We start from the raw sequence: 57,298 nt of genomic DNA, 5'->3' as shown, positions 1-57,298 counted from the left end.
GTTCATCTGCGACCGGGTGCGCGGCGAGCACGACCACCAGCGGGTGCCCCTCAAGCACGTGCTGGGCACCACCCAGCCCAAGCTGCTGGAGATCGTCGCGCTGATGGAGGCCAACCTGGAAGAGCCCATCTCGCTCGAGGAGCTGGCCGCCTACGTCGACGTCTCGCGCCGCCAGCTCGAGCGGCTGTTCCAGAAGTACCTCAACTGCTCGCCGTCGCGCTACTACCTCAAGCTGCGCCTGACCCGGGCGCGCCAGCTGCTCAAGCAGACCTCGATGTCGATCATCGAGGTGGCCTCGGCCTGCGGCTTCGTCTCCACCCCGCACTTCTCCAAGTGCTACCGCGAATTCTTCGGCCTGCCGCCGCGGGAGGAGCGCCTGGGGGTCAGCCCGCTGCGCCCGCCGGTGCTCGCCGAACAGCCCTCCGACACCCTGCTGCTGCAGCCGGTCGCCTTCCAGCCCGTGCCGGAGCAGCCGATCTCGGCGGCGCTGATGGCGCTCGACCAGGCCCGCGGCGAGCCGACCTACGCCAGCGTTCGCCTGGACCATTGAGCGGCTCCCGCAACGGCCCGCGGCACGGCTGCCGCGGGCCGCTGCGCTTCTACCGACGCTGGAAAGCCCCTTTCCCGCTGCCGCGGGGGAGGGGCTTTGCATGCCGCCTGCGCCGGTGCGGGCGATGACGAGACGGGGCCGCTCGTCGCTGTCGCGACAGACATGACGCTTTTGGAATTCTCGCCGTCGCTTCCAGAAGTCGAGGCGTGCCTGGGCGGCGCTATGCTGCCATCAGTCAACCCCGACCCGGAGCACGCCCCATGACGCCCCAAGACCTGCACGACGACGCCATCGTCATCGACGGCCTGATCATCGCCAAGTGGAACCGCGAGCTGTTCGAGGACATGCGCCGCGGTGGCCTCACCGCCGCCAACTGCACCGTCTCGGTGTGGGAGGGCTTCCAGGCCACCGTCGACAACATCGTCAAGTCGAACCAGCTGATGGCCGAGTGCAGCGACCTGGTGCGCCCGGTGCGGACCACCGCCGACATCACCCGGGCCAAGGAGGAAGGCAAGACCGGCATCATCTACGGCTTCCAGAACGCCCACGCCTTCGAGGACCAGATCGGCTACGTCGAGGTCTTCAAGCAGCTCGGCGTGGGCATCGTGCAGATGTGCTACAACACCCAGAACCTGGTGGGCACCGGCTGCTACGAGCGCGACGGCGGGCTTTCCGGCTTCGGCCGCGAGATCGTCGCCGAGATGAACCGCGTCGGCATCATGTGCGACCTCTCCCACGTCGGATCGAAGACCTCCGAGGAAGTCATCCTCGAATCGAAGAAACCGGTCTGCTACTCCCACTGCCTGCCCTCGGGGCTCAAGGAACACCCGCGCAACAAGTCCGACGAGGAGCTGCGCTTCATCGCCGAGCACGGCGGCTTCGTCGGCGTGACCATGTTCACCCCCTTCCTGCGCGCCGGCGTCGACGCCACCGTCGACGACTATGTCGAGGCCATCGAATACGTGATGAACATCGTCGGTGAGGACGCCATCGGCATTGGCACCGACTTCACCCAGGGCCACGGCAAGGACTTCTTCGAGTGGCTGACCCACGACAAGGGCTACGCCCGTCGCCTGACCAGCTTCGGCAAGATCATCAATCCCGAGGGAATCCGCACCATCGGCGAGTTCCCCAACCTGACCGAGGCGCTGCTGCGCCGCGGCTTCAGCGAGACTCAGACACGCAAGATCATGGGCGAGAACTGGGTGCGAATCTTGAAAGACGTTTGGGGTGCTTAACCGGCCTTCGGGCCTGTTGCGCTTGCGATTACTGCGTTGCGAAGTCGTTCGAAATGCTCATGGACCACAGTCCACTCCGCTTTCTCTCGACTTCGCGCCTTGTTCTCGCTGCGCTCATGACGGCCCAGACTCATTCGTGAGCCAGATCACCAGCGCCAAGAACAACGATTTTTGAGGAACATGACCGTGACCAAGATGGCCCCTGAACTGCCCATCGAAGTGGATAGCGAAACCGGCGTGTGGACCACCGACGCCCTGCCGATGCTCTACGTGCCGCGGCACTTCTTTATCAACAACCACACCGCCGTCGCCGACGCACTGGGTGTGGACAAGTATGCCGAGATTCTCTACCAGGCCGGCTACAAGAGTGCCTGGCACTGGTGCGAGAAGGAGGCCGAATTGCACGGCCTGGCAGGCGTCGAGGTGTTCGAGCACTACATGCGGCGTCTCTCCCAGCGCGGCTGGGGCAGGTTCGTGACCGAAGAGATCGATCTCGATGCCGGCACCGCCCGGGTGCGCCTGGAGCACAGCGCCTTCGTCTACCAGCTGGGCAAGACCGGGCACAAGGAGGAGTATATGTTCACCGGCTGGTTCGCCGGCGCCATGGACCAGATCCTCGCCGCCCGCGGCAGTGCCCTGCGCACCGTCGCCGAGCAGACCCAGAGCGCCGCCGAACCCGGCTGCGACGTGGGCATCTTCATCGTCAAGCCGCTGCCCGACGCCCGGGGTTGAGGAGGTTTCCATGGCATTCGACGCGATCTTCGAGCCGATCCAGATCGGCAAGCTGACCATCCGCAACCGCGTGGTCAGCACCGCCCATGCCGAGGTGCATGCCACCGACGGCGGCATGACCACCGAGCGTTACGTCAGGTACTACGAGGAGAAGGCCAAGGGCGGCTGCGGCCTGTGCATCTGCGGCGGCTCTTCCGTCGTCTCCATCGACAGCCCCCAGGGCTGGTGGAGTTCGGTGAATCTGTCCACCGACCGCATCATCCCGCACTTCCAGAACCTGGCCGATGCCGTGCACAAGCACGGTGGCAAGATCATGATCCAGATCACCCACATGGGGCGGCGCTCGCGCTGGGACGGCTTCGACTGGCCGACCCTGGTGTCGCCCTCGGGCATTCGCGAGCCGGTGCACCGCTCCACCTGCAAGACCATCGAGGAGGAGGAGATCTGGCGCATCGTCGGCGACTTCGCCCAGGCGGCGCGGCGGGCCAAGGAGGGCGGCCTCGACGGCGTCGAGCTCTCGGCCGTGCACCAGCACCTGATCGACCAGTTCTGGAGCCCGCGGGTCAACAAGCGCACCGACCAGTGGGGCGGCAGCTTCGAGAACCGCATGCGCTTCGGCATGGAGGTGCTCAAGGCGGTGCGCGCCGAGGTCGGCGACGACTTCGTCGTCGGCATGCGCATCTGCGGCGACGAGTTCCACCCCGACGGCCTCACCCACGACGACATGAAGCAGATCGCGGCCTACTACGACGCCACCGGCCAGGTCGACTTCTTCGGCGTGATCGGCTCCGGCTGCGACACCCACAATACACTGGCCAACGTGATTCCCAACATGTCCTACCCGCCGGAGCCGTTCCTGCACCTGGCGGCGGGCATCAAGGAAGTGGTCAGCGTGCCGGTGATCCACGCCCAGAACATCAAGGACCCCAACCAGGCCCAGCGTATCCTCGAGGGAGGCTATGTCGACCTGGTGGGCATGACCCGCGCGCACATCGCCGACCCGCACCTGATCGCCAAGATCAAGATGGGCCAGGTCGACCAGATCAAGCAGTGCGTGGGCGCCAACTACTGCATCGACCGCCAGTACCAGGGCCTCGACGTGCTGTGCATCCAGAACGCCGCCACGTCGCGCGAGTACATGGGCCTGCCGCACATCATCGAGAAGTCCGAGGGGCCCAAGCGCAAGGTGGTGGTGGTCGGCGGCGGCCCCGGCGGCATGGAGGCGGCGCGCGTCGCCGCCGAGCGCGGCCACGACGTCACCCTGTTCGAGGCCGCGGAGCAGCTCGGCGGGCAGATCACCATCGCCGCCCAGGCGCCGCAGCGCGACCAGATCGCCGGCATCACCCGCTGGTACCAGCTGGAGCTGGCGCGCCTGAACGTCGACCTGCGCCTGGGCACCCGGGCCGACGAGGCGACCCTCGAGGACCTGCGCCCCGACGTCGTGATTCTTGCCACCGGGGGCCAGCCCTTCCTCAGCCAGTTCCCCGAGTGGGGCTACTCGGAGGATCCCGAGGAGAGCCTGGTGGTCAGCACCTGGGACATCCTCTCGGGCAAGGTCGCGCCGGGCAAGAACGTGCTGATCTTTGATGCCATCTGCGAGTTCTCCGGCGTCTCGGCGGCGGACTACCTGGCCGACAAGGGGGCCAAGGTCGAGATCGTCACCGACGACATCAAGCCCGGCGCGGCAGTGGGCGGCACCACTTTCCCGACCTACTACCGCAGCCTCTACGAGAAGGAGGTGATCATGACCGCCGACCTGATGCTGCACAAGGTCTACCGTGAGGGCGGCGGCCTGGTGGCGGTGCTCGAGAACGAGTACACCGGTGCCCTCGAGGAGCGGGTGGTCGACCAGGTGGTGGTGGAGAACGGCGTACGCCCGGACGAGGCGCTCTACTACGCGCTCAAGGAGCGTTCGCGCAACCGCGGCCAGGTGGATCTCGAGGCGCTCTACGCGGCCAAGGCGCAGCCCTGCCTCGCCGAGGAGGGCGACGGCTACCTGCTGTTCCGCCTGGGCGACTGCACCGCGCCGCGCAATACGCATGCGGCGATCTATGACGCCCTGCGGCTATGCAAGGACCTCTGAAAACTATTGCGCTCGGCCAGGCGTTGTTGAAGTTCGGCTCGTCATGCTCATGGAGCCAGCAGTCCACTCCGCTGACTCGCCGAACTTCGCCTAGCCTGGCCGGCGCTCATGACGCTTTCCACGTGCCGGCCTCTGTGATTGCCGGGATAGCCACAACGCCAACGGCTTATGAGACGAGGTGAGCACCATGCTCGACGCCCTCCTGCCGATACTGATCTTCTCCGCCCTGGCGCTGGCCGTGATCGGTGCCGTACGGCGCATTCGCCTGTGGCGCCAGGGACGGCCGTCGCCGGTCCCCGTTATCCAGGGGCTCGCCGCCATGCCGCGGCGCTACCTGGTGGACCTGCACCACGTGGTGGCACGCGACAAGGTGATGTCCAACACCCACGTGGCCACCGCCGGCGGCTTCGTCGCCGCCGCCGTGTTGATGATCCTGGTACATGGCCTGGGGTTCGCCAACCCGCTGTTGGGCGGGCTGCTGCTGGCCGCCAGTGCGCTGATGTTCGTCGGCAGCCTGTTCGTCGCCAGACGACGGCGCAACCCGCCGGCGCGGCTCTCCAGGGGGCCCTGGATGCGGCTGCCGAAGAGCCTGATGGCGTTCTCGCTGAGCGTGTTCCTGCTCACCCTGCCGACGGTGGGCGTCCTTCCCGAAGGCACGGGCAGCGGGATCCTCGCCCTGGCGCTGGCCGCGGTGCTGGTGTGGGGGCTGGGCGAGATGGTCTTCGGCATGACCTGGGGCGGGCCGATGAAGCACGCCTTCGCCGGCGCCCTGCACCTGGCCTTCCATCGCCGCCCCGAGCGCTTCGGTGAGGGCAAGCGCTCCACCGGCCTCAAGGCGCTGGACCTGAACGACCCCAAGGCCCCGCTCGGCGTCGAGACGCCCAGCGACTTCACCTGGAACCAGCTGCTCGGCTTCGATGCCTGCGTGCAGTGCGGTCGTTGCGAGGCGGCCTGCCCGGCCTTCGCCGCCGGCCAGCCGCTCAACCCCAAGAAGCTGATCCAGGACATGGTCGTCGGCATGGCCGGCGGCAGCGATGCCCACTATGCCGGTTCTCCCTACCCCGGCAAGCCGGTGGGGGAACATGCCGGGGACCCCCACGGCCCCATCGTGGCGCGTGAAGGCACCGCGCTGGTGGACGCCGAGACACTGTGGTCGTGCACCACCTGCCGCGCCTGCGTCGAGGAGTGCCCGATGATGATCGAGCATGTCGACGCCATCGTCGACATGCGCCGCTTCCTGACCCTGGAGCACGGCAACACGCCGGGCAAGGGCGCCGAGGTGCTCGACAACCTGATCGCCACCGACAACCCCGGCGGCTTCGACCCCGGCTCGCGCCTGCACTGGGCGGCGGACCTCAACCTGCCGCTGATGCGCGACGTGGGGCAGGTCGATGTGCTGCTGTGGCTCGGCGACGGCGTCTTCGACATGCGCAACCAGCGCACGCTGCGGGCCCTGGTGAAGGTGCTGCGCGCCGCCGAGGTCGATTTCGCCGTGCTCGGCAACGAGGAGCGCGACAGCGGCGACGTGGCGCGGCGGCTGGGCGACGAGGCGACCTTCCAGTCGCTCGCCCGGCGCAACATCGCGACCCTGTCGCAGTATCGCTTCCAGCACATCGTCACCTGCGACCCGCACAGCTTCCACGTGCTCGGCAACGAGTACGGCGCGCTGGGTGGCGTATACGAGGTGCGCCATCACAGCACCTATATCGCCGAGCTATTCGAGGCGGGCCGGCTGCACTTCGCGCCCTGGAAGGGCGGCACGGTCACCTATCACGACCCCTGCTATCTCGGCCGCTACAACGGCGAGTACGAGGCGCCGCGCAACGTGCTCAGGGCGCTGGGCATCGAGGTCGCCGAGATGGCGCGTTCGGGGTTCCGCTCGCGCTGCTGCGGCGGCGGCGGCGGGGCGCCGATCACCGACATACCCGGCAAGCAGCGGATTCCCGACATGCGCATGAATGACGTCAAGGAGACCGGCGCCGAGCTGGTCGCAGTGGGCTGCCCGCAGTGCACCGCCATGCTCGAGGGGGTGGTCGATGCCAGCGCCGAGGTGCGCGACATCGCCGAGCTGGTGGCCGATGCCCTGGTGGAGCGCCCCGCTCACTCCGGCCACGATAGCGCCCGTGACCCGCAGCCTGTCGCCGAGGCCCGTTCCGTGGTGAAGGAGGTGACACCATGAGCGAGATCATCCGCCGCGATCCGCGCAAGGAGTGGATCGCCCGCAATCGCCTGCATCCCGACCATCTCAGCGTGCTGGCGGAGCTTGGCGAAGGCACCGCCGCGACCGAGTGGATGGGCCCTAACGGGGTGATCCGCCGGAATCCCCATGCGGTGGGCTTCGTCGGACCCAACGGGGTCAAGCGCATCGACCGCAGCGGCGCCCAGCAGGGCGGCCACGCCGCACCCGGCGCGGCGGCGCAGGCGAAGGAGAGTCGTCGCCAGGTGACGATCGATGAACCGGCGTTCCTGGTCGCGGTGGTACCGGACCTGCCCGGCGGGCGCCTCTCCAGCCACGACCGCGACCTGCTCGGCCTGGCCCGGCAGTTGGCCGATGCCGACGGTGAGCGGCCGGGCGCGGTGCTGGCGGTGGTCTTCGCCGGCCAGGAGCGCGAAGGAGGCGCCGAACTGGAGGCGGTAGGGTTGGGTGACGCCGGCGTCGATCGGCTGATCGCACTGGATGGCGACGCCTTCGACGGCTACGCCCCGGAGGCCCGTCTGGCGGCGCTCTCCGCCGTCGAGGACGCCTTCGCCCCGCGCCACTGGCTGCTGCCCGACTCGAAGCTGGGGGGCGCCGATCTGGGGCGGCGACTGGCGGCGCGCCTGCGGGAGCGGCCCGCCACCAGTGTCTGGCAGATCGAGCCGGACGAGACGGCGGCGCTGGGCTGGCGCTGCACCGGGCGCGGTGCCGCCGGTACCAGCGACATCCAGCGCGCCCTGCCGCGTGTGGTGCTGGCGCTGGCCGAATGCGCCGAACCCGTCGCCGAGACCCGCCATGCCGCCCAGGCGCTGGCCCTGGCGCAGCCGCTGCCCCCGCTGCTGGCGAGGATCGAGGACCTGGGGCCGGTCGCCGTCGATCCGGCCGGCGTGGCCCTGTCCGAGGCCGAATTCATCCTCTCCGCCGGCAACGGCGTCAAGGATTGGGAGGGCTTCCATCACGCCGCCGAGGTGCTGGGAGCGACCGAGGGCGCCTCGCGGGTGGCGGTGGACGACGGCTTCATGCCGCGCGACCGCCAGGTGGGCGCCACCGGCACCTGGGTCACCGCGAGGGTCTACCTGGCGGTGGGCATCAGCGGTGCCATCCAGCACCTGCAGGGCATCCAGAGCTGCGACAAGGTGGTGGCCATCAATCTCGACCCGGGATGCGACATGATCAAGCGCGCCGACCTGGCGGTGATCGGCGACGCGGCGAGCATACTCGCGGCGCTGGTCGAGAAGGTGCAGCGGCAACGAGAGGAGAAGCGCGATGCGGCCTGAGGTCGATGAAGTCAAGAAACCGAAACAATCGGCACTCGAGGTGGCAGTGCTGGTCTCGGTCGGCCGACACCCCGTGACCGGCCGTGCGCGGCGAGCCGACCAGGACGCCCGCGGCGTGGAGCTGGCCCTGACCCTCGACGAGGCGCGAGTCACCCTGTTGCACGCCGGTGCGCTGGACGAACAGAGCGAGGGCGCCCTGCGTGGCTATCTGGGCATGGGCCTGCCGGCCCTGACCCTGATCGAGCAGCCGCAAGGGGCCGACGTGCTTGACGCCCTGGCCGGCACGCTCGGCGACGCGCGGCCGCAGCTGGTGATCGCCGGCGAGCGCGCCGAGCAGGGCGAGGGTTCCGGCATGCTGCCCTACCTGCTGGCCGAACGCCTGGGCTGGCCGCTGGTCGGTGGTCTGGCCGCCGTGGAAAAGGTCGAGGATGGCGTGGCCACGCTGCTCCAGGCCCTGCCGCGCGGCCAGCGGCGTCGCCTTCAGGTGCGCCTGCCGGCCATCGTCACCGTCGACGCCGCCGCGTCGGCGGCGCGCCAGAGCGCCTTCGGCCCGGCCCGGCGCGGTGCGATCGAGACCGAAGCCGCGGCGATGACGTGGGACGAGGCCATGCCGGAATGGAAGGTGTCGCCGGCCCGCAAGCGCCCCAAGCGGCTCAAGATCGTCAAGGCGACCTCGGCGCGGGAGCGCTTCAAGGCCGCGGCGGCCAAGGCCGAGGGCGGCGGTGGCCAGGTACTGACCGACGCGACCCCGGAGCAGGGCGCCGAGGCGATCTTCAAGCTGCTCAAGGAGGAGGGTGTGCTGCGGTAGGCTTGCGCCCGCCCCCATCAAGCAACGACCCCGGCCTTGGCCGGGGTCGTTGCGTTGGAGCGTTGCCGTCGTCAGGCCGGCCTGGCCGCCGCCAGGCCGCGCTGCTCCTCGCGCAGCCCCTTGACCAGGCAGAACGCCATGCCCAGCAGCACCAGGGTGAAGGGCAACCCGGTGGCTACCGCGCCGGCCTGCAGCGCGCCCAGCGCGGTGCTGCCGCCGCCATAGAGCAGGATGCCGGCGATCACGCCTTCCAGCACCGCCCAGAACACGCGCTGGCCGCGGGGCGCGTCGGTCTTGCCGCCGGCGGTGATGTTGTCGATCACCAGCGAGCCGGAATCCGACGAGGTGATGAAGAAGATCAGCACCAGCAGGATCGCCAGGCTGGAGGTCAGGGTGGTCAACGGCAGGTGCTCGAGCATCTGGAACATTGCCAGCGAGACGTCGCTGATGCCGTCGGCCAGGGCGCCGACGCCGGCGGCCGACTGGTCGAGGGCGGTGCCGCCGAAGACGCTCATCCACACCAGGGTGACCAGGGTCGGCACCACCAGCACGGCGGTCAGGAACTCACGCACCGTGCGCCCGCGGGAGACCCGCGCGATGAACATGCCGACGAAGGGCGACCAGGAGATCCACCAGGCCCAGTAGAACACCGTCCAGCCGTGGTACCAGGTGGTGTCGTCGCGACCGATCCAGTTGGACAGCGGCACGATGTGGTTGGCGTAGGCCAGGGCGGTGTGCCACAGGTTGTTGACGAACAGCAGCACGCCGCCGGTCACCAGCACGAAGGCGAGCAGCGCCAGGGCGATCACCATGTTGATGTTGGAGAACAGCTTGACGCCGCCGTCGATGCCGCGCCACACCGAGAACAGCGCCACGGCGGTGACCACCACGATGATGGCGAGCTGGGTGCCGATGGTGTTGGGCACGTCGAACAGGTAGTTGAGGCCACCCGCCGCCTGGGAGGCGCCGAAGCCCAGCGAAGTGGCCAGGCCGAAGATGGTGGCCAGCACCGCGACGATGTCGATGACGTGGCCGAACCAGCCGCGCACGCGCTCGCCCAGGATCGGCGTGAAGGCCGAGCGCAGGGTCAGCGGCAGGCCGCGGTTGTAGGCGAAGAAGGCCAGCGACAGGCCCACCACGCCGTAGATCGCCCAGGGGTGCAGCCCCCAGTGGAACATGGTGGCGCCGATCGCCGCACTGGCCCCGGCCGGGGTATGCGCCGCGGTATTGAGCGGGGTGCCGTACCAGTCGGTGTAGTAGGCCACCGGCTCGGCCACGCTCCAGAACATCAGGCCGATGCCCATGCCGGCGGCGAACAGCATGGCGAACCAGGAGGTGGTCGAGTACTCCGGCCGGGCCTCGCTGCCGCCCAGGCGGATACGCCCCACCGGCATGGCGATCAGCGCCAGGCACAGCACAACGAACAGGTTGCCGGCGATCATGAACAGCCAGTCGAAGTACTCGATCGACCAGCCGCGGGCCGCGGTGAGATGGCTGTTGGCGGCGTCGGGATAGATCAGGGCGTAGAGGATGAAGCCCAGGATGGCCAGGGCCGAGAGGGGGAAGACGGGATGATGGAAATCCATCCCCAGCACCTGGGCGTTGTCCTGCCCGGGCGAGAGGATCGGCGCATCGTCATGCTTCATGGGGGTTCCTCGCTGATTGTTTTTTGTCTTGCGCTTGGTGCCGGCTGCGGCTACGCACCCGGGTCAGCCATTGTTGGGCCCGCCGCCCGCTGGCGGTGTCGTGAAAGCGACCTGCGGTTATCTGATGCGGCACGGGGCATGGCGATATCACGCATGGCGGCGTCGCCTGTGCGAATACGTGGCGTGCGAGGTGTGGCGTAGGCTGGCTCGGTGGCCTCTCGCCATCCCCGCTGCCGGGTTCTGCCCGGCCAGCCGCATAACAACGTAAGGAGCCAGCCATGAGCCAAGCCAATCGCGGCGTCGTCTACCAGGGCCCGGGCAAGGTCGACGTCGAAGCCATCCCCTACCCCGAACTCGCCCTGGGCAATCGCAAGTGCGACCACGGCGTGATCCTCAAGGTGGTCACCACCAACATCTGCGGCAGCGACCAGCACATGGTGCGCGGTCGCACCACGGCGCCCGCCGGCCTGGTGCTGGGCCACGAGATCACCGGCCTGGTGATCGAATGCGGGCGCGACGTCGAATTCATCAAGCCGGGCGACCTGGTCTCGGTACCCTTCAACATCGCCTGCGGGCGCTGCCGCAACTGCAAGGAAGGGCGCACGGGCATCTGCCTCAACGTCAACCCGGCGCGCCCCGGCGCCGCCTACGGCTACGTCGACATGGGCGGCTGGGTCGGCGGCCAGACCGAATACGTCATGGTGCCCTACGCCGACTTCAACCTGCTGAAGTTCCCCGACGCGGACCAGGCCATGGAGAAGATCCGCGACCTGACCCTGCTCTCCGACATCTTCCCCACCGGTTTCCACGGCTGCGTCACCGCCGGCGTCGGCCCGGGCAGCACCGTCTACATCGCCGGGGCCGGCCCGGTGGGGCTGGCGGCGGCGGCCTCGGCCCAGCTGCTGGGGGCGGCCTGCGTGATCGTCGGCGACATGATCGAGGAGCGCCTGGCCCAGGCGCGCAGCTTCGGCTGCGAGACCATCGACCTGACCCAGGACGGTGACATGGCCGACAAGCTCGAGGCGATCCTCGGCGAGCGCGAGGTCGACTGTTTCGTCGACTGCGTCGGCTTCGAGGCCCACGCCTGCGGCTGCAACCACGGCAAGGAGGCGCCGGCCACCGTGCTCAACTCGGCGATGCAGATGACCCGGGCGGGTGGCCAGATCGGCATCCCGGGCCTCTACGTGACCGAGGATCCGGGTGCCGTCGACGATGCCGCCAAGCAGGGCGCGCTGAGCATGCGCTTCGGCCTCGGCTGGGCCAAGTCGCACTCCTTCCATACCGGCCAGTGCCCGGTGATGAAGTACCATCGCCCGCTGATGCAGGCGATCCTGTTCGACAAGATCAGGATTGCCGATGCGGTCAACGTGCAGATGATCAGCCTGGACCAGGCGCCGCAGGGCTATGCCGACTTCGACGGTGGGGCAGCGAAGAAATTCGTCATCGACCCCCACGGCAGCGTGGCCGCGTAAGTCAGGAGAGGAAGCCGGTTGGCCGACGCCGCACCTTGAAGAAGGTGCGGCGAGTCATTTCTGGATTTCGACCCCCCACGGCAGCGTGGCCGCCTGTCGACAGAGCGGGTAATCTAGCGAAAAAAGCGACGGCAACGGCAGCGGGAGGTGAGGAAGATGATGTTCGCCGATCTGATCGATGCGCAGGACTTTCGCGAGCGCCTGGTGGCACTGGGCGTCGACCTGCCTGTCGACGCCGATGCCGACACCTGCGCCCGGCTTGCCGCCCAGCGCCAGGCCGAGGCGGGGGTACCCGGCCTGGCGGCGCTGGTCGCCGAGCTGGAGGCCCAGGCCGGCGTCATGCTGCCCGAGGTGCGCGAGGCGCTGGCACGGCATCTGCGGCCAGCCGTGGGCTGACGCCGCGGCGGCCGTGGCCGTGACCCCGAGCGCAAACGCATCGCCCCCGGCCGAGGCCGGGGGCGATTGCTTTCCTGAAACGCAGGGAGCGGGCTAGCTTCTCACCAGCTGCAGGTGGGGCGCGCTGTGGCCGAGGTTCTCCTGCATCCGCTCGCTGTACCAGTCGATGAAGTCGATCACGCCGAACTCGTAGGTCTCCGAGTAGGGGCCCGGCTCGTAGGCCTTGGAGTTGATGCCGCGCTGGTTCTCCTCGGCCAGGCGCTTGTCCTGGGCGTTGGTGGCGTCCCACACGCGGCGCATCTCCTCGGGTCGGTAGTCGACGCCCTCCACCGCGTCCTTGTGCACCAGCCACTTGGTGGTCACCAGGGTCTCCTGCGGGCCCAGCGGCAGCACGCGGAACACGACGGCGTGGTCGCCCATGAAGTGGTTCCAGGAGTTGGGCAGGTGCAGGATGCGCAGCGAGCCCATGTCGGGGCTGGTCAGGCGGCCCATCAGCTTGGCGCAGGCCGGCTTGCCGTCCATGGTCATCGAGACCACGCCATCCAGCAGCGGCGTGCGGGTCAGCCGGTTGCGCTTGCCGAAGCGCTTGAGCTGCCAGGGTATCTGCTGATCGTCCCAGTCGGCCTGCTTCTTCGCCACCAGCGCCTTGTAGGCGGGCGTGGCGCGCGGGTCGTCGGTGTCGTCGAACTCCTGCAGCGAGTTGAGCAGCTCCGGGTGGGCGCCGTTGCAGTGGTAGCACTCGCGATTGTTCTCGATCACCAGCTTCCAGTTGGCCTGCTCGACGATGTTCGACTCCACCGCGACCTTGAGGTTGCCCATCTCGTAGGGTTCGAGGTAGTGCTCCAGGGTGACCAGGAAGTCGTCGATCGCCGGCGGCTGGTCGGCCAGGCTGATGAAGATGAAGCCGCCGCCGGTGCGCACCTGGACCGGCTTCAAGCCGTAGGCGCCAAGGTCGAAGCCCTGGCCCATGTCGCTGCCGGCGAACAGCAGGCGGCCGTCGAGTTCGTAGGTCCACTGGTGGTAGGGGCAGACCAGCTTGGCGACCTTGCCCTTGTCGCTGACGCACAGCCGCGAGCCGCGGTGACGGCAGACGTTGTGGAAGGCATGGATGGTGCCGCCGTCGCCGCGCACGATGATCACCGGATTGTCGCCGACCTGCAGGGTCATGTAGTTGCCCTTGGCGGGGATCTCGCAGGTCATGCCGGCGAACAGCCACTCCTTGCCGAAGATCTCCTGCATGTCCAGGGCGAACAGCCGGGCATCGTTGTAGAAGGGCTGGGGCAGCGAGACGTTGCGTGCGCGCTCGGCCAGCATGGCGGCGGCGGCCTGACGCGCCGGATCCAGGGGGTCGTCGAGGGGGGCCGGGGAGGGTGTGTCCATGGAAACTTCCTCATTACTGGCCGCGGCTGCGGCATCGGTTGGATTGTTGATGTCGTCAGTGGATCGGCGTTGTGATTGTGTCGGCTGCCGGTTCGTGATTACGGCGAGTGTGGATCAGCCGCGGGGCGCCCAGTTGTCTGCCGGCGACAGCCATGATGTCAGGCGCGACGCGCACGACGAGAAATGGGCCGGCCACTGGGAGTCATGGGCATGTCCGTGTCGCAGTCAGGCAAGTCGGGGCCTTGCCGCCTGGCGCAGAATTCGTTCAACGGCAGGCGGTGTTCCGCAGTCGGAGCCTTCCACGCTGATCAATGCCAGGCGATTCGACATGAACATGAACTTTCTCAACCCCGTCACGACCCAGACCTGGACCAACGGCCGCCACCTGGTGCGCTGCGTCAAGGTGATCCAGGAAACCTGGGACGTCCGCACCTTCTGCTTCATGGCCGAGCAGCCGGTGCTGTACTTCTTCAAGCCGGGGCAGTTCGTGACCCTGGAGCTGGAGATCGATGGCGAGCCGATCATGCGCTCCTACACCATCTCCAGCTCGCCGTCGGTGCCCTACAGCTTCTCGATCACCGTCAAGCGGGTTCCCGGCGGCAAGGTATCCAACTGGCTCCACGACAACCTCAAGTCCGGCGACGAGCTGGCGGTGCACGGCCCGGTCGGCAACTTCAACGCCATCGACTACCCGGCGGAGAAGATCCTGATGCTCTCCGGCGGGGTGGGCATCACGCCGCTGATGTCCATGGTGCGCTGGTACTTCGACACCAACGCCGCCGTGGACATCGAGTTCGTGCACAGCGCGCGCACCCCCAGGGACATCATCTATCACCGCGAGCTGGAGCACATCTTCTCGCGCATCCCCGAGTTCAAGTTGCATATCGTCTGCGAGCGCAGCGACGAGCTGGGCGAGATCTGGTCCGGCTTCCGTGGCTACCTCAGCCAGGCGATGCTCGAGCTGATGGCCCCCGACTTCCTCGAGCGCGAGATCTTCTGCTGCGGCCCCACGCCCTACATGAACGCCATCAAGCACCTGCTCAAGGAGAACGGCTTCGACATGAGCCGTTACCACGAGGAGTCGTTCGGCGCCACGCCGGTCGAGGTGCAGGAGGAGGCGCTCGAGCTCGCCGAGATGGCCGGTGCCGAGGAGCCGGACCTGGCCGAAGCGCTGACGGTGGAGTTCAGCGCCAGCGGCAAGAGCGTGCGCATCCAGCCGGGCGAGACGGTGCACGCCGCCGCCGCCAAGCTGGGCCTGCACATCCCCAAGGCCTGCGGCATGGGCATCTGCGGCACCTGCCGGGTGCCGCTCGCCTCCGGCCAGGTGGACATGGAGCACAACGGCGGCATCACCGACGAGGACGTCGCCGAGGGCTACATCCTCTCCTGCTGCAGCAAGCCGCTGGGCAACGTGGTGGTCGAGTTCTGAGCCCGGCCGGGCTCAGGAGGGCCGGGTGCCGGCGAACAGCTCATCGACGCTGCACACCTCGCCGCAGCGGTTCGGCGTGTAGCCGGGCAGCTCGCTGACGGCCTGCAGGAAAGGCTCGCTGCGGATCATCTCGAGCAGGCGCCTGACGCTGGGATCGGCGAGGCTCCTGCGCTGGCACACCAGCAGGTAGTGTTCGTCGGCCAGGGGCAGGAAACCCAGGCCGAACTGGTGCGCGGCGGCCTCCACGCCGAAGCCGACGTCGGCCATGCCGGCGGCGATATAGGCGGCCACGGCGGAGTGGGTGTACTCCTCCAGCTCGAAACCGGGTATACGCTGGGACGAGAGCCCGGCGTCGCGCAGCAGGATGTCGAGCAGGGCGCGGGTGCCCGAGGCCTTCTGGCGATTGATGAAGCGCACGTCGTCGCGCGTCAGGTCGGCCAGGCCGGTGATGCCCCGGGGATTGTCCGGCCTCACCATGAGCCCCTGGCGGCGGGTGATGAAGCGGATGATGCAGTGGCTGCGCGGACGCAGCTGGCGACGATAACCTTGCATCAGCGGGCCCTGGGTGGCCGAGGTGGGCATGTGGTAGCCGGCCACGTCGCAGGCGCCGCGATTGAGCGCGGCCAGGGCCTCCGCGGGGCTGCAGTACTGCAGGTCGAGCTGGAAGTCGCTGGCGAAGCGCGGCAGCAGCGCCACCGCATAGCCGTGGCTGGCGTGCACGCGCAGCACCGGTTCGACCCCCTCGAGCAGCTGCTGCAGCTCGAGGTTGAGCTCCGAGCCCAGGCTCTCGAGCTGCGGACCGAGCCGCGCGGAGACCCGCTGGCGGGCCCACAGCAGCTTGTCGCCCAGCGGCGTCAGCCGCGCCCCGCGGCCCTTCTGCATCGCCACCAGCGCCACGCCGAAGAAGTCCGCCCACTTGTTGAGCAGGTTCCAGGCATGGCGGTAGGAGATGCCCGCCTCGGCGGCGGCCGCGGTCAGCTTGCCGCTGCGATGGATCCCCTGTAGCAGCCCGAACAGCTGGGGATCCAGGCGGTTACCCGCCTCGTCGGTGAAGGACCAGGCCGGCTCGATTCGGATGCGTTTCATATGCTGTGTTTTTCATATTTCGAAACGAAAGCAGTGCTGCTACCTTCACAAGTACGCAAGAACATGTGATACGACAGGCAGCGTAACCAATATATGCACTGTAGTACATAACTAGACCATAACCAGCAGCTTCGAACGTGGCGACGCGGGGGCCGCGCGCCACGTTCGCTTCGAGGCCAGGCCATGCTCAACAGCACATTCCAACCGTGGTCCCCCCAGCTGGTGCGGGACGAGATCGACGCCCTGAAGCACAAGCCCGGGGCCCTGCTTCCCATCCTGCACGCGGTTCAGGACCGCTGCGGCTACATCCCCCGCGAGGCGGTGCCGATCATCGCCGAATCGCTGCAGCTGACCCGGGCCGAGGTGCACGGCGTGATCAGCTTCTACCACCACTTCCGCAGCGCGCCGCCGGGGCGGCACGTGGTGCAGCTCTGCCGTGCCGAAGCGTGCCAGGCGCGCGGCTCCCGGGCACTGGAGCAATACGCCCGGGAGACCCTCGGCATCGACTATCACCAGACCACCGCCGATCGCGAGATCACCCTGGAGCCGGTCTACTGCCTGGGCAACTGTGCCTGCGGCCCGTCGCTGCGGGTCGGCGACCGCATCCTGGGTCGGGTCACGCCCGAGAAATTCGATCGCCTGGTCGACGAACTGAGCGTGCAAGTGCTGGAGGTGGGCTGATGAGCGTACGCATCTACGTGCCGCGCGAGACCACGGCGCTGGCGCTGGGCGCCGACGAGGTGGCCGAGCGCATCGAGGCCGAGGCCGCCGCCCGCGGCGCCGAGGTCGAGCTGGTGCGCAACGGCTCGCGCGGGCTGTTCTGGCTGGAGCCGCTGGTCGAGGTCGAGACCGCCGCCGGGCGCGTCGCCTACGGGCCGGTGGCGCCCGAGGACGTGGCCGGCCTGTTCGACGCCGGGCTGACCGAGGGCGGCACGCTGACCCCCTTGTGCCAGGGGCCGACCGCGGCGATTCCCTACCTGCAGGCCCAGCAGCGCCTCACCTTCGCGCGGATCGGTATCACCGATCCGCTCTCCCTCGACGACTACCGCGCCCATGACGGCTTCCGCGGCCTGGAACAGGCGCTGGCGCGCTCGCCCCAGGCCATCGTCGACGAGGTCAAGGCCTCCGGCCTGCGCGGCCGCGGCGGGGCGGCGTTCCCCACCGGCATCAAGTGGCAGACCGTGCTCGACGCCCCCGCCGCGCAGAAGTACATCGTCTGCAACGCCGACGAGGGCGATTCCGGGACCTTCGCCGATCGCCTGGTCATGGAGTGCGACCCCTACCTGCTGATCGAGGGCATGGCCATCGCCGGCCTCGCCGTGGGCGCCACCCAGGGCTACGTCTACCTGCGTTCGGAGTATCCCCTGGCCCATGCGATCTTCAACGCGGCCATCGCCCGCGCCGAGGCCGCCGGCTATCTCGGCGACGACATCCTCGGCAGCGGCCGTGCCTTCCAACTCGAGGTGCGTCTGGGTGCCGGCGCCTACATCTGCGGCGAGGAGACCTCGCTGCTCGAGAGCCTCGAGGGCAAGCGCGGCATGGTGCGCTTCAAGCCGCCGCTACCGGCGCTCGAGGGCCTGTTCGGCCAGCCCACCGTGGTCAACAACGTGCTGTCGCTGGCGGCGGTGCCGTTCATCCTCGCCCGCGGCGGGCAAGCCTACGCCGACTACGGCATGGGCCGCTCGCGGGGCACCCTGGCGCTGCAGCTGGCCGGCAACGTCAAGCGCGGCGGGTTGGTGGAACTCGCTTTCGGCACTACCCTGCGCCAGCTGATCGACGACTTCGGCGGCGGCACCGCCAGCGGGCGGCCGCTGCGCGCGGTGCAGGTGGGCGGTCCGCTGTGTGCCTACCTGCCCGAGAGCCAGTGGGACCTGCCGCTCGACTACGAGGCCTACGCCGAGGTCGGCGCGGGGGTCGGCCACGGCGGCGTGGTGATGTTCGACGACACGGTGGACATGGCCGAGCAGGCGCGCTTCGCCATGGAGTTCTGCGCCGTGGAGTCCTGTGGCAAGTGCACCCCCTGCCGTATCGGCGCGGTGCGCGGCGTCGAGGTGATCGACCGCATCCGTGCGGGCGAACGGCGCGAGGCCAATCTCGAACTGCTTGCCGACCTGTGCGAAACCATGGTCGACGGCTCCCTCTGCGCCATGGGCGGCATGACGCCGTTCCCCGTGCAGAGCGTGATGAAACACTTTCCCGAAGACCTGCAGCGCGACGCCTCGCAGCGTTGAGCGGGAGGAGGTACGACATGTTGCACTATTACGATCCCAAGCAGGCGCTCGACCCCCGGCACCTTTCGCCGGAGCGCGACTACGGCACCCCGGCGCGTCTCTCCGAGACCCTCGTCAGTCTCGAGATCGATGGCACCGAGATCAGCGTGCCCGAGGGTACGTCGGTGCTGCGCGCCGCGGCGCTGGCCGACATCAACATCCCCAAGCTGTGCGCCTCGGACAACCTCGAGGCGTTCGGCTCGTGCCGCCTATGCGCGGTGCAGATCGAGGGCAAGCGCGGGCTGCCGGCCTCCTGTACCACGCCGGTCGAGGCCGGCATGCGGGTCACCACGCAGAACGCGCGGCTGGCCAAGCTGCGCCGCAACGTGATGGAGCTCTACATCTCCGACCACCCGCTGGACTGCCTGACCTGCCCGGCCAACGGCGACTGCGAGCTGCAGGACATGGCCGGCGCGGTGGGCCTGCGCGAGGTGCGCTACGGCTTCGACGGCGACAACCACCTGGACGCCGAGACCGACGACTCCAACCCCTACTTCAGCTTCGACCCCAGCAAGTGCATCGTCTGTTCGCGCTGCGTGCGCGCCTGCAACGAGGTGCAGGGCACCTTTGCCCTGACCATCGAGGGGCGCGGCTTCGAGTCCAAGGTCGCCGCCGGGCAGAGCGAGGCGTTCATGGACTCCGAATGCGTCTCCTGCGGCGCCTGCGTGCAGGCCTGCCCGACCTCGACGCTGATGGAGAAGTCGGTGATCGAGCAGGGCCAGCCGGAGCACAGCGTGGTGACCACCTGCGCCTACTGCGGCGTGGGCTGCTCGTTCAAGGCCGAGATGCAGGGCGACCGGGTGGTGCGCATGGTGCCGTACAAGGGCGGCGACGCCAATCACGGCCACTCCTGCGTCAAGGGCCGCTTCGCCTTCGGCTACGCCACCCACCCCGACCGGCTCAAGACGCCGATGATCCGCGAGTCGATCGACCAGCCCTGGCGCGAGGTGGGCTGGGAGGAGGCGATCGCCTTCGCCGCCGAGCGGCTCAAGGCGATCCAGGCCAGGCACGGCCGCGAGAGCATCGGCGGTATCACCTCGTCGCGCTGCACCAACGAGGAGACCTACCTGGTGCAGAAGCTGGTGCGCGCGGCGTTCCACAACAACAACACCGACACCTGCGCGCGGGTGTGTCATTCGCCCACCGGCTTCGGCCTCAAGGCGACCCTCGGCGAGTCCGCCGGCACCCAGACCTTCGACTCGGTGATGAAGGCCGACGCCATCGTGGTCATCGGCGCCAACCCCACCGATGCCCACCCGGTGTTCGCCTCGCAGATGCGCAAACGCCTGCGCCAGGGTGCCGAGCTGATCGTCGTCGACCCGCGCCGCATCGACCTGCTCAAGACGCCGCACCATCGCGGCGCCCAGCACCTCGCCCTGCGCCCCGGCACCAACGTGGCGATGATCAACGCCCTGGCCCACGTGGTGATCAGCGAAGGGCTCGAGGATCGCGAGTTCATCGCCAAGCGCTGCGACGAGTCGGGCTACCAGGCCTGGCGCGAGTTCATCCTCGATCCGCGCCACGCGCCGGAGAACGTCGAGGCGATCACCGGCGTGCCGGCCGAGCAGGTGCGCCGTGCCGCGCGCACCTACGCCAGCGCGCCCAATGGCGCGATCTACTACGGCCTCGGCGTCACCGAGCACAGCCAGGGCTCGAGCATGGTGATGGGCATCGCCAACCTGGCCATGGCCACCGGCAACATCGGCCGCGAGGGGGTGGGCGTCAACCCGTTGCGCGGGCAGAACAACGTGCAGGGTTCCTGCGACATGGGCTCCTTCCCCCACGAGCTGCCGGGCTACCAGCACGTCGCCGACCCCGCCGTGCGCCAGCGCTTCGAGGCGGCCTGGGGCGTGCCCATCGACGACGAGCCGGGGCTGCGCATCCCCAACATGTTCGATGCCGCCATCGCCGGCGACTTCAAGGCGCTCTACGTGCAGGGCGAGGACATCGCCCAGTCCGACCCCAACACCCAGCACGTCGAACAGGCGCTGCGCTCGCTGGAGTGCCTGATCGTGCAGGACATCTTCCTCAACGAGACGGCCAAGTTCGCCCACGTGCTGCTGCCGGGCTCCTCCTTCCTGGAGAAGGACGGCACCTTCACCAACGCCGAGCGGCGCATCAACCGCGTGCGCAAGGTGATGCCGCCGCTGGCCGGCAAGCAGGACTGGGAGGTGACGGTGGATCTGGCCAATGCACTGGGCTACCCCATGCACTACGACCACCCGGCGCAGATCATGGACGAGATCGCCAGCCTCACGCCGAGCTTCAGCGGCGTCAGCTACGCGCGCCTCGACGAGCTGGGCAGCATCCAGTGGCCGTGCAACGAGGTCCACCCCAAGGGCACCCCGACCATGCACATCGAGGACTTCCCCATCGGCCTCGGTCAGTTCGCCATCACCGACTACGTGGCCAGCGACGAGCTCAGCAACCGCCGCTTCCCTCTGCTGCTGACCACCGGGCGCATCCTCTCCCAGTACAACGTCGGCGCCCAGACCCGGCGCACCGACAACCAGGCCTGGCACGACGAGGACGTGCTCGAGCTGCACCCCGCCGACGCCGAGCTGCGCGGCGTGCGCGACGGCGACTGGGTCGGCATCACCAGCCGCGCCGGCCAGACGGTGCTGCGCGCGCGGATCAGCGAGCGCATGCCGCCGGGGGTCGTCTACACTACCTTCCACCATCCGGGCAGCGGGGCCAACGTGATCACCACCGACAGCTCCGACTGGGCGACCAACTGCCCGGAATACAAGGTGACCGCCGTGCAGGTCGAGAAGGTCAGCCAGCCGTCCGCCTGGCAGCAGCAGTTCCAGAGCTTCGACCGGCTGCAGCTCGGGCTGCTGCGCGGCGGCAAGGACGAGGCGGGCGCAAGCCGGCCCCCCGCGGAGCGTGCGAATGAGTGACGACCACAGTCGCTGCCGGGCCCCGGTGGACGTGCGCCGGGGCGGCAGCGCCGAGCGCCTGGAGGACAGCGTCGCGGTGGAGACGCCGGTGGCACTGGTCTACAACGGCATCTCCCACGCGGTGATGATGGCCTCCCCGGCCGACCTCGAGGACTTCGCCCTCGGCTTCAGCCTCACCGAGGGCATCCTGCAGGCGCCGGAAGAGCTCTACGGCGTCGAGCTGCGGCAGGAGGCCGCCGGCGTCAGTGTGCACCTGGAGATCGCCACCCAGCGCTTCATGGAGCTCAAGCAGCGCCGTCGCAGCCTGGCCGGGCGCACCGGCTGCGGGCTGTGCGGCACCGAGTCGCTGGAGCAGGCGATTCGCCCGGTCGCCTCGGTCGTGGCGCCCGCGGTGGCCGACGCCGCCATCCAGCAGGCGCTAGCGGCGCTCAAGTGGCACCAGCCGCTGCAGCGCGAGACCGGCGCCACCCACGGCGCCGCCTGGTGCGACCTCGACGGGCAGGTGCGCCTGGCCCGCGAGGATGTCGGCCGCCACAACGCCCTGGACAAGCTGATCGGCGCCCTGGTGGGGCCTCGCTTCGAGCCCCGCCACGGCTTCGTGCTGGTCTCCAGCCGGGCCAGCTACGAGATGGTGCAGAAGTGCGCCGCCGTCGGCATCGGCTGCCTGGTGGCCGTATCGGCGTCCACCTCGCTCGCCATCGAGCAGGCGCGTCAGGCGGGCCTGATGCTGGTCGGCTTCGCCCGCCCGGGGCGCCACGTCATCTATCATCAGCCGGCCGCCGAGACAGCGCCGGCGTTCCATGCCAGCGGAGGTTGATGTCGCCATGAGCCGCAGCCAGCTCGACACCCTGATCCACATGGCGAACCAGATCGCCATCAACAACGCCCATTACGGCGACGCCGCCGAGCGCGTCCATGTCCACCTGAAGAAGTTCTGGGCCCGCAGCATGAAGCGCCAGATCGTCGACTACCTGCGTGACGACGGCAGCCAGCTCTCGCCCCTGGCGCGGCAGGCCGTCGCGCTGCTGGCGCAGGACCAGCCCGACGCCCGTGCCACGAGCGCCTGAGCGGCGGGATCACGTTTTTCAACGATACCAGGCGCTCTCCCTCTTCCGCCTTAACGGCCCTGTGCTATATTCGACCCATGCGTCTCATGGTCCGAGCGAGGGCCATCGGGGGCCATGGGCACGCCGCCAAGGCCGACCCCAGGAGCGCCGCTGGCGCTCCCTCTCGTCCCGCCATGCGAAGCATCCGTCGAAGGAAATCGCGCCATGACCCTCATGGCGCGGGCCACGGCAGGCCTCGATAACGACCGATCGGTGACAAGCCGACGCATAACGCTACTACGCATGGGGCAGGGGCTGCATGAACAGGGCATTCTTCCAGGCTGCCGCCTTGACGGCAGGCTTCTTCGCGTTCGGGCCGGCGACACAGGCCAACATTCCCGATTCCTCACCCGATGGCGACGGCCTGCAGGCCGGCCAGCCGCTGCTGTGGCAGGCGCTGGATGCGACGGCCATGCCCGAGGGGCTGACGGCCGACGAGGTGTGGCTCAGCATCGACCTGCGCAGCCGCCAGGTGCAGGTGATGCGCGGCGAGCGCGTGATCCAGCGCATCGAGCACCTGGCCTTCGGCGCCGGCGGCGCGGCGCCGCTGCGGGCCAAGGGCAGCTCGATGACGCCGCTGGGCGAGTTCCGCGTCGATCGCATCAACCGCGCCTCGCGCTTCGGGCTGTTCTTCGGCTTCGACTACCCCAACGCCCAGGTCGCCGAGGAGGCGCTGCGCCGCGGCAGGATCACGCCGGAGGAGTACTGGTACATCGAGAATTACCGCGCCCGCCATGGCCGGGCACCGCATACCACCTCGCTGGGCGGGCTGATCGGCATCCACGGCCTGGGCCGCGGCGACCCCGAGGTGCACCGCAGCTTCGACTGGACCGAAGGCTGCGTGGCGGTCAGCAACGAGGAGATCCGCGCGCTCGACCCCTGGCTGCGCATCGGCACGCGGGTGGTGATCCGGGGGTGACCGCCGTCGCGGCGCCGGGTGATGGCGGAAGAGCGTGGGAGTCGAACCCACCAGGGACCGCTGGCAGCCCCTGCCAGATTTGAAGTCTGGCCGCCCCACCGGGGGTCGATCCTCTTCCTTGAGCGACTTCTCGTGACAGGGCCGGGCGACCCTACTGCCACATGTCGGTGTGGCGTAGCACGCGCTCGTCGCCGATGCGGCGCGTGAACCCTACCTTATCAAAGAATTCGAGGATGTGAATGGCCAGCTTGCGGCCGGTGCCGAGGCGGTCGCGGAAGGCGGCCGCGCGGATCCGGCCGTGCTCGCGCTCGAGCGACTGCGCGACGGCGGCCATCTCGGCCACCGTTCCGGCCGGGTAGAAGTGGTCGCGACGCACCTGATAGAGCCGGCCGAGGCGAGCGCAGGCGGTGAGAACCTCGCGGATGCGGCCCTCGTCGAGGCCTTCGCTCGCCGCCAGGTCGCGCACCCGCGGCGGCTGGTAGCGCGCCGCGGCGATGCGCGGTTCCAGCCGCTGCCACAGGGCCTCGTCCTCCTCGCCCAGCGTGGCGCGATGCCCCGGCCGGGCGACGAAGGGGCCGTGGGCTTCCAGCATGCCGCCCGCGAGCAGGCGCTCCAGCAGCTGCCGGCCCGTCGCTTCGGGCAGCTCGGGCATGGCCTGGCGAAGCAGGCGGGCGCGTTCGGTGCCGAGCATCGAGGGCTCGCGCTCGTGATTGGCGGTGACGGTATCGAGCAGCCGGGCCTGTAGCGCCGCGATGGCCTCGGCGGAGAAGCTGCGGGTGGCCTGCGCGGTCGTCAGCGTTTCCCCTCCCAGCGCCGACACGGCCTCGGCCAATGCCGCCACCTCGACATTGGCGTTGCGTGCCAGGGCGTGCAGGTCGATGCCGCCGGGCCGGCCACGCAGCCCCTCCCGCAGCGCCGGGGTCGGGTCGAGCGGCACGGCGGCGGCGCACTCGGCCAGCGCGGCCAGCCAGGCCAGCCGTTCGGGGCGGCGCTGGCCGCGCCGCGGCGGGTCGCCTTCGAGCACCGTGCCGCCGCCCAGCGTGATCCCCGCCGCGGGGTCGCGAACCACGCAGCGGTCGCCGAGGCAGGCGTGCACCGGTGCCTCCAGTACCAGCTGACCCAGCATGCGCTCGCCGGGGGCCAGGCGCTGCCCCTCGAGCAGCGAGACACGGCCGTTGTAGCGGCCCACGCCGAGGTGCACCTGCACCGGCGACCAGTGCTTGAGTGGCGGTGCATCGTCGAGCAGCTGCAGCTGGACGTCGAGGCGTCGCAGCGGCGGCGTTTCCAGCGCCTCGGCCACGACCCAGTCGCCACGTCGCATGACCTCGTGACTGACGTCGGCACCGGCGAGGTTGAGCGCCACGCGGTCGCCCTGCTGCGCCCACTCGCCCTCGCGATGCTGGCGGCGCAGGCTGCGCACTCGCGCGGTGATGCCGGCAGGCTCGAGGCGCACCCTGTCTCCCGCCTGCACCCGCCCGGCGAAGGCCGTGCCGGTCACCACCAGCCCGGCGCCGGCCTTGCTGAAGACCCGGTCGACGGCGAGGCGGAAGTGGCCGCGGGCAGGGGCCTCGGGCTGCCTGGCGGCCAGCGTCCACAGCCGGTCGCGTAGCGCCTCCACGCCTTCGCCGGTGTGGCTCGAGACCTCGACGATCGGCGCCGCGGCCAGCGGCGAATCTTCCAGCAGGGCGGCGACTTCGCCGCGCACCCGGCGGCGGCGGTCGGCGTCGACCCGGTCGACCTTGGTCAGCGCCACCAGGCCGCGATCGAGCCCCAGCAGGGTCAGGATCTGCAGGTGCTCGACGGTCTGCGGCATGACGCCGTCGTCGGCGGCCACCACCAGCAGCGCCGTGTCGACCCCGGCGCTGCCCGCCAGCATGTGATGCAGGAAGCGCACGTGGCCGGGGACGTCGACGAAGCCGAGCTCGATGCCGTCGGCCACCTCGGGGTAGGCGAAGCCGGGCTCGATGGTCAGCCCGCGCGCCTTCTCCTCCTTCAGCCGGTCGGTGTCGATGCCGGTGAGCCGACGGATCAGGGCGGTCTTGCCGTGGTCGACGTGGCCGGCGGTACCGACGATCACGGCGGCCCCTCGCCGTGATCGTCGGTGGCGTCGTAGAGGCGGGGCAATTGCGCGAGCTGGTCGATGAAGGCGGCTTCCGCCAGCGCTCCCTCCAGGCAGCGCAGGTCGAGGAGCAGCGCGCCATCCTTGATCCGCCCAATGACCGGACGCGGCAGGCGGCGCAGGGCGACCTCCAGGCGGTGGATCTCGCGCTCGCGCTGGCGGCGCTTCTCGGCCCGCGAACGCCATACCAGCGCCCGGCTGGGCAGCCGGTCCACCGGCAGCGAGCCGCTGCCGAGCTGGCTGGCGCAGGGTGCCAGCGTCACCTCGAAGCTCGCCAGCAGCTCGCCGACCCGGGGCAACAACCGTTCGCCGGTGGCGGCGATGTCGTCCTCCGTGCGGGTCAGCAGGGCCAGGGTGGGAATGTCGTGCTGGGGGACGTCGCTGTCGCGGTAGAGGCGCAGCGTCGCCTCGAGCGCGGCCAGGGTCAGCTTGTCCAGGCGCAGGGCACGCTTGAGCGGGTGGCGCCTGATCCTCTCGATGAGGTCACGGCGGCCGACGAGGATGCCGGCCTGGGGGCCGCCCAGCAGCTTGTCGCCGCTGAAGGTGACCACGTCGGCGCCGGCGCCGATGGCGTCGCCCGGCTGCGGTTCGTGGGGCAAATCGAGAGTGGCGAAGTCGGCCAGCGCGCCGCTGCCCATGTCGATCAGGAAGGGCAGGCCATGGGCGTGGGCGATCTCCGCCAGGCGGGTCTCGGGGACGCAGCGGGTGAAGCCGGTAATGGCGTAGTTCGAGGTGTGGGCCTTGACGATCAGGCCCGTGTGCTCGCCGATGGCGGCCTCGAAATCGTGCGCATGGGTGCGGTTGGTGGTCCCCACCTCACGCAGGCGACAGCCCGCCGCGGCCATGATGTCGGGCATGCGGAAGGCGCCGCCGATCTCGATCAGCTCGCCGCGCGAGATCAGCGCCTCGCGGCCGGCGGCCAGCGCGCCCAGCGCCAGCAGCACGGCACCGGCGTTGTTGTTGACCACGGTGGCCGCCTCGGCGCCGGTCAGCTCGCACAGCAGGCCCTCGACGAGGCGGTCGCGGTCGCCCCGGCTGCCGCTGTCGAGGTCATATTCCAGCGCCACCGGGTGGCGGGCGGCCTCGGTCATCGCCGCGACGGCCGCCTCGGCGAGCGGCGCACGGCCGAGGTTGGTGTGGATCACCGTGCCGGTGAGGTTGAACACGGCGCGGCTGGCCGGCCGGGCCAGCTCGGCGAGGCACTCCAGTACTCGCCGCGCCAGGTCGTCCACGCCGACGGCGGCGGAAGAAGCCGGCGGCACCAGGTCGCGGCGGATCGCGTCCAGGGTCTGGCGAACGGCCCGCCGGACGAGGCGGTGGCCGTAGCGCTTGCGGGCCTCCTGCACCTGGGGGTGGGCCAGCAGTGTGTCCACCGCGGGCAGGCTGCGTCGAACGTCCATTGTCGTCATGTCCATGCCGGGGTCGCTGATCCGTCCAGATGGGGTGGGTCATCCCTATGGCATAGCATGTCCGACCGGGGGGCGTCCATGCGGGAGTGGCTATTCGACGATCAGCAGCGGGTTGGCCCCGCTGCGTCGGTAGCGTCCCTCCTCGTCGAGCAGCAGGTCGAGCGCGAGGCTGGCGAGGTCGTCGGCCAGCGGCTCGGCCCCGGCGTCGAGCGTGCGCGGGAAGATCTTGAGGTAGCTGCCGCAGTCGCCGCAGGCCTCGGCCTGGGCCGGCAGGGGCGCGGCCTCGTCGCTCTCCTGCGCCAGGCTCAGGTAGTCGAGCTTGCCGCTCTGCTCGCAGACGCTGCAGATGGCGCGCTCCAGGTACCACTGGGTGGCGCACAGCCCGCACTGCAGGTAGCGCACGCCGTTGTAGCGCGGGTCGGCTTCGATCACGCTGGCCAGCGGCGGCGAACCGCAGCTGGGGCACAGGGTGCGCGCCTCGCCGACCGGGCGTGGCGGAGGCTGGGGCAGGGAGCGCGCCAGGCGCAGCCAGGCCACCTGCAGCGCGGCGGCCACCAGCGGCATCAGCCCGCGGGTGCGCTCGTCGCCGGCCGCGCCGGCGAGCACGTCGTCCGCCAGCCGCTCGTTCTCCTCCGGGGTCTGCCGGCGCAAGGCGTCGAGCAGCGGGCGCTGGGCCTCGCCGACGTGCAGCTCTAGGGCGCCCAGCACGGCGTCGAGCTCGGCCGCGAGGTCGACGGTGTCGCGCAGCGCCTGCACGTTGAGCGGCGGCATGCCATGCGCGAGCGCCAGGGCGAAGGCCCGGGGCTCGGGCTGCCAGGCCGGCGCGGCGCGCTTGAGGGCCACCTGCTGGGCCTGGGCCAGCTGGGCCATGAAGCGCAGGAAGTCGCCGAGCGGGGCGACGCGTCCGGCGAGCTCCTGCAGGCGCCGGGCGCGGCGGGCGAAGTGATCGTCGTCGGGCAGGCGCACCTCGGGGGGCTGCATCATCCCGGCGGGGGCATTGCCGAAGGCGTGGGTCACGGCGACTCCTGTCGGTTCGTGGGCGTGTCGTGGCGGCGGCGGATCGCGCGTTGCTGGCGCGCCTTCTCGCGCTCCTCCTCGTACCACAAGCCGTGGTGGTGGCGCGCCCAGGCCCAGCTGACCCGGCCGCGCACCATGGCCTGGAACGAGCCCTTGACCCAGATACCCGAGTAGACGTGGATGATCAGGGTGAGGATGGCGAGGAAGGCGACGAAGGCATGCGCCAGGGACGCCAGCCGGCGCAGCGTGATGGGAACGGCCCCGGCGAAATAGGGCTGCCAGATCAGCAGGCCGGTGACCAGCAGCAGGACGATGCAGCCGAGCATGAGCCAGTAGACCAGCTTCTGGCCGGCGTTGTTCTTGCCCACCGGCGGCAGCCGCTCGTCGCGGTTGGCCAGCACGTCGCGGATCTGCCTGAGCCACTGGAGGTCGCGGCGCTTGATCAGGCTCTCCTTGAAGAAGGCGACCGCCATGACGAGAAACATCAGCGTCATGAACAGGCCGATGTAGGGGTGCAGGATGCGGGTCATGGTCGGCCCGCCGAACAGTGCCGTCAGCGACCAGAAGAAGGGGTGGAAGAAGGGCAGCCCGCTCAACACCAGCAGCACGAAGCTGATCGCGACGAGCCAGTGGTTGAGCCGGTTCCAGACGCTGTAGCGCTGCAGTGGGGGATCCGTTTTGGCCAGGCTCATGGGCGTTCCTCCCGTTCGCGTTCGCGGGCGTCGTCCTCGCGCACCGCCGCCTCGTCCTCCTCGCCGTGCTCCTTGGGCCCGGCGGTGACGTAGTGGACGAAGCCGGTCAGGGCGGAGATGCCGATCGCCACCGACGCCAGCGGCTTGGTCACGCCCTTCCAGGCGTCGACCAGCGGACTGATGCGCGGGTCCTCGGGCAGGTGGCTGTAGAGCCCCGGCCGGTCGGCATGCTGCAGCACGTAGATCACGTGGGTGCCGTCGACCCCTTCGGGGTTGTAGACCCCGGCGTTGTCGAAGCCGCGACCCTTGAGGAAGCTCGTGCGGGTCTCGGCCAGGTCGAGCATCTCCTCGCGGGTGCCGAACATGATCGAGCCGGTGGGGCACGACTTCACGCAGGCCGGCTCCAGGCCGTGGAACACCCGGTCGGAGCACAGCGTGCACTTGTAGGCCTTGTGATCCTTCTTCGAGATGCGCGGCACGTCGAAGGGGCACCCCGACACGCAGTAGCCGCAGCCGATGCAGTGCTCCGAGTTGAAGTCGACGATGCCGTTGGCGTATTGCACGATGGCCCCGGGGGCCGGGCAGGCCTCGAGGCAGCCCGGCTCGGCGCAGTGCATGCAGTTGTCCTTGCGGATCAGCCACTCCAGGTTGCCCTGCTCGTCCTCGTGCTCGTCGAAGCGCATCACCTGCCAGGTGTCGGGGGTGAGGTCGAGCGGGTTGTCGTAGACCCCCTCGTTGTTGCCCACCTCGTCGCGCAGGTCGTTCCACTCGGCGCAGGCGACCTGGCACGCCTTGCAGCCGATGCAGCGCGACACGTCGATCAGCTTGGTCACGCGCTCGACGCCGCCGCTGCGCTCCTGGGGGGAGGGCTCCTGGGTCGCCGAGCGGGCGATGACGTTCTGCAGGTTGATCTGGTCTCCTCGCATTCTCGCCTCCTTGGTCCTTTCCCTGGCCCTATAGCTTCTCGACCCGCACCAGGAACGACTTGTATTCCGGCGTCTGGGTATTGGCGTCGCCGACGGATGGCGTCAGGGTGTTGGTCAGGTAGGACTTCTTCGTCTCGCCGAGGAAGCCCCAGTGCAGCGGGATGCCGACCTGGTGAACCGTCTGGCCGGCGACCTGCAGCGGACGGATGCGCTTGGTCACCACCGCCACGGCCTCGATGTAGCCGCGCTTGGAGCTGACCCGCACGCGGTCGCCCTTGGCGATACCCAGTTCCTCGGCCAGGCTCGCGCCGATCTCGACGAACTTCTCCGGCTGGGCGATGGCGTTGAGCCGGTTGTGCATCGTCCAGTAGTGGAAGTGCTCGGTCAGGCGATAGCTGGTCGCGGCGTGGGGGAACTCCTCGAAGGTGCCGAAGTTCTCGCGGTCCCGTTCGAACACGCGGGCTCCCGGGTTGTGCTTGGCCAGGGGGTTGTCCGGGTGCAGCGGGTTGTTGGCGATCGGCGTCTCGAAGGGCTCGTAGTGCTCGGGGAAGGGCCCTTCGTTCATGCGGTCGCGGGCGAACAGCTGACCGCGTCCGGTCTGGTTCATGATGAACGGCGCCTGGCCGTCGTCGGGGGCGGAGGTGGGCGGGAAGTCGGGCACGTCGTTGCCGACCCAGCGCTGGCCGTTCCACCACACCACGGCCTTGCCCGGCGCCCAGGGCGTGCCGTCGGGCCGGGCGCTGGCACGGTTGTAGAGGATGCGGCGGTTGGCCGGCCACGACCAGGCCCAGCCCAGCGTCTGGCCGGTGCCGTAGGGGTCGGAGTTGTCGCGGCGCACCATCTGGTTGCCGCCCTCGGTCCAGCAGCCGGCGAACAGCCAGCAGCCGCAGGCGGTGGAGCCGTCGGCGCGCAGCATGCCGAAATCCTCGACCTGCTCGCCGGCGCGGATCACCAGGTTGCGCTCCTCGTCGCGCACGTCCTCCAGCGCCCAGCCGTTGTACTCGCGCGCCAGCTCCTCTGGGCTGGGCTCATCGGGGCGGCGGTAGGGCCAGTGCAGGTTGAGCAGCGGATCGGCGAAGGCGCCGCCCTCCTCCCGGTAGAGCTGCTGCAGGCGCAGGAAGATACCCGCCATGATCGCCGTGTCGGCGCGCGCCTCGCCTGGCGGGGGCGCCGCGGCCCAGAACCACTGCAGCCAGCGCGAGCTGTTGACGATGGTGCCGTCCTCCTCGGCGAAGCAGGTGGTCGGCAGGCGGAACACCTCGGTGTCGATCTCGGCCGGGTCCACGTCGTGATAGTCGCCGTGATTCTTCCAGAACTCCGCCGTCTCGGTGCGCAGGGGATCGATCACCACCAGGAACTTCAGCCGCGACAGCGACGCGGTGATCTTGGCCTTGTGCGGGAACGCCGCCAGCGGGTTGAAGCCCTGGCAGATGTAGCCGTTCACCTCGCCCTGATGCATCCGCTCGAAGGTGTGCAGGATGTCATAGATCGGGGTGCCGAGCTTCGGCAGCCAGTCGTAGCACCAGTCGTTCTCCTCGCGGGCCGCGGCGCCGAACCACGCCTTCATCAGGCTGACGTGGAAGCGCTCGTAGTGGCGCCAGTAGGAGACCTCGTCGGGAACCAGGGGCGGACGGGCCCGCTCCAGGATGTACTCCTCGTAGTCCTGCTCGTCGCTGCGCGGCAGCGTCAGGTAGCCGGGCAGCAGGTTGGAGAGCAGGCCGAGGTCGGTCAGGCCCTGGATGTTGGAGTGCCCGCGCAGGGCGTTGACCCCGCCGCCGCGCATGCCCATGTTGCCCAGCAGCAGCTGGACGATGGCCGCGGTGCGGATGATCTGCGAGCCGATCGAGTGCTGCGTCCAGCCCAGCGCATAGAGAAAGGTCATGGTCTTGTCGGGCGCGGCGGTCTCGGCGATCGCGTCCCAGACCCGCTGGATCTTCTCGCGCGGCGTGCCGCATACCGAGTTCACCACGTCGAGGGTGTAGCGGCTGTAGTGGCGGCGCATCAGCTGGAAGACGCAGCGTGGGTGCTCGAGCGACGCGTCGCGCCGGGCGTGGCCTTCGTCGTCGTACTCGTACTGCCAGCTCGCCTTGTCGTACTCGCCGCTGTCGGCGTCGTAGCCGGTGAACAGGCCGTCCTCGAAGCCGAACTCGGGGCTGACGATCAGGCTGGCATCGGTATAGGCACGCACGTAGTCGCGCTGGATGCGGTCGTTTTCGATCAGGTAGTGGATCAACCCGCCGAGGAAGGCGATGTCGGTGCCGGTGCGGATCTCGGCGTAGTCGTCCGCCACCGCCGCCGTGCGGTTGAAGCGGGGGTCCACCACCACCAGCCGAGCATCGTTGTGCTCACGCGCTTCCATCACCCAGCGGAAGCCCACCGGGTGCGCCTCGGCGGGGTTGCCGCCCATCACGATGATCAGGTCGGCATTGCGGATGTCGACCCAGTGGTTGGTCATGGCACCGCGACCGAATGTTGGGGCAAGACCTGCCACCGTCGGTCCGTGTCAGACGCGCGCCTGGTTGTCGAATGCCACCATGCCGAGGCTGCGTACCACCTTGTGTGTCAGGTAGGCGGTCTCGTTGGTCGAGGCCGAGGCCGCCAGCATGCCGGTGGTGGTCCAGCGATTGACGCTGTTGCCGTCCTCGTCGTCGGTGACGAAGTTGGCATCGCGGTCGTCCTTCATGTGCCGGGCGATGCGATCGAAGGCCTCGTCCCAGGAGATCCGCCGCCACTCGTCGCTGCCGGGCTCGCGCACCTGGGGATAGCGCAGTCGCGAGTCGCTCTGGATGTAGTCGAGCAGCCCGGCGCCCTTGGGGCACAGCGAGCCGCGGCTCACCGGGTGGTCCGGGTCGCCTTCGACGTGATAGATGTCGTCGACGACGTTGATCGCCGCGTCGCCGCGGCTGTAGAGCAGCACGCCGCAGCCCACCGAGCAGTAGGTGCAGTTGCTGCGCGTGATCTTGGCGCCGGTGAGCTTGAAATGGCGGATGGAGGCCACGGCGGGTTCAGGGGCGAACCCCATCATGGCCATGCTGGACGTGGCCATTCCCGCCGCGCCGAGTTTGAAGAACTGTCTACGTGTCACCCGAAGGGTCATGGGGGCCTCCTGCCTGGTTCCTGTACCCTCTGTTGTGCGTGGTTGGCATTGCTGTCGGTCTCGTTGCACGCGTTCGTGTCACGCGTCTCCGGCGCAGCTCGGTGGGCGGCGCCTGGCGCTACGCAAAGCGTAGCGGGTCTCGTCGGTCGCTGCCGGTCGTCTTGTCACGATGGGTAACCAAGGCACGTCAATCTTCATTGCTGCTCTGCGGCTCGCCGTTCTCCCGGCGGCCCTCATCCTCGGCGCCCAGCGGCTCGTCGGGCAGCGCCTCCTGCTCGGGTTGCTCCTCGCGCTCGGGAGCTTCGACCTCGTAGATGGGGCCGGCGTCGGACCCCGCCGCGGGGGTCTGGTGCATGTCGTCACCCTGGGTCTGGCCGCTGCCGGAGCCCTCCTCCTCCTGGTCCATCTCCGAGTGGGTGATGCCGCTGCTGGTGCCGTACTGGCCGGTGTCGACGTCGGGCGGCTCGATGGTCTCGGCGGGGCCCTGGCCCGCCTCGCCCCCGCCGGGCGATGCCGTCCGCTCCTCCGCCCCGGCGACGGTCAGCCAGACGGCGGCCGGCAGGGCGGCCAGCCAGACCCGGCGCCGGCATGCCGAGTTGCGCGTCCTTGCCATGAGTTCCTCCTGCGCTCGACCGTGACCCCTATCAGCGTAGACCGACCGCGGCCCAGGCGACAGCGAACCGCGTACGGACTGGCAGGGTGCGGAGGGGGCTTCCTACACTCAGGCCTGTAACTCATGCGAGCCTCGGGCAGGCGCTGCCCGCGGCGCCTTCACCGACGTCAACGGAGTGACCTCTTGCGCAGTCTGCCGGCGACCCTTCCGATCCTCTTCGTCTGCGAAATCAGTTTCCTGCTCGGGCATGGCCTGATCATGACCCTGCTCGGGGTGCGCATGTCCATCGAGGGCTTTCCCTCGCACATGGCCGGCCTGCTGATGTCGAGCTTCTCGCTGGGCTTCGTGCTGGGCAGCTACCTGCTCGAGAAGCGCATCCGCAGCGTCGGCCACATCCGCGTGTTCGCCGCCTGCGCGGGGATCCTGGCAGTCACCGCCATGCTCCACGGCCTGTGGGTCAACCCCTGGACCTGGCTGGCCTGGCGCCTGCTCGGCGGGGTGGCCACGGCGGGCATGCTGATGGTGATGGAGTCGTGGGTCTCGGGGGAGTCGACCAACGACAACCGCGGCCGGGTACTGGCGCTGTACATGATCATCTCGACCCTGTCGCTGGCCGGCGGGCAGTGGATGCTCAACCTGGCCGACCCGGCCGGGCCGGCGCTGTTCTCCATCGTCGGCATGCTGTTCGCCCTGGCGCTGGTGCCGCTGTCGATCGTGCGCATTCATGGCCCGCGCCAGACCCACGACATCCAGCCGCAGAAGATCCGCCTCAAGGCACTGTTCCAGCGCGCCCCGGTGGGGCTGGTCGGTGCCTTCACCGCCGGGCTGATGGTGCAGTCGTTCTTCGCCATGACCCCCTTCTATGGCCAGGAGATCGGCCTGAGCACGGGCGAGACGGCTCGCTTCATGGCGATCACCACCATGGTGGCGCTGTTCGCCCAGTGGGGGCTTGGGCGCCTCTCCGACCGTATCGACCGGCGCAAGGTGATCCTCGGCATGGCCGTGGTGATGACCATATCGGGCGCGTTGGTGTCGATGCTGGTGCGTATCGACTTCTGGCTGCTGGTGCTGGTGGCCTGTTTCCATACCGCCATGCTGCATACCCTCTATGCCCTGAGCCTGGCCCACACCAACGACTGGCTGGAGCCCGGCGAGATCGTCGCCGCCAATGCCAAGCTGATGATCTGGTATGGCATCGGCTCGATCATCGGCCCGTTCTCGGCGTCCCTGGTCATGCAACTGCTGGGGCCCGACGGGCTGTGGGTCTTCCTCGGCGGAGCCTCGCTCACGCTGGCATTGTTCGTGGCACTGCGCCTGCGCCGCCGCCCGGGGGTGCCGGTCGAAGAGGTCGAGCAGGAGCCCTTCGTGGCGGTGCCGACCTTGGAGACACCGCACTTCGCCGAGCTCGACCCGCGCCTGGAGCCGACCCAGCTGGAATTCCATTTCGAGGAGGGCAATGGCGACGAGATGCCGCAGGAGGCTGCCTGATGCTGCCAGGTGGTGTGCAATACGCCATCATGATGGCAGCCAGCTTGGGAGATGCCGATGCAAGACGCGTTCGCCCTGTTCCGTGTGCTGGGCGTGGCGGCCGGCCTGAGCCTGGCGCCGCTGCCGCTGCACGCCGATACCTGCCCCGACCCCGGCCAATGGCGCCAGCCCGGCGGCGAGCGCCTGGAGAGCGTCGCGCTGCTCGCCGAACTGGCCGAGCGCGACGTGGTGCTGCTCGGCGAACAGCACGACCGCATGGACCACCACCGCTGGCAGCTGCACACCCTGGCCGGGCTCCACGCGCTGCGCCCGGACATGGCGATCGGCCTGGAAATGCTGCCCCGCGAGGCGCAGCCGGCGCTGGACGCCTGGGTCGCGGGCGAACTGGACGAGGCGGCCTTCCTCGCGGCGAGCGACTGGTACGACGCCTGGGGCTTCGACCCCGAACTCTACCTGCCGATCCTGCACTTCGCCCGCCTTAATCGCGTACCGCTCAAGGCCCTCAACGTGACCCCCGAGCTGCGCGAGCGGCTGGTCGAGGCGGGCTGGCAGGCGGTGCCGGAAGCCGAGCGCTTCGGCATCACCCCCCCGGCCGAGGCTCCGCCCGACTACCGCGAGCGACTGGCTGAGGCCCACGCCCAGCACGCCGACTCCGGGGACGGAGCGAGCGTCGAGCGCTTCATCGCGGCGCAGCTGGTGTGGGACCGGGCGATGGCCGCGGGGCTTGCCGAGGCCGCCGACGAGGCCGAGCTGGTGGTGGGCCTGGTCGGCCAGGGGCACCTGCGGTTCGGCCACGGCGTGCCCCACCAGCTCGACGACCTGGGCCTCGGGGAGCACGCCACCCTGCTGCCGTGGCCGGCGGCGGACGCGGCGTGCGAGCCGCCGCCGGCCGGCGTGGCGCAGGCGGTGTTCGGCATGGCGGAACTCGACGGGCCACAGGCCGCACCGCCGCAGCTGGGTATCCTGCTGGCCGCCGCCGAGCGGGGCGTCGCGGTGGAGGACGTGGTCGCGGGCTCGGTGGCGGAGCAGGCCGGCCTCGCGCAGGGCGACCTCATTCTGCGCGCGGCGGGTGAGGTGCTGACGCGTCCCACTGACCTGATTCGGCTGGTGCGCCGCCAGCCGCCGGGCACGCTGCTACCGCTGGAGATACGGCGCGACGATGAGCGGCGGGAAGTGCTGGCGCGCTTCCCGCCACGGGAACAAGCGGGACACTGACCCAGATCAGGCACAGGGGGGCGGCGGATGCGCTATCGTGTCCGATACGCCGCCAGATCGGCGCTCCCACACTTCGCCCCGCTCGGGGCTTCTACCTCTGGAGGTCCGCCTTGTCCATTTCCCGTTTCGCCGATCTGCTGGAAGAGGCACGCCGCCAGTCCGAGCCCCAGCGGCTGCTGTTCGTCTTCGCTCGCGCCGAGCTGCCCGACAACCCCACCGCGGAGCAGCGCGAGCGCTTCGAGCAGGGGGAGGGGGGCGTGCTCACCCCGGTGCTGTGCGTCGACAAGACGCCGAACGAACTCAGCGACATGGCGGCGCTGGAGGCGGAGTCGCGGCGCACCGGGATCGAGTGGGACATCGTCTTCGTCGGCGCGCTGTCGGGCAGCGGCGGCCAGGCGGCGTCCGACGACACCGTCGAACGTCAGCTGCAGCGCATGGTCGAATCCCTGCAAATGGGCAATACCCAGGGTTTCCTGGCGCTGAACCGTAAGGGAGAGGCGGTGGCCTTGCAATGACCGCGCGGTGCCACCATAGACAGCTCTTATCGGAACCATGGCGGCAATCAATTTTCGCCTATCGGTTGCGATGGATATGATGTGCCCCGTATTCGGATCACCCACCCATGACATGGAGCTTTGCTGAATGTCCCTGATCAATACCGAAGTCAAGCCGTTCAAAGCCACTGCCTACCACAATGGCGAGTTCATCGACGTGACCGAGGCCGACCTGAAAGGCCAGTGGAGCGTCTTCTTCTTCTACCCGGCCGACTTCACCTTCGTCTGCCCCACCGAGCTGGGCGACCTGGCGGACAACTACGCCGAGTTCAAGAAGCTGGGCGTCGAGATCTACAGCGTCTCCACCGACACCCACTTCACCCACAAGGCGTGGCACGACAGCTCCGAGACCATCGGCAAGCTGCAGTACCCGATGCTGGCCGACCCGACCCTGCAGATCTCGCGCAACTTCGAAGTGCTGATCGAGGACGCCGGCCTGGCCGAGCGCGGCACCTTCGTCGTCGACCCCGACGGCAAGATCCAGATCGTCGAGATCAACGCCGGCAACATCGGCCGTAACGCCGAAGAGCTGCTGCGCAAGGTCAAGGCGGCCCAGTACGTGCGCAACAACCCGAACGAGGTCTGCCCGGCCAAGTGGAAGGAAGGCGAAGAGACTCTCGCTCCGTCCCTGGACCTGGTCGGCAAGATCTAAGCGGTCTGCCAAGGCCCACGAGGTGATCCCCTGACCTCGTGACGGTTCCCGCCCGGGCACGTGCTGCCCGGGCGATTTTCCGATCCCTGCAAGCCCCATCCTGCGCCGACCCTGGGTCGACGTTCAGGTGGCGTTTTGCCCTCTTTCCAGCCCGGACATGAAGGAAACCGCTGTCATGTTGGACGACAATCTGAAAAGTCAGCTAAAAGCCTACCTGCAGAAGGTCACGCAGCCGTTCGAGATCGTCGCATCCCTCGATGACGGCGCGAAATCCCAGGAGCTCCATGGGCTGCTCAAGGACATCGCCGGCCTGTGCGACAAGATCACCCTGCGCCTGGACGGCGAGGATGCGCGCAAGCCCTCCTTCGCGCTGAACCGTCCCGGCGAGGACACCGGCCTGGTCTTCGCCGGCATCCCCATGGGCCACGAGTTCACCTCGCTGGTGCTGGCCCTGCTGCAGGTCGGTGGCCACCCGCCCAAGGTCGACGACGACAAGATCGACCAGATCAAGGCGCTCGAGGGCGAACTTCACTTCGAGACCTACTATTCGCTCTCCTGCCAGAACTGCCCCGACGTGGTGCAGGCGCTCAACCTGATGGCGATCCTCAACCCGAAGGTGCGCCACGTCGCCATCGACGGCGCGCTGTTCCAGGACGAGGTGGAGGAGCGCCAGGTGATGTCGGTGCCGAGCATCTACCTCAACGGCGAACCCTTCGACCAGGGTCGCATGAGCCTGGAGCAGATCCTGGCCAGGGTTGACACCGGTGCGGCCCAGCGCGAGGCGGCCAGGCTCAACGACAAGCCTGCGTTCGACGTGCTGGTGGTGGGCGGCGGCCCGGCCGGCGCCGCGGCGGCCATCTACGCCGCGCGCAAGGGCATCCGCACCGGCGTGGCGGCCGAGCGTTTCGGCGGCCAGGTGCTCGACACCATGGCGATCGAGAACTTCATCTCGGTGCCCTACACCGAAGGCCCCAAGCTGGCCGCGGCGCTGGAGGAGCACGTCAAGCAGTATGAAGCCGACATCATCAACCTGCAGCGTGCGGTGGAGCTGGTGCCGGCGGCCGACCAGGGCGGCGAGCACGAGGTGGTGTTCGAGTCCGGCGCCCGCCTCAAGAGCAGGACGCTGATCCTCTCCACCGGCGCTCGCTGGCGCGAGATGAACGTGCCCGGCGAGGCCGAGTACCGCAACAAGGGGGTGGCCTACTGCCCCCACTGCGACGGCCCGCTGTTCAAGGGCAAGCGCGTGGCGGTGATCGGCGGCGGCAACTCCGGCGTCGAGGCGGCCATCGACCTGGCCGGCATCGTCGGCCACGTGACGCTGATCGAGTTCATGGACGAGCTGCGCGCCGACGCGGTGCTGCAGAAGAAGCTCGCCAGCCTGCCCAACGTCGAGGTCATCAAGGGCGCACGCACCACCGAGGTGAACGGCGACGGCAGCCGCGTCACCGGCCTGACCTTCGAAGAGCGCGCCAGCGGCGAGATCAAGCGCCTCGAGCTGGAAGGCATCTTCGTCCAGATCGGCCTGGTGCCGAATACCGAGTGGCTGACCGATTCGTCGATCGAGCTTTCCGCCCGCGGCGAGATCGTGGTCGACGAGCGGGGCATGACCTCGGTGCCCGGCATCTTCGCCGCCGGCGACGTCACCACCGTGCCCTACAAGCAGATCGTCATCGCCATGGGCGAGGGCTCGAAGGCCGCGCTGGGCGCCTTCGACTACCTCATCCGGCACTGACGACGAGCCCCCGCGCCGGGCACCACCCGGCACGGCGGCCCCCCTTGCGACGCGCCCCCGCAGGCTCTGCCGGCGGGGGCGCGCTGTCGTCTGGCCCACGCCGCCGACCGGCGCTGCGCGCGAACCGCCGGCGCACCACAATGAGGCGATGGTTGAGGCTGGATATGCTTCGGCACGAGCGTTGAATAAGGGTTTTGCCTGCGCTATCCCCGCATTGGAACAAACCTTGCTAAGGTGCTGGCACATGCTTCGGCATGCATCGTCCAACAGACAACAGAACCAACGAGGGATCCTTTCATGCGCGACAACAACAACAAGTGGCTTCTGCTCGGCTCCGCAGCGGCCCTGGCCCTGGGAACCGCCGCCGTGGCTTCCGCCGACACCCTGGACGACACCCGCGAGCGCGGCACCGTGCAGTGCGGCGTCAGCGACGGCCTGCCGGGCTTCTCGGCGCCCGACGACGAGGGCGAATGGCAGGGTCTCGATGTCGACGTCTGCCGCGCCGTGGCAGCGGCGGTGTTCGGCGATTCCGAGGCGGTGCGCTACATCTCGCTGAACGCCGTGGAGCGCTTCACCGCGCTGCAGTCGGGTGAAGTGGACGTGCTCTCGCGCAACACCACCTGGACTGCTACCCGCGACACCACCCTGGGGCTCAACTTCACCGGCGTGACCTTCTACGATGGTCAGGGCTTCCTGGTTTCCAAGGATCTGGGCATCAGCAGCGCCGAAGAACTCGATGGCGCGGCGATCTGCACCCAGTCCGGCACCACCACCGAGCTCAACCTGGCCGACTACTTCCGCGCCAACGGCATGGAGTTCGACCCCATCGTCTTCGATACCTCCGAGCAGACCGTAGGGGGCTTCGAGGCTGGTCGCTGCGATGTGCTGACCTCCGATACCTCACAGCTGGCGGCGCTGCGCATTCAGCTCTCCGATCCCAACAACGCCGTGATCCTCCCTGAGGTCATCTCCAAGGAACCCCTGGGCCCGGTGGTGCGCCAGGGCGACGACAAGTGGTTCAACATCGTCAAATGGGCTCTGTTCGCCATGTTCAACGCCGAGGAGTATGGCATCACCAGCGACAACGTCGACGAGATGCGCGGCTCCGAGGATCCCAACATTGCACGTTTGCTGGGCGAGGACGGCAACTACGGCGAGGCGATGGGCCTCGACGCCGACTGGGCCTACAACATCATCAAGCAGGTGGGCAACTACGGTGAGGCTTACGACCGCAACGTGGGCATGGACTCCCCGCTCGAGATCGAGCGTGGCCTGAACCGGCTTTGGACCGACGGCGGCATCCAGTACGCTCCGCCGATTCGCTGATCGTACCGCCTCGGGGCATCGCGACGATGCCCCGATCCTCGTACTGCCCCCGGCCCGGGCACATCCCGGGCCGGCCGGCTGATACCTGCTTGACGGATCCAGGCGGAGAGTCCCTTCATGCCCGTTCGACCCAAGGTCCACTCGCTGGGCCCAAAACCGCCCTTCTGGCGTGATCGCGCCAAGCGTGCGCTGACCTTTCAGCTGCTGTTGGTCGCCGCGGTCGCGGCCTTCCTGCTCTACATCATCGGCAATACCCAGGACAACCTCGCCGCACGCGGCATCACCACCGGCTTCGGTTTCCTGACCAATACCGCCGGCTTCGGTATCGTCCAGAGCCTGATCGACTACTCATCCCAGAGTACCTATGGCCGTACTTTCGTGGTGGGTCTGCTCAACACCCTGATGGTCTCCGCGCTGGGGATCCTCGCGGCGACGATCATCGGCTTTACCGTGGGTATCGCCCGACTGTCGCCCAACTGGCTGATCGCCAGGCTGGCCAACGCCTATATCGAGATTTTCCGCAACATCCCGCTGCTGCTGCAGATCTTCTTCTGGTACTTCGCCGTGCTGCGCGCCATGCCCAGTCCTCGGGACAGCATGACCCTGGGCGAAGTGGCCTTTCTCAATGTGCGTGGACTGTTTCTGCCCGAACCGCAGTTCCTGTCCGGTTTCGGATTCATTCCCCTGGCCTTCGGCGTGGCCATCGTGGCCAGCATCGTGCTGTCGATCTGGAACCGGCGCCGCCACGAGGCCACCGGCAAGCGCCTGCCGGCGGGCTGGATCTCGCTGGGCCTGATCCTCGGCCTGCCGCTGCTGGTGCTGGTGGTGACCGGGGTGCCGGTGACCTGGGACGTGCCGGAGCTGCGTGGCTTCAACTTCCGCGGCGGTTTCACCGTGATCCCCGAGTTCCTGGCGCTGTGGCTGGCGCTCTCCATTTACACGGCCTCGTTCATTGCCGAGATCGTGCGTTCGGGCATCCAGGCGATTCCTCACGGCCAGACCGAGGCCGCGCAGGCATTGAGCCTGCCCCGGAACCTGGTGCTGCGCCTGGTGGTGGTGCCGCAGGCCCTGCGCGTGATCATTCCGCCGCTCACCAGCCAGTACCTCAACCTGATCAAGAACTCCTCGCTGGCCACGGCCATCGGCTACCCCGACCTGGTCTCGGTGTTCGCCGGCACCACCCTCAACCAGACGGGCCAGGCGATCGAGGTCATCACCATGACCATGGCGGTCTACCTCACCATCAGCCTGCTGGTGTCGATGTTCATGAACTGGTTCAACGCCCGCGTGGCGCTGGTGGAACGCTAGGAGAGCGCCATGACGATACAACACAAGATGATAGCGCCCCGCCCCGCGCCCAGGAGCACCGTGGGGCCGCTGGCCTGGCTGCGGGCCAACCTGTTCAGCGGGCCGGTGAACAGCTTCTTCACCCTGCTCGGGCTCTACCTGCTCTACCTGCTGCTGACGCCCACGATCCAATGGGCCTTCCTCAACGCCGACTGGATCGGCACCACGCGTGACGACTGCTCTCGCGAGGGGGCCTGCTGGGTGTTCGTCAGCGCCCGTTTCACCCAGTTCATCTACGGCCTCTATCCTCGCGGAGAGATCTGGCGGGTCGACGTGACGTTCGTCACCTTCGCCGCGCTGATCGCCTGGCTGGCGCTCCCGCGGCTGCCGTACAAGCGCTGGGTGGCGGTGGCGGTGCTGGTGGTCTTCCCGGTGTTTGCCTACTTCATGCTCTACGGCGGCCACTTTGGCCTGCCGCTGGTGGAAACCCACCGCTGGGGCGGGCTGATGCTGACGCTGGTGCTGGCCGTGGTGGGCATGGTCGGGGCGCTGCCGATCGGCATCCTGCTGGCCCTGGGGCGCCGCTCGCAGATGCCCATCGTCAAGAGCTTCTGCGTGGTGTTCATCGAGTTCTGGCGCGGCGTGCCGCTGATCACGGTGCTGTTCATGGCCTCGGTGATGCTGCCGCTGTTCATGCCGACCGGGGTCAGCGTCGACCGCCTGATCCGCGCCTTCATCGGCATCACCCTGTTCCAGAGCGCCTACATGGCCGAGGTCATCCGCGGCGGCCTGCAGGCGATCCCGCGCGGCCAGGAGGAGGCGGCGGCGGCGCTGGGCATGAGCTACTGGATGCGCATGGGCCTGATCGTGCTGCCCCAGGCGCTGAAGATGATGATCCCCGGCATCGTCAACACCTTCATCTCGCTGTTCAAGGACACTACCCTGGTCATGATCATCGGGCTGTTCGACCTGCTGGGCATCGTCCAGGCGGCGCTGTCGGACTCCCGCTGGCTGGGCTTCTCGCTCGAGGGCTACGTGTTCGCCGCGTTCATGTTCTGGATCTTCTGCTTCAGCATGTCGCGCTACAGCCAATATCTGGAAAGAAAACTGCATACCGGCCACAAGCGGTGAGGAACGAGAACAATGACTGAGCAAGCAACCCAGGCCGGCAGCGGGACCCCGATGGTCGAGATGCGCGGCGTCAACAAGTGGTACGGCGACTTCCACGTGCTGCGCGACATCGACTTCGAGGTCCGGCGCGGCGAACGGATCGTCATCTGCGGGCCGTCGGGCTCGGGCAAGTCGACGCTGATCCGCTGCATCAACCACCTCGAGGAGCATCAGTCCGGCGAGATCGTGGTCGGCGGCATTCCGCTGACCCAGGACGTCAAGCGCATCGAGCAGATCCGCCGCAACGTGGGCATGGTGTTCCAGCACTTCAACCTGTTTCCGCACCTGACGGTGCTGGAGAACTGCTGCCTCTCGCCGATGTGGGTGCAGAAGAAGCCGCGCCGCGAGGCCGAGGAGCAGGCCATGCGCTATCTCGAGCGCGTACGGATTGCCGAGCAGGCGAGGAAGTATCCGGGGCAGCTCTCCGGCGGCCAGCAGCAGCGCGTGGCGATCGCCCGCTCGCTGTGCATGCACCCCGAGGTGATGCTGTTCGACGAACCCACCTCGGCGCTCGACCCGGAGATGATCAAGGAGGTGCTCGACGTCATGGTGGAGCTGGCCAAGGAGGGCATGACCATGCTCTGCGTGACCCACGAGATGGGCTTCGCCAAGACCGTGGCCGACCGCGTGATCTTCATGGACCAGGGCCAGATCATCGAGGAGAACGCGCCGGAGCCCTTCTTCAATGACCCGCAGTCCGAGCGTACCCAGCTGTTCCTCAGCCAGATCCTCGGCCACTGAGGCAGCGGCCCGTCGGGTCCGCCGTGTTGCGCGGATCCGGCCGCGCCTGCCGCCCAGGCAGCGGCCGCGCGGCCCGGCTGGGTCAGAGGCTGCCCTGGGGCTTGAGCGGCTCGGCGGGGCGCGTCACGCGGGCGTTGCCCAGCACGCTGGGCTCGGTCTCCAGCGGGCGTGCCTCGCTGGTCCAGGCCGCCTGGTCGTCGTGCACCGCCGGCCGGCGCTCGAAGGAACGGGTGACCACGTCGCCCGGGGCGAAGCCGGCCCGGCTGCCCAGATGATGCGGAAGCAGGCAGAGCTCGAGGAGCAGGCGCAGGACCAGGGTCGCGGCCAGCCACAGCCCGGCGCCCAGTGCCAGGTCGGGCCAGGCCTGGTCCCAGCCGATGGCGCTGGCCCAGGGTGTCAGTGGCAGCAGCCACAGCGCGGCGCCTGCCAGCAGGCCGAGCTGGAGCACGAGATGGCTGAAGAGCAGAACGCCGCGTGACAGCGGGCGGCGGGGAAACAGGAACTGTCGCATCGGGCTCCTCCCGTGGATGCAGCGCAGTACGATGAACTGGCCGACATCCCTGCCGGCGGTTCGATGCTAACCCAGAACGCGACGAGCGTCAGCCGTTACGTCGCCCGTCCGCGGCTCGCGCTCAGTCGAGCACAGTGATGCTGGCCGGACGCAGCGCCTCGCGCCCGCGGTGCTCCGTCAGCAGGCGGCCTTCCAGTGCGGTCAACATGATCTGCAGCGGGTCGCCGTGGCTTACCAGCAGCACCGTCTCGCCGCGCAGCGCCTGTTCCAGCGAGGCGATCACCCCCTGCATGCGGGCGGCGACGCTGGCCACGCTCTCGACGCCATGTTCGCGATGCTCGGGGTCGCGGGCGTCATGGGCCCAGACCGCGTCGTAATAGCTGTCCGCGAGGCCCTCGAACTCCCCGAAGTCGCGCTCGCGCAGGCGCGGTTCGGGCTGCGGCTCGAGGCCGAAGTGAGCGGCCACTCGCCGTGCGGTCTGCGTGGTGCGGAGGAAGTCGGAGTGCAGGATGCGGGTCGGTGCCGGCCAGCGCCAGCCGGCGAGCAGCGTGGCCAGCTGCGCCTCGCCCTGCTCGGAGAGACCGAACGCCGCGAGCCCCCGGGCCGGGGTGCTGATGATCAGGCGCCGGGCATTGGCCTGGCTGTGGCCGTGGCGCATCAGCAGGTAGCGGTTGTGTCGGGGCCCCGGGGCCGGGTGAAATCGGATTGACATCGTCTCGTCATACTACCTAGATTGGTGGTTAGTTTCGTTTGCGAGCATTCGAGTGGTGTCGTGTTCGCTTTCGAGCAGGGCGAGCGGATCCTGTGGGCGTTTTCGCCCCCGCCGTCGCTGACAACAACATAATGACAGTGATACAGAGAGACACGCCAATGACAATATCCAACCCCTTCGGTCGTTCCCCCTTCGCCATCCTGGCACTTTCCTCGCTGCTGCCGCTGGCCCTGCTGGTATCGGCCCAGGCTCAGGCCCAGTCGGACTGCGAGCGCGGCGACCTCGACGAGCTCTACTGCGACGAGGACGGCGACCTGGTCGCCGACCGCCCGGCCGACGAGTCCGAGTGGGCCGACCCCGACACGCTGATCTTCGCCTACACCCCGGTCGAGGACCCGGCGATCTACGCCGACATCTGGCAGCCCTTCATCGATCACCTGCAGGAAGTGACCGGCCGCGACGTACGCTTCTTCGCCGTGCAGTCCAACTCGGCCCAGGTCGAGGCGATGCGCAGCGGACGGCTGCACATCGCCGGCTTCTCCACCGGGCCGACGCCGTTCGCCGTCAACCTGGCCGGGGCGGTGCCCTTTGCGCTGATGGGCTCCGACGACGGCCAGTTCGGCTATACGCTGCAGGTCTACACCCATGTCGACTCGGACATCGAGGAGATGGAGGACCTCAAGGGCAAGCGCATCGCCCACACCTCGCCGACCTCCAACTCCGGCAACCAGGCGCCGCGCGCGCTGTTCCCCGAAGAGGGGGTCGTGCCCGACGAGGACTACGAGGTGACCTATTCCGGCAGCCACGACCAGTCGATGCTGGGCGTGGTCGCGCGCGACTACGACGCCGCGCCGGTGGCGTCCGAGGTGGTCGAGCGCATGGCCGCTCGCGGTCTCTACGACCCCGAGGAGGTGCGCATGATCTACGAGTCGGATCGCTTCCCGACCACCTCCTACACCTACGCGCACAATCTGCACCCCGACCTGGTCGACAAGATCGAGGAGGCCTTCTTCTCGTTCGATTTCGAGGGCACCGAGCTGGGCGAGGAGTTCGACGGCGTCGAGAAGTTCATTCCCATCAACTACGAGGAGCACTGGAAGGTCATCCGTACCATCCAGGAAGCCAACGGCGTGAGCTACACCCGCGAAGACCTGGAACAGGAGTGAGCCTGGCGCCCGGCGCCAGCGCCCCCGGCATCGCCGGGGGCGCTCCTTTCCTTGCAACGTGAGGTGGACGAATGCTGGAGATTTCGAGACTGGTCAAGCGCTACGGCCGTGACAAGCCGGTGCTGGAGGGGCTGGACCTGACGGTGGAGGGCAGCAGCGTGGTGTCCATCGTCGGTGCCTCCGGGGCCGGCAAGAGCACCATGCTGCGCTGTATCAACCGCCTGGTGGAGCCGACCTCGGGCTCGATCCGGCTCAACGGCACCGAGCTGGTGACCCTGCGCGGGCGCGAATTGCGCCGGGCCCGACGCAAGATCGGCATGGTCTTCCAGGGCTTCAACCTGATCGACCGCCTGACGGTGATGGAGAACGTGCTGGCCGGCAGGCTCGGCTACGTCAACCTGTTCCAGGCGATCACCCGGCGCTACCCCCAGCGCGACATCGAGCGCGCCTTCCAGTTGATGGAGCGGGTGGGCATCGCCCACTACGCCAACAAGCGCGCCGACGAACTCTCCGGCGGCGAGCGCCAGCGCGTCGGCGTGGTGCGGGCGCTGATGCAGGAGCCGGAGATCCTGCTCGCCGACGAACCCACGGCGTCGCTCGACCCGCGTACCTCCGAGCAGATCATGAAGCTGCTGCAGAGCCTGGCCCGGGAGCTCTCGCTGCCGGTGCTGATCAACATTCACAACGTGGCCCAGGCCAAGGCCTATACCGAGCGCATCGTCGGCCTGCGCCATGGGCGCATGATCTTCGACGGCACGCCGGCCGACTTCGACAAGGAGGCGCTGGACGCCATCTATGGCGGCATCGAGACGGCCGAGGAGGAGATCACCCAGGAGCCCGGTCGCTCGACGCAGGGGGTGGCGCATGACTCGACCTGACGCGGCCGTCGCGCCGCGCGCCTGGCGCAAGCCGCCCTTCATCGCCAATCCGCTGCTGCGCTACGGCCTGTGGCTGGCGGTGATCGCCTACCTGGTCTGGGCCTTCGGCTCTCTGCCGTTCAACTGGGCTCGCATCAGCGAGGGGCTGCCGCGGGCGGCGCGCATCTTCGGCGGCGGTTTCCCGCCCAGCTTCGAGCGCAGCGGCCTGCTGATCACCGGCTTCAAGGAGAGTTTCCAGATCGCCCTCCTGGCCACGCTGCTGGGGGTGGCGCTGTCGATCCCCTTTGCGGTGATGGCGGCCAGGAATGTCGCGCCCAGGCCCATCTACCTGTTCGGCCGCGCGGTCATCATCGTCTCGCGCAGCTTCCATCCGGTGATCGTCGCCATCCTGTTCGTCGCCGCGGTGGGCTTCGGCCCCCTGGCCGGCATCCTCACGCTGACGATCTACTCGATCGGCTTCGTCGGCAAGCTGCTGGCCGAGGAGATCGAGGAGATCGACTGGGGCCAGGTCGAGGCGATGAAGGCGACCGGGGCGGGCTACCTCGCGACCCTGGTCTATGCCGTCTTCCCGCAGATATTGCCGCGCCAGGTGGGGCTCTCGATGTACCAGCTCGACAGCAACCTGCGTGCCTCGGCGGTGGTCGGCATCGTCGGCGCCGGGGGCATCGGCGGTACCCTGATGAACGCCTTCGGGCGCTACGACTACGATTTCGCCTTCGCCATCCTGTTCACGGTCATCGTCGTGATCCTGATCAGCGAGGGCATCAGCGGCTGGGTGAGGAAGAAGATATGGTAGATCACGCCGAGGCCCTGGCACAGCGCGTCTGGCGACGCTACGACGGCAGGCAGCGCCTGATCCGCTACGGCGTGCTGCTGGCCACCGTGATGGTGGTCTACTGGGCGGTGCGCGACATCGACATCTTCTGGCCCTGGGTGTGGGATGCCCCGAACCAGATCTCCAGCCTCGGGGCGCGCATGTGGCCGCCGGACCCCTCGCGGCTGGCAGCGATCGTCAATGCGATGCTCGAGACGGTGCACATCGCCACGCTGGCCACCGCGCTGACCATCTTCATCGCCCTGCCGGTCTCCTACATCGCCGCGCAGAACACCACCCCCAATCGCGCCTGCCTGTGGCTGGGCCGTTTCATCCTGGTCGCCAGCCGCTCGGTGAACACCATCATCTGGGCGCTGCTGTTCGTGGCGATCTTCGGTCCGGGGGTGCTGGCGGGGATACTCGCCATCATGTTCCGCTCGGTGGGCTTCATCGGCAAGCTGATGGGCGAGGCGATCGAGGAGATCGACCGCCGCCCGGTGGAGGCGATGGAGGCCACCGGCGCCTCCAAGGCCAAGGTGATCGCCTACGCCGTCGTGCCCCAGGTGATGCCTGCCTTCTTCGCCATCGTCATCCTGCGTTGGGACATCAACATCCGCGAATCGACGGTGCTGGGCCTGGTGGGCGCCGGCGGCATCGGGGTGATCCTGCAGGGCGCCATCGACACCTTCGCCTGGCCCACCGTGGCCACCATCCTGATCGCCATCATCGTCCTGGTGCTGCTCGGCGAGGCGGTCACCAGCCTGCTGCGCAGCAGGGTGCTGTAGCCGGTTGACCCTGCGGAGTCTGCTTGCCATGTTGAAGGAAGATCGCCCGCAACGGGATGGCGGGCATCTTCCTTCAACCCGACTCAAGGAGAGGCTATGACAACGTATATCGTGGTGGCCGATGCGGCGCGGGCGCGCGTGTTCACCCGCGATGCGCTCAAGCTGGAGGAGAGGGAGAGCCTGGTGCACGCCGAGGGGCGCCTGCACGAGGGCGACCTGGTCACCGGGGCCACTGGCAGCGTCGACGAGTCGACGGCGCATACGCGTCGCGCCAGCCGTGGCGACAGTGTCGCCCTGGACCATGAGGCCGAGATCTTCGCCAAGCAGATCGCCGAGCGCATCTACAAGGCCCGGGTCGACAACAGCATGGACAAGCTGATCCTGGTCGCCCCGCCGCGCTTCCTCGGCGTGCTGCGCGACAAGCTCGACGGACCGACCAGCAAGCTGATCATCCATACCCTCGACAAGGACCTGTCCAAGGCGCCGCTGCACGATATCCAGGAGGCCGTCAGCGATATGCGCTGATCGCGACCCGCTTCTCGAACTTTCGTCTCAAGATAGGGGCGCTCTTGCCGATAGAGCGGACACCGATGCGAAGTTGTCTTCGCTGCCATCCGTGTCCACTTCAGCGAGAGCGCCCATGCATCTCAGATCGATCCGCCAGTTCGTGGTCCTGCTGGCCGGCCCCTGCCTGCTGGCCGTGGTCGTGGCCCTGGTCGTCTACGGACTGTTCTCCTCGGCGCGCACCCAGCAGACCGTCGAGTCCCATACCCGTGAGCTGCTCGAGGGGGCCATCGACGAACGCCTGGCGGTGCTGGCGGACGCCGAGGCCGGCCGCATCCAGCGTGAGCTCGAGCATGCGCTGACGCTGGCCACCCAGCTGGCCGACGCCAACGCCCTGATGGGCCAGCAGGACGCCAGCGGCCGACGCGCGCTCTCCCTGAGCCGGCGCGAACTCTCCAACCTGGTACGCCAGACCGTGGTCGAGAACGCCTCGCTGCTCGATGCCTTCATCGGCTGGGAGCCCGACGCCTTCGGCCGCGATGCGCTGTACGCCGATCTCGGCGAGAGCGACGGCTACGACGGCAGCGGGCGCTTCATGCCGTGGTGGTATCGCAGCGGCGAGGGGGAGGTCGAGGTGCTGCCGCTAGGCGAGACCATGGAGAGCACCACGGCCCTCGCCAGCGGCGTGCGCGAAGGCGAGTACTATCTCTGCCCGCGCGAGACCCTGGCACCCTGCATCATCGACCCGGCGCCCTACGAGTACGGCGATGAGACGCTGCTGGTCACCTCGTTCAACGTGCCGATCCTGGTCGACGGCGAATTCCGCGGCGTCGCCGGGGTCGACCTGGCGCTCGACTTCATCCAGGAGCTGCTGCTCGAGGCCAACCAGGCGCTCTATGGCGGCGCGGGCGAGATGGCGTTGATCGCCGGGCACGGCGGCCTGGTGGCCCATACCGCCGACGCCGGGCGGCTCGGCAGCGCGGCGAGCGAGACCTTCGACGCCGAGGTGCTCGGCGCCATCGACCGGGCGCGAGAGGAGGGGGCCAGCGTCAGCCTGGCGCGGGAGGGCATGCTGGAGCGCTACCAGCCCTTTACCATGGGGGCCAGCGATGCGCCCTGGACGCTGCTGATCCGCCTGCCCGAGGAGGCCGTGATGGCCGAGCTCGCGGCCCTGCAGGAGGTGCTCGGCGAGCAGCGCCGTGCCGACACCCTGGGCATGGCGCTGGTCGGCCTGCTGCTGGCGGCGCTGGGACTCGCCGCGCTGTGGTGGGTCGGCACCCGCGTCTCGCGGCCGCTGCGCCTGCTGGCCGAGCGCATGCGCGAGATCGCCAGCGGCAACGGCGACCTGACCCAGCGGCTGCCGGTGCGCGGGCGCGACGAGAGCGCCGAGCTGGCCACCCAGTTCAACGCCTTCGTCGACAAGATCCACGACGTGCTGCTCGACGTGCGCGACAGCAGCGAATCGGTGCGCGTGGCGGCCAGCGAGATCGCCAGCGGCGGCGAGGATCTGTCGCGGCGCACCGAGCGGGCCGCCGCCAGCCTGCAGCAGACCTCGGCCTCGATGGAGCAGATCTCGGCCACTGTCGAGCATACCTCGGCCTCCTCGCGCGAGGCCAACGGCCTGTCGAAGTCCGCCGCCGAGGTCGCCCAGCGCTCCGGCGAGACGGTCGGCCAGGTGGTGGAAACCATGCAGGAGATCAGCCGCTCGTCGGAGCGGATCGGCGAGATCGTCAAGGTCATCGACGGCATCGCCTTCCAGACCAACCTGCTGGCGCTCAACGCCTCGGTCGAGGCGGCGCGGGCCGGCGAGCACGGCCGCGGCTTCGCCGTGGTGGCCGGCGAGGTGCGCCAGCTCGCCACCCGCAGCGCCGAGGCCTCGCGCGACATCCGCGCGCTGATCGAGGCCTCGACCCAGCGCGTCGTCGGTGGCACCGAGCTGGTGGGGCGTGCCGGCGAGAGCATGGGCGAGCTGATGGCCAGCGTGAACCGGGTGGCCCACATGCTCGGCGAGATCAGCATGGCCGCCGGCGAGCAGAGCGACGGTATCGGCCAGGTCAGCGTGGCGGTGGCCGACCTCGACCGCACGATCCAGCAGAACGCGGCGCTGGTGGAGGAGTCGACCACCGCCGCCGAGCGGCTCAGCGAGCAGGCCGACCGCCTGGCCCGGGTGGTCGGCGGCTTCACGCTGCGCCGGCGCGACCGCTAGCGCGGGAGGCGTCAGGACACCGGCGGCAGGTCGATCTCGTCGCTGCGCCTGACCCCTTCGGTCATCTGCCGGCACAGGCGCAGGAACTCGCGCATGCCGGTGGCCAGGTACTTGTGGCGGTGCCAGATGAAGGCGAACTGGCGGCTCAGGTCGAGCTCGGGCGTGGGAATCGGCACCAGGCTGCCGCGACGGAAGGCGTCGCGCAGCGCCAGCCTCGAGACGCAGCCGATGCCGAGCCCCGACTCCACCGCGCGCTTGATGCCCTCGGTGTGCTCCAGCTCCAGCAGGGTGTTGAAGCGCCCGCGCCGGTGGCGCGCGGCCTGCTCCAGTGTCATGCGCGTGCCCGAGCCCTGCTCGCGCATGATCCACGCCTCGCGCAGCAGGCGGTCGAGCTCCACCGCCCCCTGCCCGGCCAGTGGATGGCGCGGCGAGCAGAATACCGACAGCTCGTCCTCCACCCACGGCTGGGTGATCACGTCCTCCTCCTCGCAGTGCCCCTCGATGAGCCCCAGGTCGAGCTCGTGCTGGCGCACGCGGTCGACGATCTCGCGGGTATTGCGCACCGCCAGGCGCACCCGGCTGCCCGGGTGGCGCTGCATGAAGTCGCTGATCAGCAGGGTGGCCAGGTAGTTGCCGATGGTCAGGGTGGCGCCCACGTCGAGGGAGCCGATGCCCTGCTGGCCATGCAGGATCTCCTCGATCTCCTCGGCGCGGTCGAGCAGCGCCACCGCCTTGGGCAGCAGCTGGAAGCCCAGCGCGTTGAGCCGCAGCCGCTTGCCGACGCGGTCGAGCAGCTGGCAGTCGAACTGGCGTTCGAGCTCGGCCAGGGCGGTGCTGGTGGCCGACTGCGACAGCGCGAGCGCACGCGCGGCGCGCGACACGCTCTCGTGCTGGGCGACGGCAACGAAGACCTCGAGTTGGCGCAGGGTGAAGTGCATGAAGGGGCTCGTCTTTGACCTATATCAGTAGTCTGGATAAAGGTTATCCATACAATCCAATTAACAGATAAACCTTGCGCTCTTATAATGCAAGCAAATCGATTTGCCCGTTGCATTATTCGAAATTGGAATAGAAAGGAGCCGGCATGAGCAAGTTTGCGTTGGAAGAGGTGCTTAGCGTCCATCACTGGAACGACACGCTCTTCAGCTTCCGCACCACCCGTGAGCGTAGCCTGCGCTTCAAGAACGGCCAGTTCGTGATGATCGGCCTGGAAGTCAACGGCAAGCCGCTGATGCGGGCCTACTCCATCGCCAGCCCCAACTACGAGGACCATCTCGAGTTCTTCAGCATCAAGGTGCCCGACGGCCCGCTGACCTCGCGCCTGCAGCACCTCAAGGTGGGCGACCAGATCATGGTCAGCCGCAAGCCCACCGGCACCCTGGTCACCGACGACCTGCTGCCGGGGCGCAACCTCTATTTCCTCTCCACCGGCACCGGCCTGGCGCCGTTCATGAGCCTGATCCAGGACCCCGAGGTGTACGAGCGCTTCGAGAAGGTGATCCTGGTGCACGGCGTGCGCAGCGTCAGTGAACTGGCCTATGCCGACTTCATCCAGAAGGAATTGCCGGCCCACGAGTACCTGGGTGACGACATTCGCGAGAAGCTGGTCTACTACCCCACCGTGACCCGCGAGGAATTCCATACCATGGGCCGGCTCACCGATCACATCCGCAGCGGCAAGCTGTTCGAGGACACCGGCGTGGCGCCGATGGACCCCAAGCAGGACCGCGCCATGATCTGTGGCAGCCCGGCGATGCTCGACGAGACCAGCGCGCTGCTCGACGACCTGGGCTTCAACATCTCGCCGCGCATGGGCGAGCCGGGGGACTACGTGATCGAGCGCGCCTTCGTCGAGAAGTAAGCCTCGAGTTGCACGATTGAAGAAAAGACCCCGGGGCAGGCCCCGGGGTTCTTGTATAAGCTGTCTGGCTTCGAGCTTCGAGCTTCGAGCTTCGAGCTTCGAGCTTCGAGCTTCGAGCTTAGACCGCATCCTTGCCGGTTTCGCCGGTGCGGATGCGGATCACCTGCTCCAGCGGGGTGATGAAGATCTTGCCGTCGCCGATCTTGCCGGTATTGGCCACCTGGGTGATGGCGTCGATCACCTGCTCGACCAGCTCGTCGTCGATGGCGATCTCGACCTTCACCTTGGGCAGGAAGTCGACCACGTACTCGGCGCCGCGGTAGAGCTCGGTATGGCCCTTCTGACGGCCGAAGCCCTTCACCTCGGTGACGGTGATGCCCTGTACCCCGATCTCCGAAAGCGACTCGCGTACGTCGTCGAGCTTGAACGGCTTGATGATGGCGGTCACCAGTTTCATCGTTTGTTTCCTCATGGTCGGGCGGGGTTCACGGGTTGAACCCAGGCTGGTACGGATCGTTGGCCTCAAGCATACACCGCCCTCGGCAGGAAGAAAAAAGGCTCCCCGCGGGGAGCCTTGAGCGGTCCGCCGGTGCTATTCGGCGTGCGGCTGGCCGAGCGGCGCGCCCGCCGCAAAGCCGCCGGTCTGCGGGCGTCCGCCGCCGCCATAGACCCGGGCGACGCTGAACTCGGGGTACGCCTCCATGCCGCACTCGGCCAGGTCGACCCCCTCGTACTCCTCCTCCTCGCTGACCCGGACGCCCATGATCGCCTTGATGATCAGCCACACGGCCAGGCTGGCGGCGAAGACCCAGGCGAAGATGGCGATCGCGCCGATGATCTGGGCGCCGAAGCTGGCATCGCCGTCGGACAGCGGTACCGCCAGCAGGCCCCAGATGCCGACCACGCCATGCACCGAGATGGCGCCGACCGGGTCGTCGATCCTGAGCTTGTCGAGCGTCACGATGGCCGCCACCACGATCATCCCGCCCACGGCGCCGATCAGCGTGGCGCCCAGCGCCGAGGGTGTCAGCGGACCCGCGGTGATGGCCACCAGCCCGGCCAGGGCGCCGTTCAACGCCATGGTCAGGTCGGCCTTGCGGAACCACAGCTTGGCCAGTACCAGCGCGGCGATCACGCCACCGGCGGCGGCGGCATTGGTATTGACCAGCACCTGGGCGACATTGTTGGCCGAGGCGACGTCGGAGAGCTTGAGCTCGGAGCCGCCGTTGAAGCCGAACCAGCCCATCCACAGGATGAAGGTGCCCACGGTGGCCAGCGGCAGGTTGGCGCCGGGGATCGCATGGATGCTGCCGTCCTTGCCGTACTTGCCCTTGCGCGGGCCGAGGATCAGCACGCCGGCCAGCGCCGCGGCCGCCCCGGCCATGTGCACGATGCCCGAGCCGGCATAGTCGGAGAAGCCCAGCTCGGAGAGCCAGCCGCCGCCCCAGGTCCAGTAGCCCGAGACCGGGTAGATGATACCGGTCATGACCACGGCGAAGGCGAGGAAGGCCCACAGCTTCATGCGCTCGGCCACGGCGCCGGAGACGATCGACATGGCAGTGGCGACGAACACTACCTGGAAGAAGAAGTCGGCGCGCATGGAGTAGTAGGGGGCATCGTCGCCGCCGGCGGTCACCGCCTCGACGCCGTTCTCGCCGCCGATCAGCACGCCCAGGTTGGGCAGCAGGCCGCCGGCATCGCTCGAGTACATGATGGCGTAGCCCACCAGCAGGTACATGGTGCAGGCGATGGCGAACAGGGCGATGTTCTTGGTCAGGATCTCGGCGGTGTTCTTGGCGCGAACCAGGCCGGCCTCGAGCATCGAGAAACCGGCGGCCATCCACATCACCAGCACGCCGCAGATCAGGAAATAGAAGGTATCGAGCGCGTAGCTCAACTCGGCAAGTTCACTCATGGGAGTACTCCATCGCTGTTGTTGTGGGGAGCCGTTACACGGCCTCGGCGCCGCGCTCGCCGGTGCGGATGCGAATGACATCCTCCAGCGGGGTGACGAACACCTTGCCGTCGCCGATCTTGCCGCTGTTGGCCGCGCTGCAGATGGCGTCGAGCACGCTCTCGACGCGGGAGTCGTCCACGGCCACCTCGACCTTCACCTTGGGCAGGAAGTCGACCACGTATTCGGCGCCGCGGTAGAGTTCGGTGTGGCCCTTCTGGCGCCCGAAGCCCTTCACTTCGGTCACGGTGATACCCTGGACGCCGGTATCGGCGAGTGCCTCGCGGACGTCGTCGAGCTTGAACGGCTTGATGATGGCGGTGATGAGCTTCATCGCATCTCTCCCTGCTGGAATAAAGGCGGCGGGGGTCGCCAGCCGGCTGTGCTTCGCGTCATGCGCGGACCATGCCAGGCTCAGGCTTTCTGTCCGTAAACAGTGGTTTGCGATCGCCTTCGCCGGGTGCATGCGCGCCCATGGCGCAGCGCTCACGATTGCCCTGCACCAGGCTGGTGCTTGTGCGGAGTGCAGCTGCGCCATGAGGGGGCGAGAGAAGGGCATGCGTCGTGACGGGGCCTTGCGTATGCTGTGGGGCAACATGTGCACGCCAAAGGAGAAGCGCACCATGGTGAGTCAGGATCCCATCAGTCGACTGGCGCAGCAGCTGGGCGAGCGCCTGCAGGGCGCGGCCCAGGCGCCGGAGGAGTTCCAGAAGGGGGTGCAGCAGATTGTGCGCGGCGCCTTCGACCGCCTCGAGCTGGTCTCGCGCGAGGATTTCGACATCCTGATGGACGTGCTGCAGCGCACGCGAATTCGCGTCGAGGCGCTGGAGCAGCAGGTAGCGGCGCTGGAGCAGGCGCTGGCGGCCCGCGAGACGCCGGTGACCCGGGCGACCCTCGCGCCGGCCGAACAGGGCGCTGCGGATACCTCACCCAAGCAGGATGAGCCGGGCGGACCGGAGGGCGACCAGGCCGAGCGCTGAGCCAGCGTGGAGAGCCCGTTGCGGCAGGGTGCTAGTATCTAGCCCTTAGGCTAATGAAACACTGCATAAATGGCTGCGCGAGCGAATTTATTCGGCGTTTCTCAATGAACTGCGAGGGATTGCGCGATGCTGGCGATCGTTGCCACACGGGCCGGCCTGGGGCTGGAAGCGCCCGAGGTTCAGGTCGAGGTACACCTGGCCAATGGCCTGCCGGGGATGACCCTGGTCGGCCTGCCCGAGGCCGCCGTCAAGGAGAGCCGCGAGCGGGTGCGCAGCGCCCTCACCAACGCCGGCTTCGATTTTCCCAACACGCGCAGGATCGTGCTCAACCTGGCGCCCGCCGACCTGCCCAAGGTCGGCGGGCGCTTCGACCTGCCCATCGCGCTGGGCATCCTGATCGCCTCCGGGCAGCTGCCGGGCGAGGCACTCGAGGGCATCGAGAGTGTCGGCGAGCTGGCGCTGGACGGTCGCCTGCGCCCCATCAGCGGCGTGCTGCCGCTGGCGCTCGCCGCACGCAAGGCCGGACGCAAGCTGATCGTGCCCAAGGAGAATGCCGACGAGGCGGCGCTGGCCGGCGACCTGCAGGTACTGCCGGCCGAGCACCTGCTCGACGTCATGGCGCACCTGCTGGGGCAGAAGCCGATCGCCGCGCACCGCCTCGAGAAGCCGCCCGCCGCCGACCACCGCGAGGGCGACCTGGCCGAGGTGCGCGGCCAGCACCAGGCCCGCCGTGCGCTGGAGATCGCCGCGGCCGGCTCGCACAACCTGCTCTTCGCCGGCCCGCCCGGCACCGGCAAGACCATGCTGGCGAGCCGCCTGCCCGGCATCCTGCCCGAACTCACCGAGGAGGAGGCGCTGGAAGTGGCCGCCATTCGCTCGGTGTGCGGCCTGCCGCTGGCCGAGCAGTGGGGGCGTCGGCCCTTTCGCGCCCCGCACCACACCGCCAGCGCCGTGGCCCTGGTCGGCGGCGGCTCCTGGCCGCGACCGGGGGAGATCTCGCTGGCCCACCACGGCGTGCTGTTCCTCGACGAGCTGCCCGAGTTCAGCCGTCACGTGCTCGAGGTGATGCGCGAGCCGATGGAGTCGGGCCGCATCCACATCGCCCGCGCCAACCATGAACGTAAATTCCCGGCCCGCTTCCAGCTTGTCGCCGCGATGAATCCCTGCCCCTGCGGCCACCTCGGCGATCCGCGCCAGGCCTGCCAGTGCAGCGCGGCGCAGATCCAGCGCTATCAGTCGCGTCTCTCCGGGCCGCTGCTCGACCGCATCGACCTGCAGATCGAAGTGCCGGCGCTGCCGCCGGAGCAACTGACGTCACGCGAGGTAGGCGAGAGCTCGGCGGAGGTGCGCGCCCGGGTCATGGCCGCGCGCGAGCGCCAGTACGCCCGCGGCGCCCTCAA

The 57,298-nt window shown here is 68.6% G+C and carries 50 protein-coding genes and 1 tRNA gene (1 of these 51 cut by a window edge); 34 read left to right on the top strand and 17 right to left on the bottom strand.

Features of this window, described 5'->3' with window-relative positions; translation table 11 throughout:
- The 7 genes from DIS04_RS16785 to etfB form a co-directional block, all read left to right on the top strand.
- A partial coding sequence (locus tag DIS04_RS16785; RefSeq protein ID WP_162623103.1) for a GlxA family transcriptional regulator occupies positions 1–550 on the top strand: 550 nt, incomplete at its 5' end.
- A gap of 260 nt (positions 551–810) precedes the next feature.
- Positions 811–1,788 carry a dipeptidase gene (locus DIS04_RS16780; protein WP_111414934.1) on the top strand — a complete coding sequence of 326 codons (978 nt, stop codon included), beginning with the start codon at positions 811–813 and terminating at the stop codon, positions 1,786–1,788.
- A gap of 186 nt (positions 1,789–1,974) precedes the next feature.
- Positions 1,975–2,520: a 4-vinyl reductase gene (locus DIS04_RS16775; RefSeq protein ID WP_111414942.1), complete on the top strand. Its 546-nt coding sequence runs from the start codon at positions 1,975–1,977 to the stop codon at positions 2,518–2,520.
- Positions 2,521–2,530: 10 nt separating this feature from the next.
- On the top strand, positions 2,531–4,603 hold the full coding sequence (gene dgcA, locus DIS04_RS16770) for a dimethylglycine demethylation protein DgcA (RefSeq protein ID WP_111414933.1): 2,073 nt from the start codon (positions 2,531–2,533) through the stop codon (positions 4,601–4,603).
- Positions 4,604–4,790: 187 nt separating this feature from the next.
- On the top strand, positions 4,791–6,782 hold the full coding sequence (locus DIS04_RS16765; RefSeq protein ID WP_111414932.1) for a (Fe-S)-binding protein: 1,992 nt from the start codon (positions 4,791–4,793) through the stop codon (positions 6,780–6,782).
- Positions 6,779–8,077 (top strand): electron transfer flavoprotein subunit alpha, encoded by a 1,299-nt coding sequence (gene etfA, locus DIS04_RS16760; protein ID WP_111414931.1) that lies wholly within the window; start codon positions 6,779–6,781, stop codon positions 8,075–8,077. The genes DIS04_RS16765 and etfA overlap by 4 nt, the downstream gene beginning before the upstream one ends.
- A complete protein-coding gene (gene etfB / locus DIS04_RS16755; RefSeq protein WP_111414930.1) occupies positions 8,067–8,885 on the top strand; it encodes an electron transfer flavoprotein subunit beta in 819 nt (272 codons plus the stop codon). Before etfA ends, etfB begins: the two co-directional genes overlap by 11 nt.
- Before the next feature lie 71 nt (positions 8,886–8,956).
- Here etfB and DIS04_RS16750 read toward each other — a convergent pair whose 3' ends face one another.
- Positions 8,957–10,531, bottom strand: a complete 1,575-nt coding sequence (locus DIS04_RS16750) for a BCCT family transporter (RefSeq protein ID WP_111414929.1) — start codon at positions 10,529–10,531, stop codon at positions 8,957–8,959.
- A 278-nt stretch (positions 10,532–10,809) separates the two neighbouring features.
- Between DIS04_RS16750 and fdhA the strand changes: the two genes are divergently transcribed.
- Together fdhA and DIS04_RS16740 are read left to right on the top strand one after the other, a co-directional pair.
- Entirely contained in the window at positions 10,810–12,003 is a 1,194-nt protein-coding gene (gene fdhA / locus DIS04_RS16745) for a formaldehyde dehydrogenase, glutathione-independent (protein WP_111414928.1), read from the top strand.
- Between the two features lie 156 nt (positions 12,004–12,159).
- Entirely contained in the window at positions 12,160–12,399 is a 240-nt protein-coding gene (locus tag DIS04_RS16740) for a hypothetical protein (RefSeq protein ID WP_111414927.1), read from the top strand.
- Positions 12,400–12,492: 93 nt separating this feature from the next.
- Here the strand turns inward: DIS04_RS16740 and DIS04_RS16735 are convergent, their stop codons facing one another.
- Positions 12,493–13,779, bottom strand: a complete 1,287-nt coding sequence (locus tag DIS04_RS16735; protein ID WP_111414926.1) for an aromatic ring-hydroxylating oxygenase subunit alpha — start codon at positions 13,777–13,779, stop codon at positions 12,493–12,495.
- Between the two features lie 328 nt (positions 13,780–14,107).
- On the opposite strand from DIS04_RS16735, the gene DIS04_RS16730 reads away from it, so the two are divergent.
- Positions 14,108–15,208: an FAD-binding oxidoreductase gene (locus DIS04_RS16730; RefSeq protein WP_111414925.1), complete on the top strand. Its 1,101-nt coding sequence runs from the start codon at positions 14,108–14,110 to the stop codon at positions 15,206–15,208.
- Positions 15,209–15,220: 12 nt separating this feature from the next.
- Here DIS04_RS16730 and DIS04_RS16725 read toward each other — a convergent pair whose 3' ends face one another.
- Entirely contained in the window at positions 15,221–16,294 is a 1,074-nt protein-coding gene (locus tag DIS04_RS16725; protein ID WP_111414924.1) for a substrate-binding domain-containing protein, read from the bottom strand.
- Positions 16,295–16,477: 183 nt separating this feature from the next.
- Here DIS04_RS16725 and DIS04_RS16720 point away from each other — a divergent pair, with 183 nt between their 5' ends.
- The 6 genes from DIS04_RS16720 to DIS04_RS16695 all read left to right on the top strand — a co-directional run bounded on the left by DIS04_RS16720 (position 16,478) and on the right by DIS04_RS16695 (position 23,489).
- The gene (locus DIS04_RS16720) at positions 16,478–16,975 is read left to right on the top strand and encodes a formate dehydrogenase subunit gamma (protein ID WP_111414923.1); all 498 of its coding nucleotides are present in this window, start codon (positions 16,478–16,480) and stop codon (positions 16,973–16,975) included.
- Positions 16,975–18,525 (top strand): formate dehydrogenase beta subunit, encoded by a 1,551-nt coding sequence (locus DIS04_RS16715; protein WP_111414922.1) that lies wholly within the window; start codon positions 16,975–16,977, stop codon positions 18,523–18,525. The genes DIS04_RS16720 and DIS04_RS16715 overlap by 1 nt, the downstream gene beginning before the upstream one ends.
- A gap of 17 nt (positions 18,526–18,542) precedes the next feature.
- Entirely contained in the window at positions 18,543–21,464 is a 2,922-nt protein-coding gene (gene fdhF / locus DIS04_RS16710; RefSeq protein WP_111414921.1) for a formate dehydrogenase subunit alpha, read from the top strand.
- A complete protein-coding gene (gene fdhD, locus DIS04_RS16705) occupies positions 21,457–22,281 on the top strand; it encodes a formate dehydrogenase accessory sulfurtransferase FdhD (RefSeq protein WP_111414920.1) in 825 nt (274 codons plus the stop codon). Before fdhF ends, fdhD begins: the two co-directional genes overlap by 8 nt.
- 7 nt (positions 22,282–22,288) lie before the next feature.
- Entirely contained in the window at positions 22,289–22,531 is a 243-nt protein-coding gene (locus DIS04_RS16700) for a formate dehydrogenase subunit delta (RefSeq protein ID WP_111414919.1), read from the top strand.
- Between the two features lie 298 nt (positions 22,532–22,829).
- Positions 22,830–23,489 carry a L,D-transpeptidase gene (locus tag DIS04_RS16695; protein ID WP_111414918.1) on the top strand — a complete coding sequence of 220 codons (660 nt, stop codon included), beginning with the start codon at positions 22,830–22,832 and terminating at the stop codon, positions 23,487–23,489.
- 22 nt (positions 23,490–23,511) lie between these two features.
- Here DIS04_RS16695 and DIS04_RS16690 read toward each other — a convergent pair.
- From DIS04_RS16690 to DIS04_RS16650, 8 genes are all read right to left on the bottom strand, one after another.
- Positions 23,512–23,607: transfer RNA gene (locus DIS04_RS16690), tRNA-Sec, on the bottom strand.
- 33 nt (positions 23,608–23,640) lie between these two features.
- A complete protein-coding gene (selB, locus tag DIS04_RS16685) occupies positions 23,641–25,566 on the bottom strand; it encodes a selenocysteine-specific translation elongation factor (RefSeq protein WP_111414917.1) in 1,926 nt (641 codons plus the stop codon).
- Positions 25,563–27,008, bottom strand: a complete 1,446-nt coding sequence (gene selA / locus DIS04_RS16680; RefSeq protein ID WP_111414916.1) for an L-seryl-tRNA(Sec) selenium transferase — start codon at positions 27,006–27,008, stop codon at positions 25,563–25,565. Before selA ends, selB begins: the two co-directional genes overlap by 4 nt.
- Before the next feature lie 99 nt (positions 27,009–27,107).
- Positions 27,108–28,034: a formate dehydrogenase accessory protein FdhE gene (gene fdhE / locus DIS04_RS16675; RefSeq protein ID WP_218938184.1), complete on the bottom strand. Its 927-nt coding sequence runs from the start codon at positions 28,032–28,034 to the stop codon at positions 27,108–27,110.
- Complete coding sequence (locus DIS04_RS16670; RefSeq protein WP_111414915.1) at positions 28,031–28,726, bottom strand: formate dehydrogenase subunit gamma; 696 nt, start codon at positions 28,724–28,726, stop codon at positions 28,031–28,033. The genes fdhE and DIS04_RS16670 overlap by 4 nt, the downstream gene beginning before the upstream one ends.
- Positions 28,723–29,652, bottom strand: a complete 930-nt coding sequence (gene fdxH, locus DIS04_RS16665) for a formate dehydrogenase subunit beta (protein WP_111414914.1) — start codon at positions 29,650–29,652, stop codon at positions 28,723–28,725. Before fdxH ends, DIS04_RS16670 begins: the two co-directional genes overlap by 4 nt.
- Before the next feature lie 28 nt (positions 29,653–29,680).
- On the bottom strand, positions 29,681–32,674 hold the full coding sequence (gene fdnG, locus DIS04_RS16660) for a formate dehydrogenase-N subunit alpha (protein ID WP_479688583.1): 2,994 nt from the start codon (positions 32,672–32,674) through the stop codon (positions 29,681–29,683).
- A gap of 262 nt (positions 32,675–32,936) precedes the next feature.
- A complete protein-coding gene (locus DIS04_RS16650) occupies positions 32,937–33,362 on the bottom strand; it encodes a hypothetical protein (RefSeq protein ID WP_111414911.1) in 426 nt (141 codons plus the stop codon).
- A 183-nt stretch (positions 33,363–33,545) separates the two neighbouring features.
- Between DIS04_RS16650 and DIS04_RS16645 the strand changes: the two genes are divergently transcribed.
- From DIS04_RS16645 to DIS04_RS16605, 9 genes are all read left to right on the top strand, one after another.
- On the top strand, positions 33,546–34,850 hold the full coding sequence (locus tag DIS04_RS16645; protein WP_111414910.1) for an MFS transporter: 1,305 nt from the start codon (positions 33,546–33,548) through the stop codon (positions 34,848–34,850).
- A gap of 57 nt (positions 34,851–34,907) precedes the next feature.
- Entirely contained in the window at positions 34,908–36,065 is a 1,158-nt protein-coding gene (locus DIS04_RS16640) for a ChaN family lipoprotein (protein ID WP_111414909.1), read from the top strand.
- Between the two features lie 110 nt (positions 36,066–36,175).
- On the top strand, positions 36,176–36,580 hold the full coding sequence (locus DIS04_RS16635) for a ribonucleotide reductase subunit alpha (protein WP_111414908.1): 405 nt from the start codon (positions 36,176–36,178) through the stop codon (positions 36,578–36,580).
- A gap of 127 nt (positions 36,581–36,707) precedes the next feature.
- Positions 36,708–37,271: an alkyl hydroperoxide reductase subunit C gene (gene ahpC / locus DIS04_RS16630; RefSeq protein ID WP_111414907.1), complete on the top strand. Its 564-nt coding sequence runs from the start codon at positions 36,708–36,710 to the stop codon at positions 37,269–37,271.
- A 175-nt stretch (positions 37,272–37,446) separates the two neighbouring features.
- Positions 37,447–39,003 (top strand): alkyl hydroperoxide reductase subunit F, encoded by a 1,557-nt coding sequence (gene ahpF, locus DIS04_RS16625; protein WP_111414906.1) that lies wholly within the window; start codon positions 37,447–37,449, stop codon positions 39,001–39,003.
- Positions 39,004–39,300: 297 nt separating this feature from the next.
- Positions 39,301–40,329, top strand: a complete 1,029-nt coding sequence (locus tag DIS04_RS16620; protein WP_111414905.1) for an amino acid ABC transporter substrate-binding protein — start codon at positions 39,301–39,303, stop codon at positions 40,327–40,329.
- A gap of 117 nt (positions 40,330–40,446) precedes the next feature.
- Positions 40,447–41,637, top strand: coding sequence for an amino acid ABC transporter permease (locus DIS04_RS16615; RefSeq protein ID WP_111414904.1), 1,191 nt, complete (start codon positions 40,447–40,449; stop codon positions 41,635–41,637).
- A 9-nt stretch (positions 41,638–41,646) separates the two neighbouring features.
- On the top strand, positions 41,647–42,747 hold the full coding sequence (locus DIS04_RS16610; RefSeq protein ID WP_111414903.1) for an amino acid ABC transporter permease: 1,101 nt from the start codon (positions 41,647–41,649) through the stop codon (positions 42,745–42,747).
- 51 nt (positions 42,748–42,798) lie between these two features.
- Positions 42,799–43,527, top strand: coding sequence for an amino acid ABC transporter ATP-binding protein (locus tag DIS04_RS16605; RefSeq protein WP_111414940.1), 729 nt, complete (start codon positions 42,799–42,801; stop codon positions 43,525–43,527).
- Between the two features lie 82 nt (positions 43,528–43,609).
- Here DIS04_RS16605 and DIS04_RS16600 read toward each other — a convergent pair whose 3' ends face one another.
- A complete protein-coding gene (locus DIS04_RS16600) occupies positions 43,610–44,038 on the bottom strand; it encodes a hypothetical protein (protein ID WP_111414902.1) in 429 nt (142 codons plus the stop codon).
- Between the two features lie 121 nt (positions 44,039–44,159).
- On the bottom strand, positions 44,160–44,750 hold the full coding sequence (locus tag DIS04_RS16595; RefSeq protein ID WP_111414901.1) for a histidine phosphatase family protein: 591 nt from the start codon (positions 44,748–44,750) through the stop codon (positions 44,160–44,162).
- 158 nt (positions 44,751–44,908) lie between these two features.
- On the opposite strand from DIS04_RS16595, the gene phnD reads away from it, so the two are divergent.
- The 6 genes from phnD to DIS04_RS16565 all read left to right on the top strand — a co-directional run bounded on the left by phnD (position 44,909) and on the right by DIS04_RS16565 (position 51,103).
- Complete coding sequence (gene phnD, locus DIS04_RS16590) at positions 44,909–45,916, top strand: phosphate/phosphite/phosphonate ABC transporter substrate-binding protein (protein ID WP_111414900.1); 1,008 nt, start codon at positions 44,909–44,911, stop codon at positions 45,914–45,916.
- A gap of 71 nt (positions 45,917–45,987) precedes the next feature.
- Positions 45,988–46,794: a phosphonate ABC transporter ATP-binding protein gene (gene phnC / locus DIS04_RS16585; protein WP_111414899.1), complete on the top strand. Its 807-nt coding sequence runs from the start codon at positions 45,988–45,990 to the stop codon at positions 46,792–46,794.
- Positions 46,781–47,590 carry a phosphonate ABC transporter, permease protein PhnE gene (gene phnE / locus DIS04_RS16580; protein ID WP_111414898.1) on the top strand — a complete coding sequence of 270 codons (810 nt, stop codon included), beginning with the start codon at positions 46,781–46,783 and terminating at the stop codon, positions 47,588–47,590. The genes phnC and phnE (DIS04_RS16580) overlap by 14 nt, the downstream gene beginning before the upstream one ends.
- Complete coding sequence (gene phnE, locus DIS04_RS16575) at positions 47,584–48,393, top strand: phosphonate ABC transporter, permease protein PhnE (RefSeq protein ID WP_111414897.1); 810 nt, start codon at positions 47,584–47,586, stop codon at positions 48,391–48,393. Before phnE (DIS04_RS16580) ends, phnE (DIS04_RS16575) begins: the two co-directional genes overlap by 7 nt.
- 96 nt (positions 48,394–48,489) lie before the next feature.
- Entirely contained in the window at positions 48,490–48,918 is a 429-nt protein-coding gene (locus DIS04_RS16570; protein WP_111414896.1) for a host attachment protein, read from the top strand.
- Between the two features lie 115 nt (positions 48,919–49,033).
- Positions 49,034–51,103, top strand: a complete 2,070-nt coding sequence (locus tag DIS04_RS16565) for a methyl-accepting chemotaxis protein (RefSeq protein ID WP_111414895.1) — start codon at positions 49,034–49,036, stop codon at positions 51,101–51,103.
- 11 nt (positions 51,104–51,114) lie between these two features.
- Here DIS04_RS16565 and DIS04_RS16560 read toward each other — a convergent pair whose 3' ends face one another.
- On the bottom strand, positions 51,115–52,041 hold the full coding sequence (locus DIS04_RS16560) for a LysR family transcriptional regulator (RefSeq protein WP_111414894.1): 927 nt from the start codon (positions 52,039–52,041) through the stop codon (positions 51,115–51,117).
- Positions 52,042–52,187: 146 nt separating this feature from the next.
- Here DIS04_RS16560 and DIS04_RS16555 point away from each other — a divergent pair, with 146 nt between their 5' ends.
- The gene (locus DIS04_RS16555) at positions 52,188–52,964 is read left to right on the top strand and encodes a ferredoxin--NADP reductase (protein WP_111414893.1); all 777 of its coding nucleotides are present in this window, start codon (positions 52,188–52,190) and stop codon (positions 52,962–52,964) included.
- A 118-nt stretch (positions 52,965–53,082) separates the two neighbouring features.
- Here DIS04_RS16555 and glnK read toward each other — a convergent pair whose 3' ends face one another.
- From glnK to DIS04_RS16540, 3 genes are all read right to left on the bottom strand, one after another.
- Positions 53,083–53,421: a P-II family nitrogen regulator gene (glnK, locus tag DIS04_RS16550; protein ID WP_111414892.1), complete on the bottom strand. Its 339-nt coding sequence runs from the start codon at positions 53,419–53,421 to the stop codon at positions 53,083–53,085.
- A 135-nt stretch (positions 53,422–53,556) separates the two neighbouring features.
- Positions 53,557–54,879, bottom strand: coding sequence for an ammonium transporter (locus DIS04_RS16545; protein ID WP_111414891.1), 1,323 nt, complete (start codon positions 54,877–54,879; stop codon positions 53,557–53,559).
- A gap of 34 nt (positions 54,880–54,913) precedes the next feature.
- Positions 54,914–55,252: a P-II family nitrogen regulator gene (locus tag DIS04_RS16540; RefSeq protein WP_111414890.1), complete on the bottom strand. Its 339-nt coding sequence runs from the start codon at positions 55,250–55,252 to the stop codon at positions 54,914–54,916.
- A gap of 289 nt (positions 55,253–55,541) precedes the next feature.
- Here DIS04_RS16540 and DIS04_RS16535 point away from each other — a divergent pair, with 289 nt between their 5' ends.
- Positions 55,542–55,898 carry an accessory factor UbiK family protein gene (locus DIS04_RS16535; protein WP_111414889.1) on the top strand — a complete coding sequence of 119 codons (357 nt, stop codon included), beginning with the start codon at positions 55,542–55,544 and terminating at the stop codon, positions 55,896–55,898.
- Positions 55,899–56,024: 126 nt separating this feature from the next.
- Positions 56,025–57,298, top strand: the 5' portion of a protein-coding gene (locus DIS04_RS16530; protein ID WP_111414888.1) for a YifB family Mg chelatase-like AAA ATPase. The gene runs 232 nt beyond the window's last position; 1,274 of the gene's 1,506 nt are visible here — the first part of the coding sequence; the start codon lies at positions 56,025–56,027; the stop codon falls past the right edge of the window.

It is taken from the genome of Billgrantia lactosivorans (assembly GCF_003254665.1).
GTDB lineage: Bacteria > Pseudomonadota > Gammaproteobacteria > Pseudomonadales > Halomonadaceae > Halomonas > Halomonas lactosivorans.
Note: the sequence above shows the minus strand (reverse complement) of the source record. Positions and strands in the feature narration are given on the sequence as shown.

Bases quoted from the DNA above. Each gene is read 5' to 3' on its own strand.
- DIS04_RS16780 (WP_111414934.1), top strand. From the start codon at position 811: ATGACGCCCCAAGACCTGCACGACGACGCCATCGTCATCGACGGCCTG.
- dgcA (WP_111414933.1), top strand. From the start codon at position 2,531: ATGGCATTCGACGCGATCTTCGAGCCGATCCAGATCGGCAAGCTGACC.
- DIS04_RS16765 (WP_111414932.1), top strand. From the start codon at position 4,791: ATGCTCGACGCCCTCCTGCCGATACTGATCTTCTCCGCCCTGGCGCTG.
- etfA (WP_111414931.1), top strand. From the start codon at position 6,779: ATGAGCGAGATCATCCGCCGCGATCCGCGCAAGGAGTGGATCGCCCGC.
- etfB (WP_111414930.1), top strand. From the start codon at position 8,067: ATGCGGCCTGAGGTCGATGAAGTCAAGAAACCGAAACAATCGGCACTC.
- DIS04_RS16750 (WP_111414929.1), bottom strand. From the start codon at position 10,531: ATGAAGCATGACGATGCGCCGATCCTCTCGCCCGGGCAGGACAACGCC.
- fdhA (WP_111414928.1), top strand. From the start codon at position 10,810: ATGAGCCAAGCCAATCGCGGCGTCGTCTACCAGGGCCCGGGCAAGGTC.
- DIS04_RS16740 (WP_111414927.1), top strand. From the start codon at position 12,160: ATGATGTTCGCCGATCTGATCGATGCGCAGGACTTTCGCGAGCGCCTG.
- DIS04_RS16735 (WP_111414926.1), bottom strand. From the start codon at position 13,779: ATGGACACACCCTCCCCGGCCCCCCTCGACGACCCCCTGGATCCGGCG.
- DIS04_RS16730 (WP_111414925.1), top strand. From the start codon at position 14,108: ATGAACATGAACTTTCTCAACCCCGTCACGACCCAGACCTGGACCAAC.
- DIS04_RS16725 (WP_111414924.1), bottom strand. From the start codon at position 16,294: ATGAAACGCATCCGAATCGAGCCGGCCTGGTCCTTCACCGACGAGGCG.
- DIS04_RS16720 (WP_111414923.1), top strand. From the start codon at position 16,478: ATGCTCAACAGCACATTCCAACCGTGGTCCCCCCAGCTGGTGCGGGAC.
- DIS04_RS16715 (WP_111414922.1), top strand. From the start codon at position 16,975: ATGAGCGTACGCATCTACGTGCCGCGCGAGACCACGGCGCTGGCGCTG.
- fdhF (WP_111414921.1), top strand. From the start codon at position 18,543: ATGTTGCACTATTACGATCCCAAGCAGGCGCTCGACCCCCGGCACCTT.
- fdhD (WP_111414920.1), top strand. From the start codon at position 21,457: ATGAGTGACGACCACAGTCGCTGCCGGGCCCCGGTGGACGTGCGCCGG.
- DIS04_RS16700 (WP_111414919.1), top strand. From the start codon at position 22,289: ATGAGCCGCAGCCAGCTCGACACCCTGATCCACATGGCGAACCAGATC.
- DIS04_RS16695 (WP_111414918.1), top strand. From the start codon at position 22,830: ATGAACAGGGCATTCTTCCAGGCTGCCGCCTTGACGGCAGGCTTCTTC.
- selA (WP_111414916.1), bottom strand. From the start codon at position 27,008: ATGGACGTTCGACGCAGCCTGCCCGCGGTGGACACACTGCTGGCCCAC.
- DIS04_RS16670 (WP_111414915.1), bottom strand. From the start codon at position 28,726: ATGAGCCTGGCCAAAACGGATCCCCCACTGCAGCGCTACAGCGTCTGG.
- fdxH (WP_111414914.1), bottom strand. From the start codon at position 29,652: ATGCGAGGAGACCAGATCAACCTGCAGAACGTCATCGCCCGCTCGGCG.
- DIS04_RS16650 (WP_111414911.1), bottom strand. From the start codon at position 33,362: ATGGCAAGGACGCGCAACTCGGCATGCCGGCGCCGGGTCTGGCTGGCC.
- DIS04_RS16640 (WP_111414909.1), top strand. From the start codon at position 34,908: ATGCAAGACGCGTTCGCCCTGTTCCGTGTGCTGGGCGTGGCGGCCGGC.
- ahpC (WP_111414907.1), top strand. From the start codon at position 36,708: ATGTCCCTGATCAATACCGAAGTCAAGCCGTTCAAAGCCACTGCCTAC.
- ahpF (WP_111414906.1), top strand. From the start codon at position 37,447: ATGTTGGACGACAATCTGAAAAGTCAGCTAAAAGCCTACCTGCAGAAG.
- DIS04_RS16620 (WP_111414905.1), top strand. From the start codon at position 39,301: ATGCGCGACAACAACAACAAGTGGCTTCTGCTCGGCTCCGCAGCGGCC.
- DIS04_RS16615 (WP_111414904.1), top strand. From the start codon at position 40,447: ATGCCCGTTCGACCCAAGGTCCACTCGCTGGGCCCAAAACCGCCCTTC.
- DIS04_RS16610 (WP_111414903.1), top strand. From the start codon at position 41,647: ATGACGATACAACACAAGATGATAGCGCCCCGCCCCGCGCCCAGGAGC.
- DIS04_RS16605 (WP_111414940.1), top strand. From the start codon at position 42,799: ATGGTCGAGATGCGCGGCGTCAACAAGTGGTACGGCGACTTCCACGTG.
- DIS04_RS16600 (WP_111414902.1), bottom strand. From the start codon at position 44,038: ATGCGACAGTTCCTGTTTCCCCGCCGCCCGCTGTCACGCGGCGTTCTG.
- DIS04_RS16595 (WP_111414901.1), bottom strand. From the start codon at position 44,750: ATGTCAATCCGATTTCACCCGGCCCCGGGGCCCCGACACAACCGCTAC.
- phnD (WP_111414900.1), top strand. From the start codon at position 44,909: ATGACAATATCCAACCCCTTCGGTCGTTCCCCCTTCGCCATCCTGGCA.
- phnC (WP_111414899.1), top strand. From the start codon at position 45,988: ATGCTGGAGATTTCGAGACTGGTCAAGCGCTACGGCCGTGACAAGCCG.
- phnE (WP_111414898.1), top strand. From the start codon at position 46,781: ATGACTCGACCTGACGCGGCCGTCGCGCCGCGCGCCTGGCGCAAGCCG.
- phnE (WP_111414897.1), top strand. From the start codon at position 47,584: ATGGTAGATCACGCCGAGGCCCTGGCACAGCGCGTCTGGCGACGCTAC.
- DIS04_RS16570 (WP_111414896.1), top strand. From the start codon at position 48,490: ATGACAACGTATATCGTGGTGGCCGATGCGGCGCGGGCGCGCGTGTTC.
- DIS04_RS16565 (WP_111414895.1), top strand. From the start codon at position 49,034: ATGCATCTCAGATCGATCCGCCAGTTCGTGGTCCTGCTGGCCGGCCCC.
- DIS04_RS16560 (WP_111414894.1), bottom strand. From the start codon at position 52,041: ATGCACTTCACCCTGCGCCAACTCGAGGTCTTCGTTGCCGTCGCCCAG.
- DIS04_RS16555 (WP_111414893.1), top strand. From the start codon at position 52,188: ATGAGCAAGTTTGCGTTGGAAGAGGTGCTTAGCGTCCATCACTGGAAC.
- glnK (WP_111414892.1), bottom strand. From the start codon at position 53,421: ATGAAACTGGTGACCGCCATCATCAAGCCGTTCAAGCTCGACGACGTA.
- DIS04_RS16545 (WP_111414891.1), bottom strand. From the start codon at position 54,879: ATGAGTGAACTTGCCGAGTTGAGCTACGCGCTCGATACCTTCTATTTC.
- DIS04_RS16540 (WP_111414890.1), bottom strand. From the start codon at position 55,252: ATGAAGCTCATCACCGCCATCATCAAGCCGTTCAAGCTCGACGACGTC.
- DIS04_RS16535 (WP_111414889.1), top strand. From the start codon at position 55,542: ATGGTGAGTCAGGATCCCATCAGTCGACTGGCGCAGCAGCTGGGCGAG.